Source organism: Bradyrhizobium sp. RDM12 (assembly GCF_051917485.1).
In the GTDB taxonomy this organism is placed as follows: Bacteria; Pseudomonadota; Alphaproteobacteria; order Rhizobiales; family Xanthobacteraceae; genus Bradyrhizobium.
Window position 1 is genome coordinate 6243649 of record NZ_CM133064.1, and the last position, 56656, is coordinate 6300304.

Annotated in this window: 44 protein-coding genes, 14 pseudogenes and 2 riboswitches (2 of these 60 running past the window's edge); of the genes and pseudogenes, 13 read left to right on the forward strand and 45 right to left on the reverse strand. The window is 65.0% G+C overall.

The features are described 5' to 3' along the window. Window positions 1–549 carry the end of an isochorismatase family protein gene (locus ACTGJ9_RS30645; protein WP_456674095.1) on the forward strand. The gene continues 1029 nt to the left of window position 1, outside the view, so the window shows 549 of its 1578 coding nt (coding positions 1030–1578); its start codon lies off the left edge, out of view; its stop codon occupies window positions 547–549. Window positions 550–552: 3 nt separating this feature from the next. Further along, window positions 553–1179: an FMN-dependent NADH-azoreductase gene (locus ACTGJ9_RS30650; RefSeq protein WP_456674096.1), complete on the forward strand. Its 627-nt coding sequence runs from the start codon at window positions 553–555 to the stop codon at window positions 1177–1179. Between the two features lie 101 nt (window positions 1180–1280). Here ACTGJ9_RS30650 and msrA read toward each other — a convergent pair whose 3' ends face one another. The 3 genes and pseudogenes from msrA to ACTGJ9_RS30665 all read right to left on the reverse strand — a co-directional run. Beyond that, the gene (gene msrA / locus ACTGJ9_RS30655) at window positions 1281–1796 is read right to left on the reverse strand and encodes a peptide-methionine (S)-S-oxide reductase MsrA (protein WP_456674097.1); all 516 of its coding nucleotides are present in this window, start codon (window positions 1794–1796) and stop codon (window positions 1281–1283) included. 21 nt (window positions 1797–1817) lie between these two features. Then, a complete protein-coding gene (locus ACTGJ9_RS30660; protein ID WP_456674098.1) occupies window positions 1818–2240 on the reverse strand; it encodes an OsmC family protein in 423 nt (140 codons plus the stop codon). 192 nt (window positions 2241–2432) lie between these two features. Continuing rightward, window positions 2433–2576 (reverse strand): annotated as a pseudogene (locus tag ACTGJ9_RS30665) (epoxide hydrolase); the annotation flags it as partial. A gap of 210 nt (window positions 2577–2786) precedes the next feature. On the opposite strand from ACTGJ9_RS30665, the gene ACTGJ9_RS30670 reads away from it, so the two are divergent. After that, on the forward strand, window positions 2787–3920 hold the full coding sequence (locus ACTGJ9_RS30670) for an MFS transporter (protein ID WP_456674099.1): 1134 nt from the start codon (window positions 2787–2789) through the stop codon (window positions 3918–3920). 28 nt (window positions 3921–3948) lie between these two features. Here ACTGJ9_RS30670 and hydA read toward each other — a convergent pair whose 3' ends face one another. The 4 genes and pseudogenes from hydA to ACTGJ9_RS30690 form a co-directional block, all read right to left on the reverse strand. Then, window positions 3949–5358 carry a dihydropyrimidinase gene (gene hydA / locus ACTGJ9_RS30675; RefSeq protein WP_456674100.1) on the reverse strand — a complete coding sequence of 470 codons (1410 nt, stop codon included), beginning with the start codon at window positions 5356–5358 and terminating at the stop codon, window positions 3949–3951. Window positions 5359–5369: 11 nt separating this feature from the next. Beyond that, window positions 5370–6109, reverse strand: a pseudogene (locus ACTGJ9_RS30680) (maleate cis-trans isomerase family protein). A gap of 111 nt (window positions 6110–6220) precedes the next feature. Then, window positions 6221–7657: a PepSY domain-containing protein gene (locus ACTGJ9_RS30685; protein ID WP_456674101.1), complete on the reverse strand. Its 1437-nt coding sequence runs from the start codon at window positions 7655–7657 to the stop codon at window positions 6221–6223. Window positions 7658–7669: 12 nt separating this feature from the next. Continuing rightward, complete coding sequence (locus tag ACTGJ9_RS30690) at window positions 7670–10024, reverse strand: TonB-dependent receptor (RefSeq protein ID WP_456674102.1); 2355 nt, start codon at window positions 10022–10024, stop codon at window positions 7670–7672. A gap of 117 nt (window positions 10025–10141) precedes the next feature. After that, window positions 10142–10344, reverse strand: a riboswitch (cobalamin riboswitch). Window positions 10345–10417: 73 nt separating this feature from the next. Between ACTGJ9_RS30690 and ACTGJ9_RS30695 the strand changes: the two genes are divergently transcribed. Beyond that, window positions 10418–10990: a histidine phosphatase family protein gene (locus ACTGJ9_RS30695; protein ID WP_456674103.1), complete on the forward strand. Its 573-nt coding sequence runs from the start codon at window positions 10418–10420 to the stop codon at window positions 10988–10990. On the opposite strand, the gene cobT is transcribed toward ACTGJ9_RS30695, so the two are convergent. From cobT to cbiE, 7 genes and pseudogenes are all read right to left on the reverse strand, one after another. Then, window positions 10991–12043 (reverse strand): nicotinate-nucleotide--dimethylbenzimidazole phosphoribosyltransferase, encoded by a 1053-nt coding sequence (gene cobT / locus ACTGJ9_RS30700; RefSeq protein WP_456674104.1) that lies wholly within the window; start codon window positions 12041–12043, stop codon window positions 10991–10993. A 10-nt stretch (window positions 12044–12053) separates the two neighbouring features. Further along, window positions 12054–12802, reverse strand: a pseudogene (gene cobF, locus ACTGJ9_RS30705) (precorrin-6A synthase (deacetylating)). Further along, window positions 12799–13530: a uroporphyrinogen-III C-methyltransferase gene (gene cobA, locus ACTGJ9_RS30710; protein ID WP_456674105.1), complete on the reverse strand. Its 732-nt coding sequence runs from the start codon at window positions 13528–13530 to the stop codon at window positions 12799–12801. Before cobA ends, cobF begins: the two are co-directional and overlap by 4 nt. Beyond that, the gene (locus ACTGJ9_RS30715; protein ID WP_456674106.1) at window positions 13527–14837 is read right to left on the reverse strand and encodes a cobyrinate a,c-diamide synthase; all 1311 of its coding nucleotides are present in this window, start codon (window positions 14835–14837) and stop codon (window positions 13527–13529) included. The genes cobA and ACTGJ9_RS30715 overlap by 4 nt, the downstream gene beginning before the upstream one ends. Then, window positions 14837–15619, reverse strand: a complete 783-nt coding sequence (gene cobM, locus ACTGJ9_RS30720; protein ID WP_456674107.1) for a precorrin-4 C(11)-methyltransferase — start codon at window positions 15617–15619, stop codon at window positions 14837–14839. The genes ACTGJ9_RS30715 and cobM overlap by 1 nt, the downstream gene beginning before the upstream one ends. Window positions 15620–15629: 10 nt before the next feature. After that, a pseudogene (locus ACTGJ9_RS30725) lies at window positions 15630–15983 on the reverse strand (cobalamin biosynthesis protein); the annotation flags it as partial. Further along, window positions 15980–17159 (reverse strand): annotated as a pseudogene (gene cbiE / locus ACTGJ9_RS30730) (precorrin-6y C5,15-methyltransferase (decarboxylating) subunit CbiE). The pseudogenes ACTGJ9_RS30725 and cbiE, both read right to left, overlap by 4 nt. Between cbiE and ACTGJ9_RS30735 the strand changes: the two are divergent. Beyond that, on the forward strand, window positions 17158–17904 hold the full coding sequence (locus ACTGJ9_RS30735; protein ID WP_456674108.1) for a cobalt-precorrin-6A reductase: 747 nt from the start codon (window positions 17158–17160) through the stop codon (window positions 17902–17904). The pseudogene cbiE and the gene ACTGJ9_RS30735 sit on opposite strands and share 2 nt — an antisense overlap. On the opposite strand, the gene cobJ is transcribed toward ACTGJ9_RS30735, so the two are convergent. From cobJ to ACTGJ9_RS30765, 6 genes are all read right to left on the reverse strand, one after another. Beyond that, window positions 17880–18614 (reverse strand): precorrin-3B C(17)-methyltransferase, encoded by a 735-nt coding sequence (cobJ, locus tag ACTGJ9_RS30740; protein WP_456674109.1) that lies wholly within the window; start codon window positions 18612–18614, stop codon window positions 17880–17882. The two genes, ACTGJ9_RS30735 and cobJ, sit on opposite strands and share 25 nt — an antisense overlap. Then, window positions 18611–19342, reverse strand: coding sequence for a precorrin-2 C(20)-methyltransferase (locus ACTGJ9_RS30745; RefSeq protein ID WP_456674110.1), 732 nt, complete (start codon window positions 19340–19342; stop codon window positions 18611–18613). The genes cobJ and ACTGJ9_RS30745 overlap by 4 nt, the downstream gene beginning before the upstream one ends. A 2-nt stretch (window positions 19343–19344) precedes the next feature. Next, window positions 19345–19974 carry a precorrin-8X methylmutase gene (locus ACTGJ9_RS30750; protein ID WP_456674111.1) on the reverse strand — a complete coding sequence of 210 codons (630 nt, stop codon included), beginning with the start codon at window positions 19972–19974 and terminating at the stop codon, window positions 19345–19347. Beyond that, window positions 19974–24293: a cobaltochelatase subunit CobN gene (gene cobN / locus ACTGJ9_RS30755; RefSeq protein ID WP_456674112.1), complete on the reverse strand. Its 4320-nt coding sequence runs from the start codon at window positions 24291–24293 to the stop codon at window positions 19974–19976. Before cobN ends, ACTGJ9_RS30750 begins: the two co-directional genes overlap by 1 nt. A 79-nt stretch (window positions 24294–24372) precedes the next feature. After that, window positions 24373–25407, reverse strand: a complete 1035-nt coding sequence (cobW, locus tag ACTGJ9_RS30760) for a cobalamin biosynthesis protein CobW (RefSeq protein WP_456674113.1) — start codon at window positions 25405–25407, stop codon at window positions 24373–24375. After that, on the reverse strand, window positions 25404–25778 hold the full coding sequence (locus ACTGJ9_RS30765) for a DUF1636 family protein (RefSeq protein WP_456674114.1): 375 nt from the start codon (window positions 25776–25778) through the stop codon (window positions 25404–25406). The genes cobW and ACTGJ9_RS30765 overlap by 4 nt, the downstream gene beginning before the upstream one ends. Before the next feature lie 96 nt (window positions 25779–25874). Beyond that, window positions 25875–26093: riboswitch (cobalamin riboswitch) on the reverse strand. A gap of 40 nt (window positions 26094–26133) precedes the next feature. Here ACTGJ9_RS30765 and cobO point away from each other — a divergent pair. Continuing rightward, window positions 26134–26769 carry a cob(I)yrinic acid a,c-diamide adenosyltransferase gene (gene cobO / locus ACTGJ9_RS30770; RefSeq protein WP_456674115.1) on the forward strand — a complete coding sequence of 212 codons (636 nt, stop codon included), beginning with the start codon at window positions 26134–26136 and terminating at the stop codon, window positions 26767–26769. Window positions 26770–26792: 23 nt separating this feature from the next. Beyond that, a pseudogene (locus ACTGJ9_RS30775) lies at window positions 26793–28237 on the forward strand (cobyric acid synthase); the annotation flags it as partial. On the opposite strand, the pseudogene ACTGJ9_RS30780 reads toward ACTGJ9_RS30775, so the two are convergent. Beyond that, window positions 28189–29086 (reverse strand): annotated as a pseudogene (locus tag ACTGJ9_RS30780) (threonine-phosphate decarboxylase). The pseudogenes ACTGJ9_RS30775 and ACTGJ9_RS30780 overlap by 49 nt on opposite strands. A 116-nt stretch (window positions 29087–29202) precedes the next feature. Further along, window positions 29203–30144 carry an adenosylcobinamide-phosphate synthase CbiB gene (cbiB, locus tag ACTGJ9_RS30785; protein ID WP_456674116.1) on the reverse strand — a complete coding sequence of 314 codons (942 nt, stop codon included), beginning with the start codon at window positions 30142–30144 and terminating at the stop codon, window positions 29203–29205. A 120-nt stretch (window positions 30145–30264) separates the two neighbouring features. Here cbiB and cobU point away from each other — a divergent pair. From cobU to bluB, 3 genes and pseudogenes are all read left to right on the forward strand, one after another. Further along, window positions 30265–30769: pseudogene (gene cobU / locus ACTGJ9_RS30790) on the forward strand (bifunctional adenosylcobinamide kinase/adenosylcobinamide-phosphate guanylyltransferase). Then, window positions 30766–31553, forward strand: a pseudogene (gene cobS, locus ACTGJ9_RS30795) (adenosylcobinamide-GDP ribazoletransferase). The pseudogenes cobU and cobS overlap by 4 nt, the downstream one beginning before the upstream one ends. Beyond that, entirely contained in the window at window positions 31553–32185 is a 633-nt protein-coding gene (gene bluB, locus ACTGJ9_RS30800; RefSeq protein WP_456674117.1) for a 5,6-dimethylbenzimidazole synthase, read from the forward strand. The pseudogene cobS and the gene bluB overlap by 1 nt, the downstream one beginning before the upstream one ends. Window positions 32186–32203: 18 nt before the next feature. On the opposite strand, the gene ACTGJ9_RS30805 is transcribed toward bluB, so the two are convergent. The 6 genes and pseudogenes from ACTGJ9_RS30805 to ACTGJ9_RS30830 form a co-directional block, all read right to left on the reverse strand. Beyond that, window positions 32204–32461 carry a DapH/DapD/GlmU-related protein gene (locus ACTGJ9_RS30805; protein ID WP_456678685.1) on the reverse strand — a complete coding sequence of 86 codons (258 nt, stop codon included), beginning with the start codon at window positions 32459–32461 and terminating at the stop codon, window positions 32204–32206. Next, window positions 32437–32721: a hypothetical protein gene (locus ACTGJ9_RS30810; protein WP_456678780.1), complete on the reverse strand. Its 285-nt coding sequence runs from the start codon at window positions 32719–32721 to the stop codon at window positions 32437–32439. Before ACTGJ9_RS30810 ends, ACTGJ9_RS30805 begins: the two co-directional genes overlap by 25 nt. Window positions 32722–32760: 39 nt before the next feature. Continuing rightward, window positions 32761–32913, reverse strand: a pseudogene (locus ACTGJ9_RS30815) (2,3,4,5-tetrahydropyridine-2,6-dicarboxylate N-succinyltransferase); the annotation flags it as partial. Further along, a complete protein-coding gene (locus tag ACTGJ9_RS30820) occupies window positions 32880–33128 on the reverse strand; it encodes a hypothetical protein (RefSeq protein WP_456674118.1) in 249 nt (82 codons plus the stop codon). The pseudogene ACTGJ9_RS30815 and the gene ACTGJ9_RS30820, both read right to left, overlap by 34 nt. Before the next feature lie 531 nt (window positions 33129–33659). Continuing rightward, the gene (locus ACTGJ9_RS30825) at window positions 33660–35099 is read right to left on the reverse strand and encodes a DUF1254 domain-containing protein (RefSeq protein ID WP_456674119.1); all 1440 of its coding nucleotides are present in this window, start codon (window positions 35097–35099) and stop codon (window positions 33660–33662) included. Between the two features lie 243 nt (window positions 35100–35342). Next, window positions 35343–35696, reverse strand: a pseudogene (locus ACTGJ9_RS30830) (LysR substrate-binding domain-containing protein); the annotation flags it as partial. A 281-nt stretch (window positions 35697–35977) separates the two neighbouring features. Between ACTGJ9_RS30830 and ACTGJ9_RS30835 the strand changes: the two are divergent. Further along, window positions 35978–36187, forward strand: coding sequence for a hypothetical protein (locus ACTGJ9_RS30835; RefSeq protein ID WP_456674120.1), 210 nt, complete (start codon window positions 35978–35980; stop codon window positions 36185–36187). Window positions 36188–36456: 269 nt separating this feature from the next. On the opposite strand, the gene ACTGJ9_RS30840 is transcribed toward ACTGJ9_RS30835, so the two are convergent. The 3 genes from ACTGJ9_RS30840 to ACTGJ9_RS30850 form a co-directional block, all read right to left on the reverse strand. Continuing rightward, window positions 36457–37659 (reverse strand): M14 family metallopeptidase, encoded by a 1203-nt coding sequence (locus tag ACTGJ9_RS30840; RefSeq protein ID WP_456678686.1) that lies wholly within the window; start codon window positions 37657–37659, stop codon window positions 36457–36459. A gap of 188 nt (window positions 37660–37847) precedes the next feature. Further along, entirely contained in the window at window positions 37848–38126 is a 279-nt protein-coding gene (locus ACTGJ9_RS30845) for a YMGG-like glycine zipper-containing protein (protein ID WP_456674121.1), read from the reverse strand. A 272-nt stretch (window positions 38127–38398) separates the two neighbouring features. Continuing rightward, the gene (locus tag ACTGJ9_RS30850; protein ID WP_456674122.1) at window positions 38399–39328 is read right to left on the reverse strand and encodes a LysR substrate-binding domain-containing protein; all 930 of its coding nucleotides are present in this window, start codon (window positions 39326–39328) and stop codon (window positions 38399–38401) included. 129 nt (window positions 39329–39457) lie between these two features. Between ACTGJ9_RS30850 and ACTGJ9_RS30855 the strand changes: the two genes are divergently transcribed. Next, window positions 39458–40396 carry a ring-cleaving dioxygenase gene (locus tag ACTGJ9_RS30855; RefSeq protein ID WP_456674123.1) on the forward strand — a complete coding sequence of 313 codons (939 nt, stop codon included), beginning with the start codon at window positions 39458–39460 and terminating at the stop codon, window positions 40394–40396. Continuing rightward, window positions 40393–41011, forward strand: a pseudogene (locus ACTGJ9_RS30860) (alpha/beta hydrolase). Before ACTGJ9_RS30855 ends, ACTGJ9_RS30860 begins: the two are co-directional and overlap by 4 nt. A gap of 42 nt (window positions 41012–41053) precedes the next feature. Here ACTGJ9_RS30860 and ACTGJ9_RS30865 read toward each other — a convergent pair. From ACTGJ9_RS30865 to ACTGJ9_RS30930, 14 genes and pseudogenes are all read right to left on the reverse strand, one after another. Next, entirely contained in the window at window positions 41054–42028 is a 975-nt protein-coding gene (locus tag ACTGJ9_RS30865) for a magnesium transporter CorA family protein (RefSeq protein ID WP_456674124.1), read from the reverse strand. Between the two features lie 358 nt (window positions 42029–42386). Continuing rightward, window positions 42387–43880, reverse strand: coding sequence for an ABC transporter substrate-binding protein (locus tag ACTGJ9_RS30870; protein ID WP_456674125.1), 1494 nt, complete (start codon window positions 43878–43880; stop codon window positions 42387–42389). Between the two features lie 58 nt (window positions 43881–43938). After that, on the reverse strand, window positions 43939–44943 hold the full coding sequence (locus tag ACTGJ9_RS30875) for an ABC transporter ATP-binding protein (protein ID WP_456674126.1): 1005 nt from the start codon (window positions 44941–44943) through the stop codon (window positions 43939–43941). Beyond that, entirely contained in the window at window positions 44940–45953 is a 1014-nt protein-coding gene (locus ACTGJ9_RS30880; protein WP_456674127.1) for an ABC transporter ATP-binding protein, read from the reverse strand. The genes ACTGJ9_RS30875 and ACTGJ9_RS30880 overlap by 4 nt, the downstream gene beginning before the upstream one ends. Window positions 45954–45955: 2 nt before the next feature. Next, the gene (locus ACTGJ9_RS30885) at window positions 45956–46849 is read right to left on the reverse strand and encodes an ABC transporter permease (RefSeq protein ID WP_456674128.1); all 894 of its coding nucleotides are present in this window, start codon (window positions 46847–46849) and stop codon (window positions 45956–45958) included. Further along, entirely contained in the window at window positions 46846–47796 is a 951-nt protein-coding gene (locus ACTGJ9_RS30890) for an ABC transporter permease (protein ID WP_456674129.1), read from the reverse strand. The genes ACTGJ9_RS30885 and ACTGJ9_RS30890 overlap by 4 nt, the downstream gene beginning before the upstream one ends. Before the next feature lie 86 nt (window positions 47797–47882). After that, window positions 47883–49305: pseudogene (locus ACTGJ9_RS30895) on the reverse strand (amidase). A 109-nt stretch (window positions 49306–49414) separates the two neighbouring features. Continuing rightward, window positions 49415–50350, reverse strand: a complete 936-nt coding sequence (locus tag ACTGJ9_RS30900) for a carbohydrate kinase family protein (protein ID WP_456674130.1) — start codon at window positions 50348–50350, stop codon at window positions 49415–49417. Window positions 50351–50367: 17 nt separating this feature from the next. Continuing rightward, entirely contained in the window at window positions 50368–52014 is a 1647-nt protein-coding gene (locus tag ACTGJ9_RS30905; protein ID WP_456674131.1) for an FGGY-family carbohydrate kinase, read from the reverse strand. 38 nt (window positions 52015–52052) lie between these two features. Next, window positions 52053–52826, reverse strand: a complete 774-nt coding sequence (locus tag ACTGJ9_RS30910) for an SDR family NAD(P)-dependent oxidoreductase (RefSeq protein ID WP_456674132.1) — start codon at window positions 52824–52826, stop codon at window positions 52053–52055. A 20-nt stretch (window positions 52827–52846) separates the two neighbouring features. Continuing rightward, window positions 52847–53854 carry an ABC transporter ATP-binding protein gene (locus ACTGJ9_RS30915; RefSeq protein WP_456674133.1) on the reverse strand — a complete coding sequence of 336 codons (1008 nt, stop codon included), beginning with the start codon at window positions 53852–53854 and terminating at the stop codon, window positions 52847–52849. A 15-nt stretch (window positions 53855–53869) separates the two neighbouring features. Continuing rightward, the gene (locus ACTGJ9_RS30920) at window positions 53870–54700 is read right to left on the reverse strand and encodes a carbohydrate ABC transporter permease (protein WP_456674134.1); all 831 of its coding nucleotides are present in this window, start codon (window positions 54698–54700) and stop codon (window positions 53870–53872) included. Window positions 54701–54704: 4 nt separating this feature from the next. Further along, window positions 54705–55577, reverse strand: coding sequence for a carbohydrate ABC transporter permease (locus ACTGJ9_RS30925; protein WP_456674135.1), 873 nt, complete (start codon window positions 55575–55577; stop codon window positions 54705–54707). Between the two features lie 88 nt (window positions 55578–55665). Then, window positions 55666–56656 (reverse strand): annotated as a pseudogene (locus ACTGJ9_RS30930) (ABC transporter substrate-binding protein) (it continues 319 nt past the right edge of the window).

Sequence of the window (56656 nt, forward strand, 5' to 3'; positions counted from 1 at the left end):
GTGGTGATGGACGGCGGCGCGTTCGCCGAGTCCGGCGCGCCGGGACACGCGAAGCAGCAGCACGTCGTCGAGAACGTCCGCCGCCTCGCGGAGGCCGCGCGTGCACGTGGCGTTGTCATCATCCACGTCTGGTTTGTAGTCGAGCCCGGCGCACCCGGCGTAACGCTGAACGCGCCGCTGTTCGAGGGCCTCGTCGACAGCAAGGCGATGGTGCGCGGCAGCTGGGGCGCGGCGCCGGTCTCTGGCCTCGAGCCGCGGCCCGGCGACTTCGTCGTCGAAAAGATGCGGATGAGCGCCTGGGAGGGCACGCGGCTCGAGACGATCCTCAAAGCCACCGGCCGCGACATGATCATCAACACCGGCGCCTGGACCAATATGTCGGTCGAGCACACCGCGCGCACCGGCGCCGACAAGGGCTACTTCATGATCGTGCCGGAGGACTGCTGCTCGACCATGAATGCCGACTGGCACTCGGCCTCAATCAACTTTGCCATGCAGAACGTCGCCGTCGTCACCCGCGCGGACGCCGTCATCAGGGCGCTGGAATGAGCAGTGGCAAAGCTTCTGCACCTCTCCTGCTCCCCGCGAGCCGACTCCGAATCGAGCGCCGGTGCAAGGCTCTTCCTTGACGGCTTTCGTCTGGCCCGCCCCGATTGGGACGTCGACGTCGTCGATCTCTGGCGCGAGCGCATGCCGGAATTTGCAGGTCCGATCGTCGAGGCCAAATATGCGCGGATGAACGCGCTGGCCTTCAACGATGCGCAGCGCGACTGCTTTGCGGAGGCCGAGCGGATGGCGCTGAGGTTTTCGCTGGCCGACCGCGTGCTGATCTCGACGCCGATGTGGAATTTCGGCATTCCCTACAAGCTGAAGCAGTGGTTCGACATCATCATCCAGCCCGGCCTGACGTTCCGCTTCGATCCGGCGCAGGGCTATCTTCCTTTGCTGAAGGATCGGCCGACCATCGTCATCCTCGCCTCCGGCAGCGACTTTGCCACCGGCATGAATCGTGGCCGCATCGACATGGCGACGCCCTACCTGCGCGAGGCGCTTCGTTTCATCGGCATCAGCGACGTGCGCTTCGTGCCGATCGGCCCAACTGTGGGCCCAACCGAGCCGATCCGTGCGGCCCGCGACACCGCCCACCGTTGCCTCGCCGAGATGGCGAAGCGGTTTTGAGCTTACAACGTCCAATCGATACGTATCCGCCATGGGGACGGCAACACAGCAAGGAAGCCCGCGCAGCCTGATCGCGCAACTGCGGGCGCCCTTGGGACCCCCTAGCCTCCCGCGACAGTCGCACGTCGCGGCAACTTCCAGTCCGGCCGGATAAAATGACAGGTGTAGCCGTCAGGATAGCGTTCGAGATAGTCCTGATGCTCGGGCTCGGCCTCCCAGAATTCGCCGACTGGAGCGAGCTCGGTCACGACCTTGCCGGGCCACAGACCCGATGCCTCGACATCGGCAATGGTGTCTTCGGCGACGTGTTTCTGCTCGTCTGACGTGTAGAAAATCGCCGAGCGATAGCTCGTGCCCAGATCGTTCCCTTGGCGATTGAGCGTGGTGGGATCGTGGATCTGGAAGAAGAACTCCAGCATGGTCCGGAAGCTGGTCTTCGCGGGATCGAACATGATCTCGATCGCTTCAGCGTGGCCTTCGTGATTGCGATAGGTGGCGTTCTTGACCCGGCCGCCGGTGTAGCCGACCCGCGTCGAGATCACGCCAGGCTGCTTGCGGATGAGATCCTGCATGCCCCAGAAACATCCTCCAGCCAAAACTGCGCGCTCTGTCGTCATTTTGATGCTCCCAACATTCGGCTAGATCAATTTGGCGTCGAGCGTGATTGTCGCGTTCAATACTTTCGACACCGGACAGTCCTTCTCCGCCTCGCCGGCGATACGGGCAAAGCCGGCGTCGTCGAGGTTGGGCACCTTGGCGCGCAAGGTCAGCGCCGACTTGCTGATCTTGAATCCCTTTCCTTCGGGATCGAGGGTAACCGCGGCCTCGGTGGAGAGCTCAGTCGGCGTGAAGCCAGCGAGTTGAAGACCGAAGGCCAGCGCCATCGTGAAGCAGCCGGCGTGGGCAGCCGCGATCAATTCCTCGGGATTGGTGCCCTTCTCGTTCTCGAACCGCGTCTTGAACGAATAGGGCGTCTCGGCGAGCACGCCGGATTCGCTCGAAAGATGGCCGGTACCATCGCGGCCGGTGCCCTGCCATACTGCTTTTGCCTTGCGGATCATCTGTTCTCTCCTGGTTCTGTTTGCCAGCTTGCGGATCGGTTGGCGGCGCTCCGCACCAAAGGAACACTATCCCGGCGTCAGCGCCGTGTCGCCTTCCAACCGCTCGAGCGCCGCAGCGGTTCCGTCAGATACCGATCTGTCCGATGTGGAAGCCCTGCCGGTTTTCCATGTCGCCCGCGCGTCCTGCCCGGCTCAGATGGAGTGACGCAGTGGGCGGAACGCGGTACGCATTTCGGCGCAGAATAGCGCAGGCCGTTCCCATGCTGCGAGGTGGCCGCCTTTGTCGAGCCGGTCGTAGTGGATCAGATTTGGATAGGCCTTCTCGGTCCAATTCTTGAGGCTGGTGGATCGCAGCTTCAGGGGCGTCGGCACGCCAGCATAACGCAGCCTCGCGCCGGTTTTCCATACAAGCAGCTTTCATGCCGCGCGCCTCGCTCGGCGGACAAGTCGCTCCATCCGAGTTACAAGCATGCGGAACCTTCCTTCCTCGTTCTGGTTTATAACCCCGCCCCTCTCCTCTGCCCAATCCCCTCCGGAGCCTTGCGAATGACATCAGCCGACCGGCCGGCGACGCGGCTCGCCACGCGCCTCTCGTTCCTGGTCGCCGGCTTCGGCATCGCGTGCTGGGCGCCGCTGGTGCCGTTCGCGAAGCAACGGCTCGCGGTCGATGACGCGGTCCTTGGCTTGCTGCTGCTCAGCCTCGGTGTCGGCTCGGTCATCGCGATGCTCGCAACCGGCATCTTGAGCGCACGCCACGGCACCAAGCCGATCATTATCGCGGGCGGAATCGCCCTCGCCCTGATCTTGCCGCTGCTGGTCATCGCCGGCACGCCCATGACATTGGCGATTGCCTTGCTCGCATTCGGGGCTGCGCTCGGCTCCATCGATGTCGCCATGAACATCCATGCCGTCGAGGTCGAACGCGCGGCGGGAAAACCGCTGATGTCGGGCTTTCATGCGCTCTTCAGCATTGGCGGTTTCGCCGGGTCTGCGGTGATGACGGCACTGTTGTCGTTTCATCTTGGACCGCTCGCGAGCGCATTGATCTGCTCCGTGCTGATGCTGATCGCGATGGCGCTCGCCTGGCCACGCCTGCTGCGCTCGGCGCGAGCGCACGAGGGACCGCTATTCGTGCTGCCCCATGGCATCGTACTGCTGCTGGCGCTGCTGGCGGCCATCACGTTCCTGATCGAGGGCGCGATGCTCGACTGGGGCGCACTGCTCGTCATCGGCAGCGGCCTCGTCAGCGAGGCCCAGGGCGGGATCGGTTACATCGTGTTCTCGATCGCGATGACCGTCGGCCGGCTCGGCGGCGACGTCGTCGTGGCGCGTATCGGCGATCGCTTGACGCTGGTCGGCGGAAGCCTGCTTGCCGTCGCAGGTCTTGCGGTGCTGTTGCTCGCGCCGGGCGCGATCATTGCCGTCGCCGGTTTCCTGCTCATCGGCCTCGGCGCCTCGAACCTCGTGCCGGTGCTGTTTCGTGGCGCAGCCATGCAGACCGTAATGCCCACGGGGCTCGCGGTGGCGTCGATCACCACCGCCGGATATGCCGGCGTTCTGGTTGGCCCCGCCGGCATCGGCTTCATCGCCCACGCCACCGGACTGCCGATGGCATTCTGGATGCTCGCGGCGCTGATGTGCATCGTCACCTTGTCCGCACGCGCCGTGACCACAAAATAACAAAGCGCGCGACGGCATCATCTCCCCGTCACACCAGACTCGACTTGCCGCGGCTCAGCACCTCGCCCGCGCCCTTATCGCCGACGATCCTGCCTTGCTCGTATACGACCCGACCCCGCGCGATGGTGGTGACAGGCCAGCCGGTGACATCAAAGCCTTCCCAGGGCGTGTAGTCGGAGCCATGGTGCAGATCGGCCTGCCGGATCGGCTTCTTGAGCTTCGGGTTCCATAGCACGATATCGGCGTCGAAGCCGATTCCGATCGAGCCCTTGCGCGGATAGAGCCCGTAGATGCGGGCGTGGTTGGTCGCGGTCAGCTCGACAAACTTCTGCAGCGTGATCCTCCCCTTCGAGACGCCCTCGGAGAACAGGATCGGCAGCCGTGTCTCGATGCCGGGGATGCCATTCGGCACCCAGCGGAACGAGGTGCGGGCATTCGGCGTCAGCTTGCCCTTGGGATCGTCGTAACGGAACGGGCAGTGGTCGGACGAGAAGGTCTGAAACACCCCGGTGGTGATGCCTTCCCAGATCGCCTGCTGGCTCTCGGCATCGCGCGGCGGTGGCGAGCAGACATATTTGGCGCCTGAGATGTCCATGTTCAGGCCCTTCATGTCGTCGGCCGTGAGCGTAATGTATTGCGGACAGGTTTCGGCATGCACCGGCAAGCCGCACTGCTGGGCCCATCGTATCTGCTCCATCGCCTCGCGTCCGGAGACGTGGACGATCATGAGGGGGACGCCGATCACCTCGGCATGGCTGATGGCGCGATGCGTCGCCTCGCGTTCGACGGCCTGAGGCCGCGAGGTGCCATGATAATAGGGCGCGATGTGGCCCTCGCGTTCGAGCTTCGTGGTGAGGAAGCGGATGGCGTCATAGCCTTCGCAATGGACCATCACCAGCGCCTCCTCGCGGCGTGCGACGTCGAATACCTCGAGCAGCTGCTTGTCGCTGAGCACGAGGTCGTCATAGGTCATGAACACCTTGAACGAGGTATAACCGTCCTTGACCAGCGCCGGCAGTTCCTGGCCGAGCACGACCGCGGTCGGATCGGAGATGATGAGGTGGAACGCCGTGTCGATGTAGCACTCGCCCTCCGCTAGCTTGCGGTAGTTCTCCACGCAGGTCCGCAGCGACGTCCCCTTCTCCTGCAGCGCGAAGGGCAGCACCATGGTGTTGCCGCCGGCGGCCGCCGCGCGCGTCGCCGAAGCGAAATCGTCGGCCATCACGACGTCGGGGCCCGACGGCTGTGAGATATGGACGTGGCTGTCGATCCCGCCAGGCAGCGCCAGCAGCCCCGACGCGTCGATCTCGCGCGCGGCGTCTCCGATGCTGTCGGCGATGGCGACGATCTGGCCGTTGCGGATGCCGATATCGGCGCGAAACTCGTCGCTGGCCGTCACGATGGTGCCGCCGCGAATGGCGAGATCGAACTGCGTCACTGGTGTCTCCGTCACTTCATCATTGCTGATGTCTGGAATATCCGCCCCCACGGCGCAAGGGCCCCGATGTCGCCACCGGCGAGGCTCAGGCTACGCCACAGCGTGACCGCAACGGAATCGAGCACAACGATATCCAGCTCCTGCTCGAGCGAGACGGCAAGTGCGGCACCGTCGAGATTGGTGCAGAGGATGACGACAGTATCAGCACCCTCCGCAGCCACTGCGCGGATCATGTCCGCGATGGCCGACGGTGTGACCTCGCCAAAGGAGAAATTGTCGCGCAGGCCGAGATGTCGCTCGGCGTGCGGCGCGATGCCCTCCTCGGCCCAGACATCGGCGATGCGCCGCTGCACGTCATCGGTATAGGGCGAGACAAGGCCGACCCTTTGGCGCCAAGCGCGCGAGCGGCGTCGATGCAGGCGAGCGTCGATGTCGTCGCCGGCACGTTTGTGCGCATCGTGATCGCCTCGCAAAGGCTCCTGTCGCGACCGATGCCGAGCCAGCTCGCCGACGTGCCGTTCCAGGCGATGGCGTCGACCTTGGCATCGGCCAGCAGCTCAGCGGCCGGCAGCATCACCGAGGCATCGAACTGGCTTAGTGCCGCGGCATCGAGCGCGATCTCCGTGACGCGGAAACGAGAGAAATGTGCGGTAACGCCGTCGACGTCGTGCAGCATGGCGCTGGTCACGGGCTCCAGCACCGAATTGGACGACGGCGTGATCATGCCGAGACGCTTGCGCAAAACTGACATCGATCACGGACGCTCCATTGCGAGGGCGCAATTGCGCCCCTCGAACGATCATCCTCGCCCTCCGCCATTGATGCAACCCGCAAATTTGCTGGCTGCAGGTTAATGGGCGTTTCAGGCTGCGAAGGTCGCCCGCAAACGCCGCCAGCCGATCACGATGCCGGTGACGGAAAAGACCAGGCCGAGTACGCAAAGTCCCACGATCAGGACGTCGCGCAAACGCGGATGCGCCATCAAGACGGGGAAATCGAGCGTGTGCAGCGCGCTGTAGAACCAGCGATAGGCCCGCCGCGAGGCATCGAGCCGTTGCAACACGCTGCCGTCGGCGCCGTCGATGTCGAACCAGAGATCGCCGCAGCGGGAGCGGTAGACAGGCGCACCGGGAACCACGGACTGCGCGGGATAGTCATCCTTATCGGCGACAACGGACGGCATGCCGCAGCCGGTCGCCAGGCGCGTCGTCAGACCAAGGACGTCCTGCTGATCCAGAAACGCCATCTCCTGATTGCGGGCCGGCTCGCCCGCCTTGGTCAAGGTCTGGCTGTCAAGGCCGGTGCGATCGCGCCGAAAGACACTCCCATTGAAAGCAAACCATTCGATTTCAAGGACCGAGGAGGAAATGGGCTGCTGCTGATCGAGCGACGGAACTGCGTGCCAGGCCGGCACAGCGTTCGTCACGCCAGACTCCGTCGACGTCAATTGCCCACGCGAGAACAGCCGGCCGTGGTCCATCGAGAGCCAGCCGCTGAAAATCCAGGTCAGCACGAAAGCGGTCGAAACGAGCCCGATAATGTGATGCAGGGCGTGCCAGCCGCGATAGGGCGACGCGATCCGGCGCCCTCCGATCCTGATCCTGACGAAACCGAGCACCGCGCCCAGCACCGCCGCGATCAAGGCCACCAGCGACACCATCGAGACCACCCGGTCCCACAGCGACCAATTGCTCCTGAGAACCGTCGGATAGATCCAGTGCAGGACGCTGCCGACCCAATTCCAGCCACGCTCGCTGCGGATCGTATCCAGGACGACCTCGCCGGTACGCGACGAGACATAGATTTCCGTTCCCGCCGCATCGCCGAGCGCGATGCGGAACAGTGGCCGGTGGCGATCAAAACCGTTCGGGACGCTCCATTGATCGTAGTCCGCGCGTGCGGCGATCATCGCGTCCGCGGCATATAGCCCTCGCCTGCCGGCGTAATCGCGGGCAATGGCGAGCGCGACATCGGGAAACTCCACCGATGCGTCCGCCCCATCCGGCGCATGGACCGCCCGCACGCGCGACGGTCCCGACACCACATAGACCGGCCCGTCACTGCGCTGGATCAGGCGCACACGCGTGCCGTCCGTGACGCGGCTGGCGGTAACCGCGTCGGCAACCGGAATGATCGGCTGCGTGCGCTCAATCGGCGCGAGTCCGGCAAGGCGTTCCGCTTCCGTCAGCGACGGAAACGGAACGAAGTGCATCACGATCCCGCTCGCGAACCACATCGCAAACAGGAGGCAGAACGCGATCCCGAGCCAGCGGTGCGAAAGGACGATCGCGCCCATCATGCGGTCAGCGCCCTACCATTTGAACGCCGCGGAGATTTCATAGGTCCGCGGTGCGCCCAACAGGATCTGGTCGGGATAGAATGGATCGCCCCAGATCGCGTAGCGCTTGTCGGTGAAGTTGCGCACCCGGAAAGTCAGGCGAGCCTGGTCGACCGCATTGAAGACCGTCTTGGGGATGTCGACGAATGCGTAGACATCGCCGACGGTGTAGGCATTCATTGTCACGGTGTTGGCGTCGCTGTTGTAGCGGTCGCCGACATGGCGGCCGGTGATGCCGACCTCCACCGGCCAGGGTGTGAAGAAGCGCCAGGACGCGCCGGCGTTAGCGACGATGCGCGGCACGTTCGGCGGCGTATTGCCCGAGAACGAGCCGCCGGCGAAATCATAGTCTGCGTAGCGCGCATCGACATAGGCGATGTTGCCCCAGAGACGCAAAGGCTCGATCGGGCGGATCGATCCCGCGAGCTCGACGCCCTTCGACTCCTGCCGTCCTGCAATGTTGAGCTGCATGCCGCCCGCAGCGGCATAGACGTTCTTGCGCACGATATCGTAGGCGGAGAATGACCACTCCGCCCTGTTGTCCCAAAGCACGTGCTTGATGCCTGTCTCATAGGTGCGCGCGGTGGTCAGGTCGAGCGGCTGGGTGGGGCCGAGCAGGAAGATGTTATTGGCGGAGATGTCGGCGCCGGTGGCGTACTGGCTGAAGAAGGTCAGGCCCGGAACCGCTTCCCAGGTGTAGCCAATGCGGCCGGTGACAGACGCCCAGGATTTCGAGAACGGAAAGCCCGCGTTCTCCAGGCCGAACTGATCGGTCGAGTTGCGGTCGAGCCCGATATGCTCGACCCGCAAGCCGCCGATCAGCGAGAAGGTCCGCGTCAACTTCAGCCGGTCCTCGAACGACAGAGCCTCGTTGTCGATACGCGCGGTCTGCTGCTTGGTCGTCAGCAGGCCGTAGAAGCCACGGTTGGGATCAACGAGATCAACGGAGTCGCCTGGGAAGTTGGCGGCACCCGGCCTGATGAAGTCGAGATAGCTCGACGACAGCGTCGCGACGAGACGATTGTCGAAGCCCGCGATATTCGCATCCCAGCTCAGGTCGGTGATGTTGCCGACCAGCCGTTGGCTGTGCGCCACATAGAAGCGGCTGCGATCGACCATGTTCGTCTCGGTGTTGAACGCCTCGACCTCGTTATTGAACCAGGATCGCTCTGCGCCATAAGCGTAGGCCTGGCTCTTCAACGTCAGGTCGGGGGCAAGCTTCACCTCGAAGCCGCCGCGCAGCCAGACCTCCTGCGCCACGTTGCGATTGTCGAGGACGTTGTAGTTGGTGTTGAAGGTGCGGTCGGCGATCGTGATCGGCCCGAGATTCGAACCGTTGGAGGCAACATATGTGCCCGAGACGATGCCAGCCGTCGCATGCGAGCCGCTGAAGGCCACCGGCACCAATGGCGCGCCCCAATAAGCCCTGGAGCGGTCCTCGCGATACTCGATCGCGCCCCAGACCTTGAGGCTGTCGGAGATGCGGTAGTTGAGTTGGCCGGAGACGTCGAGCGTCTTGGTGTTGGTGTCGTCGGCAAAGCCGTTGAGCGTGGAGCGGCTGACGTCGAAGCGGTAGTCGAGGCCCTCGACGTTGGTGCTGCCACCCGAGCCGTAATGCGCGCCGAAGGAATTCAGGGAGTCGTACGAGAAGTCAGCCTCGTTCCGGATCGCTCCCGTGTGGGGCTGCTTGGTGACGACACTGATCGAGCCGCCGGCGGCGCCCTCGCCGGAGATCAGCGAGGCCGGGCCTTTCAGGATTTCCACGGCTTCGAGATTGGCCGTGTCCATGATCCGCGAGGTCATGTTCTGCGGGCCGATCTTGATGCCGTTGTAAAGCGTGTTGATCTGGCTGTTGGTGAAGCCGCGCATCGAGAAGGCTGACGGCTCGGCCGGATTGTCGCCGGCGGTGACGCCAACCGCGCCCTGGGAAACCTCGGAGACGGTACGGTAGCCCTGCTTGCGCATGGTCTCGGCGGAGATCACCTCGACGGTCGCGGGCGTCTCACGCACGGTCAAGCCGAGGCGCGAGGCGCTTTCGGCAACCGCATTGCTGTTGAGCGGCGTCGGCGCCGCAGCGTTCGGCACGACTGGCCTGGATGCGGCCGCTGCCGCGGCAGGCCTGCGCGAAGCCGTGCGGCGTGCGCTTGCCGCGTCCCGCCCGGTCGGCTTGGCCTGCCTGCGGGATTGCGGTGGCGAGACCTCCACGGGCGGCAGGAGTTCGCGGGCCTGCTGCGCCAAGGCAGCTGGCATGTCGATGGCGACAAAAGATGTGAGAGCGGCGCACGCCAGCAGGAAACGGCGTGGTCGTACAATACGGATGGAAGACACGGTCCTGGACCTCGGTGTGACGTCAGTGGCACGTCACCGCGAACCAAGGTCCCATCTTCCGGCTTACAAGCCTTCCGATGAAGCCGAATGTCTGTACTCCCCGACCGACATCTTCGCGTGTGACCACGGCTGACGGCAGGTCTCCTGGCTCGCGGGTCGTGACCGCTTCGTCGCCTTCCCGGGACCGAGGACCCAGTGGCTTCTGACGAAGGATTCACCGCTTACAGTTGCGGGGGCAGCTACGGCATTGGAGACAATGTCCCCGCACCGCATTCCCTTTTTCATCCCCTCTCGGGGAAACCGTCAAAAGTCATCTAGGGTTACGATCAACACGGAGTCAATGTACAAGCTGCGTCGTTATTGCCGCAGCGACCAACTTCTTTGGAGATGAGCATGGAAGGCGAGACCCTCCTCTGGCTGATACGGCATGCCCGCGTCGACGGCATAGCAGGGACGATCCACGCCGCCGACGCGCCGGCCGATCTCGACGATGGCGTGCACCTGGAGGCCTTGCGCCGGTTGCTGCCGCGGGATGCGGCGAGCTATGCCAGCCCGGCGCGACGCACGGTCGAGACGGCGCGCGCGCTGGGGCTCGAGCCCGAGTGGCTGACCGAATTCGGCGAGCAGGATTTTGGCGATTGGACCGGCCGCCGGCATGACGATCTCGCAATTCACGGAGGCGAGGCCTATGCGCGATTCTGGAGCGATCCGGCGCGCGGACGGCCGCCAGGCGGCGAGAGCTTTGAGGATCAGGTCGCGCGGGTCCGGCTGGGGCTCGCGCGGATCGGCACAGGTCACGCGGCGCTCGTCGTGCATTCCGGCACCATCCGTGCCGCGCTCTGCATCGCACTGGAACTGACGCCGCAGGCGGCCTTGCGCTTTGTGATCGATCCGATGTCGCTGACCCGGATCGATCGGCTCGCGACCGGCTGGCGCGTCGTCTCGGTCAATCAGCGCGTGGCCTGATCAAGCAGGCCGGTCCGGCACATTGGCCTGCGCGAACGTCGCCATCTCGTTGTGAAGCGCGCAGGCCGATCGCACCAGCGGCAGCGCGATCGCGGCGCCCGATCCCTCACCAAGCCTGAGGTCGAGGCTGATCAGCGGCTGCACGTTCAGCGCGCGTAGCACCAGCCGATGCCCCTGCTCCGCCGATTGATGCGATGCCAACAGGAACGGCTGGCACGACGGGTTCAGCCGCACGGCCGCAAGCGCGGCAACCGAAACGATGAAACCGTCGATCAGCACGGGAATGCGCGCCTGCGCGGCCGCAATGATCGCGCCGGAGATCGCCGCGATCTCGAGGCCGCCCACGGCGCACAGGATCTTTTCGGGCGAACCACCCGCAACGCCATGACGCGCGATCGCCGCATCGATCACGCGCGCCTTGTGCTCACGGCCCGCTGCATCGACGCCGGTGCCCGTGCCTGCGATTTCTTCGGCGCTGATGCCGAGCAGGCTAGAGGCGATCGCCGCCGAGCTCGTGGTGTTGCCGATGCCCATCTCGCCGAAGATCAGGAGATCTGGCTTATCGGCCCGCGCCCGCGCCACTGCGCGTTGGCCGGCCTCGAAGGCGAATGCCAGCTCGGGGGGCGTGAGCGCAGCGTCGACGCTGAAATCGCGGGTGCCGTGACGCGGCTTGTCCGTGAAGATACCAGGCATCGCCGCCTCCGCCAGCGTTCCGGCATCGACCACCTCCAGGTTCGAGCCGAGCTCGCGCGCCAGCACCGAGATCGCGGCACCGCCGGAGGCAAAGTTCGCCATCATGGCAATGGTCACGGCCTGCGGATAGGCCGACACGCCCTGCGCGACGATGCCGTGATCGCCGGCGAAGATGACGATCGGCGCACGTGCGGCCCGGGGACGTTCAGTCGCCTGCAGGCCGGCAAGCTCGATCGCGAGCTGCTCCAGCCGCCCCAGCGCGCCGGTCGGCTTTGTCAGTTCCGCCTGCCGTGCGATCGCGGCCTCGCGATGAGGGGCGGAGATCTCGGGACATTTCCGGGTGACCCATTCAGGGAGCATGCTGCCTCGCTTACGGCCTGCGCTTGAGAATGTAACTGTCCATGATCCAGCCGTGCCGCTCGCGCGCCTTGTTCGGGCAGCGACGATGTGCGCCCCGACCTCGGCCAGCGCGCCGGACATGATGATTTGATCGGCCATGCCGAGATAGGCGCCCCACCAGATGTGAAGCCCTTCGGGATCGAGCGACTGGAACGCTGTGCCGCCGTCGAGCATCACGACGACCGTATCGACGCCTGCCGGCCAGCCGCCTTCGCGCAGGCGGCGTCCCGTCGTCACCAGAAACGGCTCGCCGATGTCATTGAGCGGCAGCGCATGCGCCGCGCACAGCGCCTGGATCGAGGTGATGCCGGGCACGACCTCGATATCAGGCAATGGATCGAGCCGCCGCGCGATGCGCAGCGAGGAATCGTATAGCGAGGATCGCCCCAGATCAGCAGCGCGACCTTGCCGTTACCGCCGGGATGATCCGCGATCGCCTGCGACCAGGCCGCGGCAACCGCGTCGTGCCAATCGTCCACGCCCTTGTGGTAATCGGCCTCACCCGCGTCGCGCATGGGCAGATCGAACTCGGCAATGCGCGTGGTGTCGTTGGTGAGCACATCGGCGCAAATCGTCCGCCTGAGATCGGCAAGGTCGGATTTCGCCGCCCCCCTTGCGTGGGATCAAAACGAGATCGGCGGCATTTATCGCGTCGATCGCAGCGCGCGTGAGCTGCCCGGGATCGCCGCAACCGATGCCGATCAGGGAGAGCGTCATCATGACGATCCGCCCTCCGCCAGCGCGCCGAACACGATCACGGCCGCGGTGGAAGCCGCACCGCCGCGCGCGAGTTGCTCGGCAAGCTCGGCAATGGTGGTGCGCATCAGCCGCTCGTCGGCACGGCCGAGGGACTCGGCGAACAGCGCCGGCGTATTCGGCGAGAGCCCGTGCTCGATCAATTTCGCGACCAACGCCGGAAAGGTGCGCCGGCCCATATAGACGACGGTCGTCGCGTCAGGATCGGCCAGCGCCGCCCAGTTCAAATTCTGCGGCAGCCCGCCGGTGACATCGGCGCCCGTCACAAACTGCACCCGGCGCGAGGTGTGGCGGCGGGTCAGGGGAATGCCGGCCTGCGCGGCGGCAACGCAAGCCGAAGTGACGCCGGGAACGATCTCGTAGCGGATGCCGGCCTCACGCAGCGTCTCCAGCTCCTCCTCGAGCCGGCCGAAAATGCCGGCGTCGCCCGACTTGAGCCGAACCACGCGCACGCCCGTGGCAGCGTAGTCGACCAGCAAACGGTTGACGTGGTGTTGCTTGGTTGAGGGCCGCCCGGCCCGCTTCCCCACCGCGACGAGATTGGCGCCTGGGCGCGCCAGATCGAGGATCGCGCCCGAGGCGAGATCGTCATAGAGCACGACGTCTGCCCCGCGCAGCCGCGCGGCGCCCCTAAGGGTGAGCAATTCAGGGTCGCCGGGCCCGGCGGAAATGAAGGAGACAAAGCCGCTCACCGGTCCTCCGCGATCAGATGGAAGAACGTGCCAGTCGCATTGCCGCGCCGCGAGCCGGTTTCGGCGATGACGGAGCCTGTTGCGTCGTGCACGACCGCCAGCGGCGTATCGGGCTGGGCGACGATCGTCGAATAGTGGAATTCATGACCGCGCAGGCGCGCACCAACCTGATGGCCCGGCATCGGCGCAGCGAGCGCGGCGAGACGATAACCCAGATGCATCCGGCGCTTGGCAAAGCTCGTCTCCAGTCCGAGCACGCCCGTCATCTCGTGACTGATAGCGTCGGCATCGATCAAAGCGGTTCCCAGCACCATGTAGCCCCCACATTCGCCATGCACGGGTCCCGTCTCGGCGAAGGCGCGTAGGCCGTTGCGGAAGCGCGCATTGGCGGCGATCTTGCCGGCATGAAGTTCGGGGTAGCCGCCGGGCAGCCAGCATACGTCGGCGCTCGCGTCGGGCGCTTCATCCGCCAGCGGCGAGAACGTCGTGATCTCCGCACCGGCCGCCCGCCAGGCTTCCAGCATATGCGGATAGACGAAGGAGAAGGCGGCATCGCGGGCGAGCGCAATACGTTGGCCCGGGGGCGTCACGTTCAGGCCGTTCGCCGATGGTTGCACAGACCACCCGGCCGCGGATCGCAGCACCGCATCGAGATCGACATGCTCCGAGACAAAGCGCGCGGCCTCGTCGATCAGCTTTCCGATCTCGGCCTGCTCCTCGGCCTGCACCAGGCCGAGATGCCGCTTCGGCAGGCTGATCTCGGCATGGCGCGGCAGCGCGCCGAACACGGCGATCCCGGCGTCATTGAGCGCGCGACGCACGAGGTTCTCGTGACGGGCGCTCGCGACGCGGTTGAGCACCACGCCGGCAAGGCGCACGCCGGGGCGATAGTCGCGCATGCCAGCGGCAATCGCCGCCGCCGTTTGCGCTTGTCCTGAGGGATCGATCACCAGCACCACCGGCCAGCCCAGCATCTCCGCGATGTCGGCGGTGGCGCCGGTGCCGGAGACGCCGCGCGCGGCGACGCCGTCGAACAGGCCCATCGAACCCTCGGCCAGCACGATATCGGCATCAGTGCTCCGGCCGACGAGATGCGCGATCGTGGCGCGGTCCATCGCCCAGCTGTCGACGTTGACGGAGGCGCGGCCCGTGGCGGCGGCATGGAAGGCCGGATCGATATAGTCGGGACCGCTCTTGAAGCACTGCACGCGCAATCCGCGATTGCGCCAGGCACGCGCAAGCGCGAGCGTCAGCGTGGTCTTGCCGACGCCGGAGGCGGGCGCGGAGATGACGAGGCCCGCCGGCATCACGACGCCTCCGGAAAACGCGGTTCGGCGCCGACAGGCCGGTAGCGGCGGTCATAGTCGGCCGCGTAGAGGCGGCTCTCGTCGAAATCCGCAGCGCCGATGGTCTTGCCGACCAGGATCAGCGCGGTGCGCTCCATCTCGGCAGCTACCGCTGCATCGAGCGTTGCGAGCGTGGCACGGACGATGCGCTGGTCGGGCCAGCTCGCGCGCCAGACGATGGCGACCGGGCAATCCGGGCCGTAATGCGGCGTCAACTCGGCAATGACCTTGTCGAGCAGATGGATCGAGAGGTGGATGGCGAGCACCGCGCCGGTCGCGGCGAATGCCGCGAGCTTCTCGCCCTCGGGCATCGCGCTGGCGCGGCCCGGCGTGCGAGTCAGCACCACCGTCTGGGCAAGGCCGGGCAATGTCAGCTCGGCTTCGAGTGCCGCCGCAGCAGCGGAGAATGAGGGCACGCCGGGCGTGACGGTGAAGGGAATGCCGAGCGCGCGGAGACGGCGAAGTTGCTCGCCCATCGCCGACCAGATCGAGAGGTCACCGGAATGCAGCCGCGCGATGTCCTTGCCATCCGCATGCGCGAACGAGATCTCCGCGATGATCTCGTCGAGCGACAGCGGCGCAGTGTTGACGATGCGTGCGCCGGGCGGGCAATGCGCCAGCACACCTTCGGGCACCAGCGAGCCCGCATAGAGGCAGACCGGACAGGCCGCGATCAAATCGCGCCCGCGCAGGGTGAGAAGATCGGCGGCGCCCGGCCCGGCGCCGATGAAATGCACGGTCATGGGCCGTCTCCTCCGCGATCGCTGCAGTCGCGGTGCCATCCTGCGAGACCGCGCGCGTTGCGATGAGCCGCGCGCGAGGACCGGCGGCGGCCAGCGCTGCCGCTTCGGCGAGCGATCCCGTACCGAATTTTTCCGTGATGAGTTTTGACTGTGTCGGCGTCGCGATGCCGGCCAACACTTCGGCCGGGACTGCCTTGATCGGCACGCCGCACTCGCGCGCGAGCAGTTTCAACGCCTCTGCGTCAGCCTTGTCGCTGACGGTTGCCACGGCCGCGAGACCATCGGGACCGCCAGCCGCCACAAGCGCTTCGCGCAACGAGTCCAGCGTGACATCCTTTTTGAATCCGAGCCCGGCGACCTTCATCGGACCGCACTCCACTGCACCACCGGTCGCGCCGCCTCCCAGGAACGGTAGCGGCCGAGCGGAGCGGCATGCGCAATCTCGACCCGCATCAGCTCGCCGCCATGCTGCCGGTGCAATTCGCCGAGCAGCGCTTCAGTCTCCAGCGTGACGGCATGCGCGACGAGCCGCGTGTTTGGCCCGATGCGCGACCAAATGGCGTCAAACATGGCGATGTCGAGACCGCCGCCGACGAAGACGGCATCCGGTGGGTCCAGCGCGGCGAGAGCCTCGGGCGCCATTCCCGTGACGACGGTGATCCGATGCGCCAGCCCGAAGGCCGCCGCATTGCTGCGGATATTCACAGCGCGATTCTCGCGCGTTTCGACGGCGATCGCCGTCCCGCCGCCCAATGCCCATTCTACCGAGATCGAGCCTGAGCCGGCGCCGATGTCCCACAGAAGCTCGCCGGGACGCGGGGCCAGCGCCGAGCGCGAGCGCGCGCACCGGACGTTTGGTGATCTGGCCGTCGTGAGCGAAGCGAATGTCCGGCAGGCCCGAACTGCGCGGCAGACCATCCGCGCCTCTCGCCTCCAGCGCCACCGCAACCAGGTTTCCCGTGGAAGCGAGTGTATAGCTCTCAGCGCGATGCTCACCGACGCTTTCATGCGGTCCGCCGAGCGCGGCGAGAGTCCAGAATGCCGACGCGCCCCATCCGCGCTCGCTAAGCCACTTTGCAAGATCGGCGGCGGCCTTGCCATCACGCACGAGACAAATGATCCGCGCGCGCGGCGCCAGATGCGGCACGAGACGCTCAAATGGCGCAGCATGAAGCCCGAGACAGGCAACCGATTCGAGCCGCCAGCCCAGCCGCGCGGCGGCGAGCGAGAAAGTCGATGGCGCGGAGTACGCGATCCACTCACCAACCGCCAACTTCTCGGCAAGGCCCGCACCGGCGCCATGCCAGAACGGATCGCCGGAGGCCAGCACCGCCGTCGGCCGGCCGCGGCAGCTCAGCACGATGTCAGCGTCGAACGGCACCGGCCACGCGCGGCCGCGGCTTCCCACGTCTGCAATCGCGAGATGGCGCTCACCGCCGAACACGGTTTCCGCGCTGGCTAGCGCCTTTCGGCTTGCGTCGGACAGCCCGGCAAGGCCATCTTCGCCGATACCGATGATGGTCAGCCAGGGATCAGCCATGATGCGCGCCCTTATATTGGGCGGAATTGCCGATGCGAGCCTGCTCGCTGCGGAGATCGCACGCGCGGGGATCGACGCCGTGTATTCCTATGGCGGCCGCACCCGCGCGCCTGCCGATCAGCCGCTGCCGACCCGCATCGGCGGCTTCGGCGGCGCGGGCGGGCTTGCCGACTACATCAGGCGCAAAGGCATCACGCATGTGATCGACGCCACGCATCCCTTCGCGGCCGAGATGAGCCGCAATGCCGTTGCAGCGTGCGCAGAAACCGGTACGCCGTTGATTGCGCTCGAACGCGTGCCCTGGGTCAAAGCGCCCGGCGACAAGTGGATTGAGGTCGGTGACGTCGCCACCGCCGTCGGCGCGCTGCCGGAAGCGCCCGCGCAAATATTCCTTGCCATCGGCCGCCAGCATATCGCGCCGTTCGCGGCGCGGCCGCAGCACGCCTACACGCTGCGCTTCGTCGATCCGCCCGAAGCGCCCCTGCCCTTCGCTGCCGATGTGATCGTATCGCGCGGGCCGTTCACGCTTGATGGCGAATTGGAGATGATGCGCACGCAGGCCATCGCATGGATTGTGGCACGCAATTCCGGCGGCGATGGCGCGCGCGCCAAGATCGATGCGGCCCGCACGCTCGGCCTGCCCGTAATCATGATCTCGCGACCGCAATTGCCCGAGCGGCTGCGGGTGGAAACCGTCGCAGAGGTGATGCAGTGGCTCGGTCATCGCACGCCCCTCGGCGCATAGACCCAACGGCCGACACGGCGCGTCTGCGAATTGCCGACGATGACGAGCGTGCGCATGTCGGCCATCTCTGGCGTGGCGTCGTTCAGCGTCACGGTCACGATCTTCTCGCCAGGCGCGCTGATCGCGCGCGCGAAGATCACGAGGCGCTCGCCGCAGCCAGCCAATTTCAACACCGCGAGCGCGCGGCCAAACCCTTCCGGCCGGCTCGCCGAGCGCGGATTGTACAATGCAATCGAAAAATCCGCTTCCGCGGCAAGCCTCAGCCGCTTCTCGATGAGCGCCCAGGGCTTGAGATTGTCGGAGAGATTGATCGCGCAAAAATCGTGGCCGAGCGGCGCACCCGCGCGCGCGGCGGCCGCCAGCATCGCGGTGATGCCCGGCAGCACCCGGATCGTAAGCTCCTGATATTGCGGCGCCTGCTCGAGCGCCTCGAATACGGCCGAGGCCATCGCGAACACGCCGGGGTCGCCGGAGGAGACGATGACGACCTGGCCGCCTTCGGCAGCCAGACGCAACGCTTCGCCCGCGCGCTGCAGCTCTTCGCGGTTGTCGGAGGGATGCAGGGTGAGACCGGACCGCGGCAGGACACGCGCGACATAGGGCGCATAGCCCAGAATATCGGTGGCGGCGGCGAGCGCCGCGGAAACCTCCGGCGTCACCAGCGCATCATGGCCCGGGCCGAGGCCCGCGATGGTCAGCGTGCCCGTCATTCGGCGGCGTCCGGATGCCGGCCCTTGCCGTGCACGAGCACGATCGCAAAGTAAGGACAGTCGGCGGCGTCGATCTCGGCCAGCCGCGCAACGCGCTCGCCCGGCATGGTGCCGCGCTCGACCAGCCAGGCGTCATCCAGCCGGCCGGCGGACGCAAGCGCACGGCGCACCTTTGCGAGATTGCGGCCGGTCTTCATGACGACGAGCGCATCGGAATCGCGCATGCGGCGTTCGAGCTCGGCCTCGGCCAGCGTACCCATCAGCACCGTCGTCACGTCGTCGCCGAGCGCGATCGGCTGACCGACGCCGTTCCAGCAGCCGACCATGCCGGGAATGCCGGCGATCACCTCGATCTCGACGCGGCCTTGCAGGCGCGCGTGCAGATGCATGAAGGAGCCATAGAAATATGGATCGCCCTCGCATAGCACGACGACATCGACGGCGCGCGCCAGTCGCGCCAGGCGCTCGGCCCATTCGTCGTGGAAGCCGGCCAGCAGCCGGACATAGTCCGGGCTGTCGAAAGCGATCTCGGTCGTAACCGGATACTCCATGGGATATTCGGTGACATCGGCGGCCAGCATGCCCTCGACGATGCGCCGCGCCTGGCCGGGCCGGCCCTTCTTGCGGAAATAGGCGACGTGCTTCGCGCCGCGCACGGTCCGATCGGCGCGCACGCTCATCATGTCAGGGGCGCCGGGGCCAAGACCGCAGCAGATGATGCGTCCCATCGCTATTCGCTCCGGCTTGCGAGCGCGTTGACGGCGGCGACCGTAATCGCCGAGCCGCCGAGCCGGCCATCGACCGTCAGCGCCGGCGTAGGCGGATTCGCCATCAGCGCGGCCTTGGATTCGGCGGCACCGACGAATCCGACGGGGCAGCCGATGATCGCCGCAGGGCGCGGGCAGTCGCGGTCCTCCAGCATGTTGAGCAGATGAAACAGCGCCGTCGGCGCATTGCCGATCGCGACGATTGCCCCGTCGAGATGCGGGCGCCACAGCTCCAGCGCCGCGGCCGAACGCGTGTTGCGCATGGATTGGGCCAGCGCGGGAACGGTTTCGTCGCCGAGCGTGCAGATCACGGCATTGGCCGCAGGCAATCGCGCGCGCGTAATTCCCTCCGAGACCATACGCGCATCGCACAGGATCGGCGCGCCCTTCTGCAGCGCCGCGCGCGCGGCGGTCGCCATATCAGGCGTGAAACGGACAAGCGCCTCGAGGCCGACCATGCCGGCGGCATGGATCATCCGCACCACGACCTGCTCCTCATCAGGCGTGAAGCGCGCCAGATCGGCCTCGGCCCTGATCGTCGCGAAGGACTGCCGGTAGATCGCGGCACCATCGGTCTCGTAAGTATGCGGCATCAGTGCCCTCCCATCAGGATGGAGGGGTCGCGTAGGATGTCGTCGCGGTCGAGCCCGCGCAGGATCGGCTCGTCACGGGTCGACCCGCCGCGTACGAGATCGAATCCCGCTCCCGTCGCAACCAGCGTGATCGCGGCCGCGCCGGAATGGGCGCAGCCCTTGGCGCAGCCCGAGACGTGAAGCCGCGCGGCCGCGCCGATGTTCGGTGCCAGCGCCGCGGCAAGGGCGCGGGTGTCGGCATGGGCCTCGCGGCAGCGCGGCGCCCCGCTGCAGGCGATGACGCGCAGCGCCGGGTCGTAGGCCTCGGTGATCAGGCCGGAAGCGGTCGGCATCGTCCGCTTGCCCTCGCTCAGGAGCATGCGCCATGGCGTCATACGCAGCGCATGCCCGCAACCGGAGAACTGATTGAGCGTCGCGTGCGGCATCTGCCCGAAGGCGACGCCAACCATGGCACCCTGCGGATAAAGGCCGGGACGCACTGCTGCCATGATAGGCGCCGGCTCGGCCTCGCCGCGCAGCGGCTCAGGTAGTTCCGCGCCCGCCGCAAGATGCGCTGCCATGCGCCTGCGCCCACCGCTGGCGCCACCGGAAGCGATGAACCAGCTTGCGAAAGCAAGTGCGGTCGCCACGGCATCGCCGCGCGCGACGGCGCGACCGAGCCTGGCACCGTCTGCGCGCACGATGAGACCACCTGCAGCGTCACGCTCGATCCGCACGTCGGCGGAATTGCCGGCGAGCACGCGTGACTTGCCGTCATCGATGGCGAAGCCGAATTTCGTCGGAAGCGCGAGCATCGAGTCCGCCAGAACCTCTTCAAGCTCGGCCGCGAGCGCCTGGGTGTCGTCGCCGTCGCGCCAGAACGGCGTGACCAGAATGTTGCGCCGGGATTCGGTATCGGCGTCGGGGTCGAGCAGCGTCAGTTGGGCAAGACCGTCAAGCAGCAACCGGTGGCTGCTCTCGCTGACGCCCCTGATCTGGAGATTGGCGCGGCTGGTCACGTCGATCAGACCATTGCCGTGGCGCTCGGCGAGATGCGCAAGCCCGGAGGTCTGTACCGCATCGAGCCGGCCGCCGAAGGGGCGCACGCGGATCACGAGCCCGTCGCCCGATTGCATCGGCCGCAGCGCGCCGGGACACCAGCCCTTTACCGAAGCCGCGCTCATGACGCCTCCTTCAGCGCAGCCGCGATCGAATTGCGGCGTGTCCGCCAGAGCGAGGCCTCGTGCAGGCGCGTGAAGCAAACTTCCATCGCAGCAAGCGCCGCCGGATTTTCGCGCGCCATGAAGGCACGTACGTCGGCGTCGCCGAGCGTCGCATCGTAGTAGAGATCGAACAGATGCGGCGGCACGGCACCGGCCAGATGCGCGAAGGCGGCCATATGCTCCAGCGTCGCGGTGATCTCGGCGGCACCGCGAAAACCGTGACGCATCATGCCGGTGATCCAGGCCGGATTGGCGGCGCGCGCGGACGACGCGCGAAATCTCTTCGGTCAGCGTGCGCGCATGCGGCTCGTCGGGGCGGGTCGTGTCGAGATGATAGAGCGATGGCCGCGCCGCACCGAGATGCGCGGCGGCTGCGGCGACGCCGGCTTCATGCGCGGCATAATCGGCGGCAAGCAGCAGATCGGTTTCCGGCAGATCCTGGAGGTGGACGAAAGCATCGGCAGACGCGAGCCGTTGTTCGATGCCGGTGCGATCGGGCTTGATCTCGCCATCGGCGGAGAACGCCCAGGAGGATGCCGACAGCCAGGCTTCTCCCGCGGCGTCGCGCGTCTCGGGCGTGAACGCATCGGGGATTGCCGAGAGGCCGACGCCGTATTGTCCGGGACGCGGCGCGAACACGCGCGAGACGCGGTGGCGATACGGATTCTGCTCGCCCTCGTCCTCGCGCGATGACAGCGCCTCGCTGGCGGCTTCGAACAATTGCGCAAGGCCTGCGAAGACATCGCGAAACAGGCCGGATACGCGCAGGGTGACATCGATACGGGGACGGCCGAGCTCGGCCGGCGCAACGATATCGTAACCGGTGACGCGGCCGGAGGCGTGATCCCAGCGCGGTGCGAGACCGGCCAGATGAAGCGCCATCGCGAACTCCTCGCCCGCGGTGCGCATCGTCGCCGAGCCCCAGAGATCGACCACGAAGCCTTTCGGCCAGTCGCCGTGGTCCTGAAGATGACGACGCAGCAGCTCTTCGGCGAGTTTTATCCCCTGCGCATGCGCTGAGGGCGTCGGCACCGCACGCGGATCGACGGCAAAGAGATTGCGTCCGGTCGGCAGCACGTCCTGGCGTCCGCGATAGGGCGAGCCAGATGGGCCCGGCGCCACGCGCTGGCCTGCAAGCGCGGCACGCAATGCGTCCCGTTCCGCCTCGCCACAGGCGCCGCGCCCGAACACGTGCAGGCCATCACCGAACTGGCTTTCCTTGAGATCGCAGACGAAGCGGTCGATCCGCGGGATCGCTTCGGCCGGAGCGGCCGAGGCGTCGAGGCCGAGATCGTCTTCCAGACCTGCCGCGCGCGCCTCGTCGCGGATCGCGGCGATCAGGCGCTGGCGGCGGGCGGGATCGAGACCATCAGCGGTCGAATATTCGTCGAGCAGGTGTTCGAGGCGGCGCAGGCCTTCCGGCACCGCGGATTGCTCGAGCGGCGGCGGCAGATGGCCGATGGTCACGGCACCGACGCGGCGCTTGGCCTGCGCGGCCTCACCGGGATCGTTGACGATGAAGGGATAGATCAGGGGCAGATCCCCGATCAGCGCTTCCGGCCAGCAGTGCGGCGACAGCGCCACCGATTTTCCGGGCAGCCATTCCAGCGTGCCATGCGCGCCCATATGCACGACGGCATCAATCCCCTGCTCCCGGAGCCAGAGATAGAAAGCGACATAGACGTGGCGCGGCGTACGGGCGAGATCGTGATAGTCGGAATCGCGCGTGGTGGCATCGCCGCGGTCCGGCTGGACTGCGATGATCGAGTGACCGCACCGGATCGCAGCGAAGTGGAACGCGCCGTCGCGGCAGCTCGGATCGGTCTCCGGCGTACCCCAGGCTTGCGCGAGATCGTCCTGCAACAATTGCGGAAGGCGCGAGAGCGCCGCACGATAATCGGCGACGCTCCAGGTCGATTGCTGCTTGAGCAGTGTCGCGCCAAGCGCTTCAACCGGCGCAACATCGAAGCCCACTTCAGTGAGATCGGACACCAGCGCTTCGACCGAGGCGAGCGCGTCGAGGCCGACCGCATGCGCGATCTGGTGCGGACGGCCGGGATAGTTCGAGAGCACGATGGCCAACCGCTTCTCGGCGGCCGGTGTCTCCGCAAGCCGCCGCCAGGCCGCCGCGCGCGCGGCGACAGCCTTGACGCGCTCTTCATCCGGCTGATGGGCCAGATGCGAAAATTGCAGATCGGGATCCCGCATCGCAGCCGACTTGAAACTTACCACACCCGCGAACAGGCGGCCGTCAACCTCGGGCAGAACCACGTGCATGGCGAGGTCGCCCGGCGACAGGCCGCGCAGCGACTCGGCCCAATCCTCACGGCGCGCCGATGAGCGCGACCTGGAACACCGGACATGACGCCGCATCGAACGGCGTCGTGCCGTCGTCGCCCATTGCCGAGAACGCCGTCGCATTGACGATCCCGCCGGAGGATTGTTCGCGAAGTACGTCCTCAGCCAATCCGCAACGCCTGCAGCCTTCAACGACGTGACGAACACACCCTGAGCGTCAAACCCCTGCGCGCGCAGCGCCGCGATCAGCGCATCGACCGGCCCCGTGTCGGCAGCAGTGAGATAGGAGCGATAGAACGCGACCAGCGCGCGCGGCTTCCCGCTCAGAACCGGCACTGCGATCACGCCGCGTGCAGGATCGTAAAAGCCCATCTCGGGAACGCTCATCTCGCCGACGATCGGCCCGGCGTAAAGGCCCGATGCCAGCGCGAGTTGCGCGATCGCGGCTTGCGCCGCGACGGGACCACCGGTGTCGCACAGCACTTTCAGCCGGCGCAGCGTCGAAACGGGCAAGGTGGAGTACGCGTCGAGCCGCGTGTCGTCACGGCCATCGGCCGGCAGCACCGCGAGCACGATGTGGCGATCCTTCGCCAGTTGCTGCAGCGCCGCCAGCCCGTACGGCCAATAGGACTCGCCGCCGATCAGGCGCACCAGAATGCCGCGCGCCTGCGACAGCGTGCGTTCGATATAGGTATCGACCGAGAGCGGATGACGGAGCTCCGCGAGGTTCGCCAGCCGCAGTGACGGCAAGCTGGTGCGGCCGCGGCGCCAGCCGGCCGCGAACGCCGCGAGATCGGAGTCCGAGAACGAGAGCACCACGAGATCGGCCGGATCCTGGCCGATGTCCTTGGCGTCGCGGTCTCCTCGAGACCGCGGCTCTCGCGGAAGACGACGTGCATCAGACTCCCAATCCCGCCTTGATCGCGGCCGCGTCGATATCGCCGTGCTCGCCGATCACGACGAGCTTCGACTGACGGTGACCCGCACCCCACGGCTTGTCGAACTGGTGGCGCACGCGCTCGCCGACCGCTTGCAGCAACAGGCGCATCGGCTTGCCAGCGACCGCGATGTAGCCCTTGACGCGCAGCACGTTCTGCTCGCGCGCCAGCTTCTGGACGGATGTGACCAGCGCATCGATGTCAGTGATCTCCGGAAGGTCGATCACGACAGAGGCAAAATCGTCGTGCTCGTGGTCCTCCTCGCCATCATGATGCGAGGGGCGCGCGGCGAGATCATTTTCGGCGGCAGCGCCGAGGCCGAGGATGACGCGTGCATCGATGGCCCCGTCGGTGATCGGCAGCATCGGGACGCGGCGCGGCATCTCGGCGATGATTGCGGCCCTGGCGGCCTCGATGCCGGCTGCGCCCGCAAGATCCGCCTTGGTCAGCAACACGATGTCGGCGCAGGCGATCTGGTCCTCGAACACTTCCGACAGCGGCGTTTCATGATCGAGATTTTCGTCCGCCGCGCGCTGCGCTTCGACCGCATCCGGGTCCGGCGCAAAGCGGCCGGCGGCGACAGCCTCCGCATCGGCGAGCGCAATTACGCCGTCGACCGTGATCCGCGAGCGGATCTCCGGCCAATCGAACGCCTTCAGCAGCGGCTTTGGCAGCGCCAGACCCGAGGTCTCGATCAGGATGTGATCGGGCCGCACGGGCCGCGACAGCAACTTCTCCATGGTCGGAATGAAATCATCAGCGACGGTGCAGCAGATGCAGCCATTGGCGAGCTCGACGATATTCTCTTCCGGGCAGTTCGCATCGGCGCAGGACTTCAAGATCTCGCCGTCGACGCCTTCGCTGCCGAACTCGTTGACGAGCACGGCGAGCTTCTTGCCGTTGGGATTGGCGAGCAGATGCTGGATCAGCGTCGTCTTGCCGGAGCCGAGAAAGCCGGTGACCACCGTCACAGGGACTTTTGCGAGCGAGTTCATTCGGCGGCCTCCGGCAACACGGCAATGGGGGGAATGCGGGCAAGCGACTGCTTGCGGAAGATCTCAGGCCTGCTGCGCCACGGCACGAGGCCGTCAGGCGCGGCGGCATAGGCGGCAGCGCCCGCGACCACGTCTTGCGCGTTGGCGTCCGACAGCCGGCCATAGACATAGCACCAGCGGCCATGCGCGCTGAGCGCGACCGAGCAGCCTTGGCTGCATGCAGACAGGCATTCGACGGGAACCACATTGACCCCGTCGGGCACGCCGGCTTCGAGGATCGCGCCGTGCAGGCGTTTGCCGGGCGTGACCTCACCCTCGCCGAGCGTTTGGCCGGCGCGGCAGGTGATGCAGACGTGCAATGTGACGGTCATCGCCTCTTCCAGAAGTATCAGCGGGAGGCGAAGAGGCGCACGAACCGTTCTTGCGAAAGCCCGTTTCCCCGTCGCGGAACACCCCGTCCGCCGGTTCAAAAATCGTCCGCGCTGGCAGGTCTCCCGGCTTGCGGAGCAGGGTTTCCCCTTCGATCCCCGCCTTCCCGATCCCCAGGGGGATCAGTGGCTTTGGGCATCTCTCCGGTCACGGTCGCGGGGGCGGCTGCAGTTTGGACCCAAATCTTGCCGATTCGGACCCTATCGCATTCCCTCTTCGCCTGTCATAGGACAGGAACCAACGCCGGGTCACCATTTGCCCCCGGCCGCCTCTTGTCAAGCCGAAGGACCGGGTACGATGACGCCTGAACCGGATACAAAAACGGCCGAGGAAACCGACGCCCGGCACGCCGCGAAAATGGCGAAAATCAAGGTCGCCCGCGACAAGATCATGGCGACCAAGAGCGGCGAAAAGGGCCTCGTCATCGTCCACACCGGCGCGGGCAAGGGCAAGTCCTCCTCCGCCTTCGGGATGATCGTGCGCTGCGTCGCCCATGGCTTTCCCTGCGCGGTCGTGCAGTTCATCAAGGGCGCCTGGGATACCGGCGAGCGACGCCTGCTCACCAGCCATTTCGGTGAGCTCTGCCAGTTCCATGCGATGGGCGAAGGCTTTACCTGGGAAACGCAGGACCGCGCCCGCGACATCGCGGCCGCGCGCGCCGGTTGGGCCAAGGCGAAGGAGCTGATTCTCGATTCCAATCTGCGCATGGTCGTGCTCGACGAGATCAACATCGCGCTGCGCTACGACTATTTGGACATCGCCGAGGTCGTCGATTTCCTGAAGACCTCGAAGCCGCCGATGACGCATGTCGTGCTGACCGGGCGCAACGCCAAGGACGAGCTGATCGAGATCGCCGACCTCGTCACCGAGATGACGCTGGTGAAGCATCCGTTCCGCTCCGGCATCAAGGCGCAGGCCGGCGTCGAGTTCTGAAGACACCAAGCTCTGAAAAAAGCATGGCGCGCGCATTGATGATCCAGGGAGCCGGCTCGGATGTGGGCAAATCGCTCATCGTCGCCGGGCTCGCGCGCGCCTTCACGCGGCGCGGTTTGCGCGTGCTCCCCTTCAAGCCGCAGAACATGTCGAACAATGCCGCCGTCACGATCGATGGCGGCGAGATCGGCCGCGCCCAGGCGCTGCAGGCCCTCGCCGCCGGTGTCGAGCCGCACACCGACATGAACCCGGTGCTGCTGAAACCCGAGACCGATGTCGGCGCGCAGGTCATCGTGCAGGGCAAGCGCATCGCCACCGCACGCGCACGCGACTATGCGGCCATGAAGCCTTCCCTGATGGGCGCGGTGCTGGAGAGCTTTGAGCGGCTGAAGGCGCGCGCCGATCTCGTGCTGGTCGAAGGCGCCGGCAGCCCGGCGGAGGTGAACCTGCGCAAGGCCGACATCGCCAATATGGGCTTTGCGCGCAAGGCCGATGTTCCCGTGGTGTTGGTCGGCGACATCGATCGCGGCGGCGTCATCGCGCAACTCGTCGGCATCAAGACCGTAATCGATCCCGACGATGCCGCGATGATCCAGGGTTTTGTCATCAACAAGTTCCGCGGCGATCCCACACTGTTCGATGACGGCTACAGGCTGATCGCGGCGAAGACCGCATGGCGCGGCTTTGGCGTGCTGCCCTGGTTCGCGCGCGCCGGCGAGCTGCCGGCCGAGGATGCGCTGGGCCTGAGTGACGCGCGCAAGCCGGGCCAATGCAAGATCGCCTGCCTCGCGCTGTCGCGGATCGCCAATTTCGACGACCTCGATCCGCTGAAGCTCGAGCCGGGTGTCGATCTCGTGATGGTGCGTCCCGGCGAAGCGATTCCCGGCGATGTCAGGCTCGTCATCATTCCCGGCTCAAAATCCACCCGCGGCGACCTGGGATTCCTGCGCGCCCAGGGCTGGGACATCGATCTGCTCGCGCATCACCGCCGGGGTGGCCATGTGCTCGGCCTCTGCGGCGGCTACCAGATGCTCGGGCGCAGCGTCGCCGACCCCGATGGCATTGAGGGACCCGCGGGCGACACGCCGGGCCTTGGCCTGCTGGATGTCCAGACGGTGATGAGCCCGCAGAAGACGCTGACGCGTGTGACGGCCGTGCATGCGGCGACGAATCAGCCGATCCAGGCCTACGAAATCCATATCGGCCGCACCGACGGAGCCGATCGCGCGCGGCCATTCGCGAAACTGAACGGCGAGCCGGAAGGCGCGATCTCGCGCGATGGACGCGTGCAAGGCAGCTATCTGCACGGTCTCTTTACGTCGGACGCGTTTCGCAAGGCGTTCCTTGCAAAGCTCGACATTCAAGCGGGCGACGAGCCCTATCACGCCAGAGTCAGAGCGCGCTCGATGCGCTGGCCGATCACATCGAACAACATCTCGACGTCAAAGGATTGCTCGCGCTAGCGCGCTGGACCTCGGCGAGGCGCGACCATTCGGCCTCAGCCCCCGGAAGCCCAAGGCGCAGCCATGTCGGGTTTTGCGCGAAGACGCGGGACCAGATCTGGCGGTGCGCGAGCTTTTCCTGCGCGGCACGCGCATCCGGCGTCTGGTAGAGGCGAAACAACGGAGTACCGCCGACCAGCCGCCAGCCTTGCGACTGCGCGATATCGTCGAGGCGAAGGCAGTCCCGCGCAAGCCGAGCTGACGTCGCCTTGGTCCAGACGTCATCACGCAAGGCGCGACAGCCAATCGCGATCGCAGCGCCCGACACCGGCCATGGACCTGACGCCGCCGCGAGCTTGCCGATGTCATCTGCATGGCCGATCGCGAAGCCGAGCCGGAGCCCGGCAAGACCATAAAACTTGCCGAAGGATCGCAGGATCAGCAGACCCGGCCGCCCTGCTTCCGAAGCCAGCGAGTTCGGGAACGGCATCCGCAAAACTCTCGTCGATAACGAGATGACCGACGCGCGGCAGCAGCGCGAGCAGATCCTTCGGCGCGTGACGGCGGCCGTCGGGATTGTTGGGATTGACGACGATGGCGAGGTTCGCCCCCGCCAGCGCATCGAGCGCGCTCACCTCCTCGACCTCCCATCCCGCAGCCGACAGGACAGGAGCATATTCGTTGTAGGTCGGGGCGAGGATAGGCGCCCGGCCGCGCGGCGCGAGTTGCGGCAGCAATTGAATGGCGGCTTGTGCGCCGCCGATCGCGACGATCGGCGCGCCTGTGCGATAGGCGTGCCGGGCCGCCTGATGCAGGGCGTCGATCTGAAATCGCGACGGCAACGCCTGCCAATGATGCGCGTCAATCTCGCCCACCGGATAAGCCAGCCGGTTGATCCCGGTCGACAGGTCGATCCAGTCCTCCGCGCGTCCGCCAAAATGCTGCCGGGCCAGATCAAGATTTCCACCGTGCTCACGCATGCCCCGTTCTTTCACGCGAAGGCCAGGATCGCAAGCACGCCTGCGAGCAGCAGCATGGCGCGACGGTAGACGGTCAATCCCTCGACGATGTCGGCCGCAAGCGGATCGCGCGCGCCCTGATTGAGCCAGGGCTCATCGGTCGGGCTGCCGTGATGAACTCGGGGGCCGCTGAGCCGCACGCCGAGCGCGCCGGCCATCGCTGCCTCGGGCCAGCCGGCATTGGGCGAGCGATGGCGGCGCGCATCGCGCGTCATGCACGACAGCGCCTCGGATCGCCGCGGCCCGAGCAGCACGAACAGAAAGCCGGTCAGACGGGCCGGGATGAAATTCGCGAGATCGTCGATGCGCGCCGCGGCCCAGCCGAAGGCTTCGTGGCGCTCGCTGCGGTGGCCGATCATGGAGTCCAGCGTGTTGATCGCCTTATAGCCCAAAATACCGGGCAGGCCGAACAGCGCACCCCAGAACACCGGCGCGACGATGCCGTCGGAGGCGTTCTCCGCGAGGCTCTCGATCGCCGCGCGCGCGATCCCGGCCTCATCGAGCGCGGCGGGATCGCGGCCGACGATGCGCGCGACCGCGTCGCGCGCGGTGGCGATGTCGCCGCCCAGCAGAGGATTCGCGACAGCCGCGACATGATCATGCAGCGAGCGCAAGGCGACCAGCGGCCAGGCCAGGATGCCGGCCAGCACGATTCCGATCCAGCCTGAGGGAAGCAAGGATTGGAGCAGCCAACCGAGCGCAATCGCGAGCGCAGTCACCAGAAGCGCGCCGGCGACGCCGGCAACGCGGCGAAACCACAGCGGATCAGATTCACGATTCCAGCCGGTATCGATGGCGGCGATCAGCCCGCCCAGCCAGGTCACGGGGTGGCCGATCCGCGCAAACAATCTTGACGGCCAGCCCAGCAGGGCATCCACCGCCATCGCCACCACCATAGCGCCCGCAAAACCCACACCAGCCTCCTGTCCTGCCCCTGTTGCGCAAAGCGAAGAGCGAGCGCAAGCCCCGGGGGCCTGATTTCGGCTTTGTCTTTGGCTACGATTGGTGATTAGTCAGGCCCACAGGAGACCTTCATGGCCGTCATCTTGATCACGGGCGGAGCGCGATCGGGCAAGAGCGCCCATGCGGAAGAGCGCGCGCAGCTTTCCGGGGAGGCCCGTCTATATTGCGACGGCCGAGGCGCTTGATGCCGAAATGGAGGCGCGCATCGCGAAGCATCGCAACAAGCGCCAGGCGGTCGACTGGATCGAACGGGAAGTGCCACTCGATCTTCTGCAGGCTCTGATCGACACCGATGGCGGCGGCCCAAGGCTGGTGGACTGCCTGACCTTGTGGCTCTCCAACATGATGCATGCGGGGCGTGACTGGGAGCACGAGGTCATGAAACTCGCCGTGTTCCTAGGCGGCTTCAAAAGCCCGGTCGTCTTCGTCACCAATGAGGTCGGTCTCGGCATCGTGCCCGACAACGCGCTCGCGCGTGCCTTTCGCGACGCCGCCGGGATCATGAACCAGACCATTGCGGCTGTTGCTGACGAAGTCGAGTTCGTCATCGCCGGCCTGCCGATGAAACTGAAATGACGCCGCGCGCCGCCGTCCTGAAAGACGTGATCGCCGATCTCAGGATCGCGGCGTCCTTCGTCACGATTTTGCCGGTGGCATCGTCGAAGCCGGCCGGCGACGGCGACATCGCGCGCGCGGTCTGGGCGCTGCCGGTCGCGGGATTGCTGGTGGGCCTTGCAGGCGCAGCATCCTATGCGCTCGCGAGCAGACTGGGACTGGCAGCAGGCACCGCCGCGCTGCTCGCGCTCACCGCAACGACCCTCGTCACCGGCGCGCTACACGAAGACGGACTTGCCGACACCGCCGACGGCCTCGGCGGCGGACGGACGCGCGAGCGCAAGCTCGAGATCATGCGCGACAGCCGGATCGGCAGCTATGGCGTCTGCGCGCTGATCCTGTCGTTCGGCCTGCGCTGGAGTGCGCTCGCCGCAATCGCAAATCCGTGGGCCGTGATGCTGGGTTTGTGCTCAGCCCACGCCGCGGCCCGCGCGGGCGTGCCGGCCTTGATGTTTTTGGTCCCCCGGCGCGTCCCGACGGGCTCTCCGCGCGCGCCGGATCGCCGCCGGGCCGCAGCGTCGCCATCGCCTTCGCTGTTGGAACGCTCACCCTCGCCCTCGCGCTCGGGCCAGCCAAGGCGCTGGCCGGCGTGGTCCTGCTCTCGCTCGCCGGGCTGATCCTGGCGCAGCTTGCCATCCGTCAGATCGGCGGGCAGACCGGCGACGTCCTCGGCGCCTTCGAGCAGATCGGCGAAATCCTGAGCCTGCTCGTGGCCGCAGCCTTCCTTCACGCGGGGGATGATTGATGGTCGAGTTCGACGGCGCCTTCCGCAGGCAATTGCGCGAGCTGTTCGTGTGGCGCCGCGACGTGCGCCGCTTTCGCACCGATGCGCTGCCCGACGGCACCGTGGAGCGACTGATCGAGACGGCCTGTCTGTCGCCATCGGTCGGCCTGAGCCAGCCGTGGCGCTTCGTCACCGTCGATGATGCGGCACGGCGCCGCGCCGTGATCGACGATTTCAAAGCGTGCAACGCCGACGCCCTGAACTGCTACTCCGGCGAGCGCGCCGGCCGCTATGCCGCGCTCAAGCTCTCGGGCCTCGAACAGGCACCTCGCCATCTCGCAATATTCGCGGACAAGGCCAGCGACATCGGCCACGGCCTCGGCCGCGCGACCATGCCGGAGACAACGGAATATTCCGTCGTCGCGGCAATCACTGCGATGTGGCTCGCCGCACGCGCGGAAGGCATCGGGCTCGGCTGGGTCTCGATCCTCAATCCGGAGCGCATCCGCGGCGTGCTCGACGTGCCCGGCTCCTGGAAATTCATCGCCTATCTCTGCATCGGCTATCCCGAGGCGGAGTGCGATCAGCCCGAGCTCGAGCGTGCGAAATGGGAGCACCGGCGAGGTGCGGACGAATTCACGCTGCGGCGCTAAGCGAATTGCGTCTCAGACCTAGCCGTGAAGCTGCGAGTTGAGGCCGTCCCAATTTGGCGTGCGTCTGGTTGCCTCGAAAGCGCCGCTCTGGGAATTCCGACGAAAGAGAAGGCCCCTCTCACCTGAGAGCTCCTTGGCTTTCAGGACCCGGCCATCTTCCAAAAGGATGCGCGCGCCTGCCGTGACATAGCAGCCCGCCTCGACGATGCAATCATCACCCAATGAAATGCCGATACCGGCGTTGGCTCCGATCAGGCAGCGCTCACCAACCGTAATCCTCTCCTTCCCTCCTCCGGAAGAGTCCCCATGATCGACGCTCCGCCACCAACGTCGCTGCCACGTCCCACGACCACACCGGCGCTTATCCGGCCTTCGACCATGCAGGGACCGAGCGTACCTGCGTTAAAATTGCAAAAGCCTTCATGCATGACGGTCGTGCCCGGAGCCAGGTAGGCTCCAAGCCTGACGCGATCCGCATCTGCAATTCTCACGTCCGCCGGCGTCACATAGTCGGTCATGCGCGGAAACTTGTCCACGCCTGTCACCTCGAACGCAAGGGCACGCTTTCGTGCCAGGATACGCGCTTCCGGTACACGCGGGCATTCACAGGGCCCGAGAGTCGTCCAGGCAACGTTAGGCAGCAGACCGAAAATTCCCTCGAGGTTCAGGCAATTCGGCTGGACGAGCCGGTGGCTCAGGAGATGGAGGCGAAGATATGCGTCGTGCACATCAGTCGGCGCAGATGCAAGGAGTCAATTTCCGTACGGATTGGAACGATATCGACATTGCGGATGTCGTCGTGTCGCGCATATCCATCTGCCGACTCACCCAACGAGCTGTTGATCTCGTCCTTCGTCAGCGGCACCGTTGTCGCCTTGCCGGCCTCCACGACCAGGCGCAGCTCAAGGAACCAGGAATCCAGCACGCGACCGTCAGCGGTCATCGTCGCAAATCCCTCGCCTCTCGCGCCCCTCAGCTCCATCGTCATTTGAATTGCTCACCTAGACCCTACACAGAGTGCATACGCGAGTTCTCCCGGAATTGGCAACTCCAGCATTGCCAAACACGTCCGCCTTGGGTTCATTTTCGACGGATTCGGCCGGGGGACTCCGTTGCGATGCCAGAGGGCCTTACAAAGCACCACGGAGCCGAGATCAACCGAAACGGCGATTCACTCAGCAATTCGGTATCGGGCTGTACGCGACTGCGAATGGACATTCATAGGGGCATTTTCTCATCAATTGTCCCCGTCAGGCTTTCGCGTTATGCACATGCTCAGGGACAATCTTGCGAAACAAAACATGACCGAGCGGCCCGCTCCTGCCCGCGTTGTGCCGGCGGTCGCCCGCCGCGGCTTCATTCGCCTTGCGGGCGCAACAGCCGCGGGATTGTTTGCCCTTGGCGCAGCATCGGATTATGCGCATCGGGAGCGCTTCCGGTGTGACCCGAAGCGGAAGTCGCCTCGATATAGCTGCTATTTCGCTGCTGCTATGGCGGGCGGCTGCCAAGTCCCTCCGCCAGCTGGCAAGACAGACGGTGGTTCGGTCTTCGGCCAATAGAGCCGCAAGACCATATAAATTGGTCCATCGGGAGCAGGCAGCCAGTTGGCCTCCTTATCAGCGCCCGGCGATTTATTCTGGATGTAGAGCGTCAAGGAGCCGTCGGGATTTTTCTTCATGCTCGGCAGCATTGGCGAATTGATCAAATACCGATTGATCGAGTTTTCGATCAGCAATTGCGACTTGCCGTCATACATTGTCACCGACCAAAAGCCGTTTACCGGCGGGAGCTGTTCCGCCGGAAAGGTGATCGAGTAGTTTGACTTGGACCCGTCAAGGGTCTCGCCGTTGGCGAGCGCCTTAGTCATAGGGTAGACGGCCTCTTCAGCATCGTTACCATAGATACCGCCCTTGGCGGCAGCAGCCCGCTTCAACCAGTCGCCGCTATAGAATTCCCGGTTTCCAAACCATGAGCCGATTTGCCAGCCATTTACTTCGTTCTGTCCGCTCGTAAGGTACTTCTCAACCTTCGCTTCGCCGTCCTTCATGCCCAGGCCAACTTCGAGCCGGTGCTCCAATGGCAGATCCTTGAAGCTGAAGGTTTTGCCGGAGCCGATCCCAATGCGAGCGAGCTTCGCTCTGATCTGACGTTCTTCCGGACCCGCTGGGGCAAACTGCAGGGCGAAGTCGAGGTATTCGAAGAAATTCTTCTTGACCAACTCGCTATTGGCTTTTGGGAAATCGATTGCGGGTGCGGCGGGTGGCGCGGGCTGTTTGAGGTACGTCGACAGAGGCTGCACTCCATAGCCCGCCTGCACCTTCTCGACATTCGGCATGTCTTCCGGATTAAAGAGTTGCGTGCGGTAGGCCGCGACGGAAAATTGAGTCGTTGACTGAAACACCTTTTTGATACCGGGCGGCGTCGACCCGTTCCAATTGGGGCCGACTACCAGGTAGTCACCGGGTTCGTTGCCGGTTGCACGGCTGCCGATATAGCCGTAGTTGAATGTGTTTCCGTCGCACAGCATTACCGAATAATAGCGGCCTTTTTCGACGGCAGGTACGGACAGCACAATTGGCTCTGCACGCAAATCGAGCCATAACAGCGAATAGGGAGTATCACTGTTGGGGGTGATGACGGCCGTATCCTTGTAGGTGAAGACTCGCGGTTCATTTTTGATCTGATTGAATGGCGCCTTGTACTGCCCTGAGTCCTTGTCGACGGAATACTCGTACATAACCGCATAGTTCATCACGATGGGCAGGCCGTAGATGAATGCCTCCTCGGCGATCGCCTTGGCTTCGAACAGATTGGGCCACGACGGGTTTGTCTGCGCGGCCAATGGATCGCAGGTTGATGCGATCATGATTGTTGCTGTCGCGGCGGAACAAAGAAAATCGCGTTTCGTCAACATGAGGGCATCCCCTTCGTCGAAAATGCGGAGCCGCTATCATCTCAAAACTCCGACTGCAAACTACACGTTAGTTGTATGGGAAATATGCACAATCGGCAGTTTTAGAGCGGCGTTTGGTCGCTCCAGAGAAGATGAACCAAAAGCCTCTCGCGTCGACTAAAGCATTCGACGCGAGCGCTTGATTCATGTCTCGGCTTTGGCGCCTTCTCGGACCTCATGGGAGACAAGCGGACATCGCGGATCTCATGAGCGCGCGCCCGCATCTTCCTCGCGCCCAAAACGCTCAACCAGGAAATCGATAAACAGCCGCACCTTCACCGACAGGTGCCGCGTCGGCGGATAGACCGCGTAGAGCGCAAGCGGCGGCGCAGAGTAGTCGTCCAGCACCGTCCGCAGTTGACCTTTCTTCAGGGCATCGGCGGCAATGAACTCCGGCAGCAGCGAGAGCCCCCTGCCCTTGATCGCCGCATCGCGCAGCACTTCGGCGTTGTTGACGCAGAGCGGCCAGGCCGGCTGGATCCAGTGATCGCCGTCGCGGCCGGTGAGCTTCCACTGATTGCCGGTGAGCAGGAAGCCGTAGGTGAGCGAGGCGTGCTCGCTCTTTGGTGCGTTGCAAAAACGATATACCTTGAGATGTACAGATCTTTCTAGCTTAATTTCCCGTCTGCCCGTTTGCAGATTTCGTTCAAGTGGGAGAATACGAATGAGGTTCTTACTCGGAATTCTATTTGCGTCACTTTTCACATTCGCAGCAAACGCCCAAGACTCGCCGTATCGGAAAGAATTAAAGCGCGCAGATTTAACCGGCACAAACATGGAGGTCATCACCAGCATCTCCGAGATCAAGCCTGGCGAGACCTCGACGCTCCATATCCACCATGGAAGAGTCGTTTTACGTTCTGGAAGGCGGCACCATTGAACTGCCAGACGGCAAGCAAGTACCCTTCCCGACCGGCATCGCTGCTGTGAATGTCCGGGATGTTCCCCACGGCGCCTTCAAGGTCGTCGGCGATAAAGCAGTGAAACTGCTAACAGTGCACATCGTCGACAAGGGCAAACCGCTCTACGACAAGCCGCCGCCCAAGTAGGAGATTGGCACGGGACGCTCATCATTCTTTGATGGGATGGGCGCCCCGGGATTACGGTGCCTCGGGTTTATTTTCGACGGATTCATAAGCGCGAGGCAGGAGTTCGTCAGTAAGCCGATTGTCGTGCATTTCGATCACGATCTGGGCAAAAAAACGGACTCGTTGTGCTCATCGGGAGTGCTTCCGGTTTTGGCCCCGAGCAGACGTCTTGCAAGTTTTGGTCCTGAAAACCAGGAGGAGCGTTCCTCCAAAACCGCGCGTACGAGTGACTACTCCGGATAAGACTCCTCACCCGGCGGCGTCTTATTGAAAAGGATAAATGCCAGGGGATTCCCAGGCTCGGACATTGCTTCGCTGCGCTGACCCGTCACTTCTCCAGCCACACTGCTGGTGTATTCCGCAACTACTTCGCCGAAGCTGTTGCGCTGGATGGCCACCTTCTGCCCGGCCTCGACTTTGTCGTTGAGCTTGACCAGATGCTCGACGAGTCCGCCTTGGACGGCCATGATCGGGAACGCACTGTCACCGACAAAAACAGGTACGTCACTGCCTATGCGGCCCATCGGACCGGCAACGATGCCGTGATGCTTGAGGACATTCATCGTGCCTTCCACGAACAGTGGGATCATCTCGAGGTTCAGGACGCGAGCAGCGCCAATCTCGGGCGTAAAGGCCGGGATGCCAACGTCGAGAAACGCATTGTGCAGAACACCGGGATATACATGATTGTTGAAGATCTGGCCTACCGGGTACAGATCCAGCATCGCCTTGATCTCAGGCACATCCATGCTGCCAAGATTGAATGCGGTGACATCGAATCCAGTTGTCCCAGTATGGAAGTCGATTGCGAAGTCGGCGTTCGGCCGAAAGAGCCGGTTGAACAGGAGCCAGGCGTGTCGGCTGGCCGCGGTCCCACCGTTCTCATTGCCGGGCCATTCCCGATTCATGTCGACCAAATCGATGCCCCTCCCCGAGTTGGGCCATCTGCGCTGCATGCCTTCCATGGCAGGGCGGGACACGTCCGTCACAGCCGTCACAGAGCCCGACATCTCGGCCGGATTGAGTTGGTTCATTATAGTGTGAACCGTATGCACAGAACTCATCTCGTCGCCATGCACCCCACTGACGAGGACACCGCGCTTGCCGGGCTTTGCTCCCTTGGCGACCGTCACAGACACGTACCAGTGTTGTCCAGTGGGCATCTGAACGCCCTCAAAGTAGAGCAGATGCTTCCGCCCGGGCTCAAGGTCGTTCACGTCAAGGGCGCGGATGACCTTCTTCCCCTCGATCACATCGCCAGCATAGATCGTTCCCTCCCGCGCAGCTGGCGCCGCGCCGGCCGAAGATGCCGACGTGCCTTGTGCGCTGGCAGCGTCAATGTTGATGGCGAGGCCGGCCGACGCGCCCGCAGTGGCGATTGATGCAATCAAGAAGTCGCGGCGATCGAGGTCTTCTTTAGAATTGTCCGACATGATGAATGTGCTCTCTTTCGCCAGACGCTCGATAATGGCTGGCACGTGACTCGATAGGGGCGACCGGTGTAGCTGCCGTTGCCTCATGAGGATGGCCCAATTCAGCGCAGGGGCCGGCCAGCGTGAACCGGCCGGCCGAGCTATTCTCGCGCCGACGCCGCTGCGAATTAGAAGCATCTGAGTGTTGGTCACCTGCAGTAGCGAGACGCTACCGGATGCGATCTACCGCCGGTGCGCACCCAACAACGACTATGACGCCAGTAATAATGGCCACGCCTGGCGCGATGGGCACCCACAACAGCTCCCGTGGCCGCCCCTATTGCCGCGCCCCGTCGGCCTCCGACTGCACCGCCAACGATAGCGCCACCCACGGCGCCGCGCCCTGCTGAACTTTGTGCCATAGCGTCCGTGCCGGACATCGCGAGCCCGAGGATGAGCAGGACGGAAAAACCAAAAGCGCGAAGCATGCGAGAGCTCCCTTCGGGTCACGCAACGAAATTACGAGTGAATTGAGACAAAAGAATGAGCCGACCGAGCCATGATTCCCGGCGTGTCTCGCTCCAACACCCGGAGCGCTTCCGCAGCGATGTCGTTGGGAGTTAACGCGCCAATTCTTGAGGGGCCGCCCGGACGCGGCCAGCGGACAGTCCAGACGTTCGTTAGCAACACACAAGAAACATCAACGATGTTGTCGCCCGCTCCTCCACCGCTGCCAGGCGACCGGCCGACATCGCAGATTTCACGAGCGCACGCGCCCCCAGTTTCGGCGCGCGCCCGCATCTTGCTCGCGCCCAAAAAGCTCAACCAGAAAATCGATAAACAGCCGCACCTTCACCGACAGGTGCCGCGTCGGCGGATAGACCGCGTAGAGCGCAAGCGGCGGCGCAGAGTAGTCGTTCAGCACCGTCCGAAGTTCGCCCTTCTGCAAGGCATCGGCGGCAATGAACTCCGGCAGCAGCGCGAGCCCCCTGCCCTTGATCGCCGCATCCCGCAGCACCTCCGCGTTGTTGACGCAGAGCGACCAGGCCGGCTGGATCCAGTGGTCGCCGTCGCGGCCGGTGAGCTTCCACTGGTTGCCGGTGAGCAGGAAGCCGTAGGTGAGCGAGGCGTGCTCGCGCAGATCCTGCGGATGCTTTGGCGTGCCGTGACGCGCAAGGTAGTCCGGCGATGCGCAGATCATGCGCGCCACCGGCATGATTTTTCGCGCGATCAAACTCGAAGATTCCAATTCCGCGATGCGCAGCGTCACGTCAAAACCGTCCTGAACGGGATCGAGCAGATCGTCGCTGAGCACGACCTGGAGCTGAAGCTCCGGATAGCGCGCCATGAAATCCGCCAGCACGGGACCTAATCGCATGGTGCCGAACGACATCGGCGCGTTGAGGCGCAACAGGCCGCGCGGCGCCGACTGGGCCTGCGCCACCGCCTGGTCGGCAGCCTCGATCTCCGAGAGGATGACGACGGCGCGTTCGAAATAGCGCTGGCCGTTCTCGGTCGGGCTGGCGTGGCGGGTGGTCCTGTTCAAAAGCTGGACGCCGAGGCTCTCCTCGAGGTCGGCGATGTATTTGCTGATCGCCGAGCGCGACAGCCGCAATTGCCGGCCCGCCTCGGCAAAGCTGCCGCTTTCGACCACTTTGACGAAGGCCCGCAGGCTGGCGACCTTATCCAAGGGCCGGCCCCGGCAATTGTTTCCAAATCGTAGACATAGACGTCATATTTGCATGGATTGTCTCCAATCCAAAGCGCAACGATATTCCGCTCCAGAGCAAGACCACTCCCCGAATACTGGAGGACGACAATGTCTGGACTGCACCATGTCACCGCGATTGCCGGCGACCCCATTCGCAATTTCGGCTTCTACACGAGGAATCTCGGCCTGCGCTTCGTCAAGAAGACGGTCAATTTCGACGATCCCGGCACCTATCATTTCTATTATGGCGACGAGACCGGCCGTCCCGGCACCATCCTGACCTTCTTCCCGTGGGCCGGCGTGTCGGCTGGGCGTCGCGGCGTCGGCGAGACCCATCAGACCGCCTTCCGCGTGCCGCAGCACTCGCTCGGCTACTGGACGCAGCGCTTCATCGAGAAGGGCATCGCCTATGAGGCGCTGGAGAAGCGCTTCGGCGAATCCGTGCTGCCGTTCACCGATCCCGACGGCATGGCGCTCGCGCTGGTCGGCATTCCCGGGGCCGAGAACAGATCGGGCTGGAGCAATGGCGACGTGCCGGCGGAGCACGCGATCCGCGGCTTCCACGGCGTGACGCTGCTGCTCGACAGCGCGGCGAAGACGGCCGCCGTCCTCACCGACGTGTTCGGCTTCAAGGAGACGGAGCGCGAAGGATCGGTGATCCGCTTCAAGGCGCCGGGCGATGCTGAAGGCAGCATGGTCGACATCTACGAAGCCGAGGGCTTTCTGCGGGGACATCAGGGCGGCGGCTCGGTGCACCACATTGCGTTCCGCGCGGCTGACGATGCCGAGCAGGGCAAGATGGCGCAAAAGCTCGTCAGCCATCACGGCCTGCATCCGACCGAGCAGAAAGACCGCAACTACTTCCGCTCGATCTACTTCCGCGAGCCCGGCGGCGTGCTGTTCGAGATCGCGACCGATATCCCCGGCTTCGCCGTCGACGAACCCGTCGCGACGCTCGGACGCGATCTGAAGCTGCCGGGCTTCCTCGAGGCGCAGCGCAAGCAGATCGAGGGTGTGCTGCCGAATCTGGACGAGACCGCGTCATGACCGACTTCATCCATCGCTACGAGCCCGCGCGCGACGCGGGCTCTCCTCCGCTGCTGCTGCTGCACGGCACCGGCGGCGACGAGAACGATCTGCTCGGGCTCGGCAAGATGATCTCGCCCGCCTCCACCCTGCTCACCGCGCGGCCGCGTGCTCGAGCAGGGCATGCCGCGCTTCTTCCGCCGCCTTGCCGAAGGCGTGTTCGACGAGGACGATGTGCGCCGCCGCGCGCTCGAGCTCGGCGCGTTCGTCGTCGAAGCGCGGAAGCAATACGGCCTCGCCGCACCGGTTGCGGTCGGCTTCTCCAACGGCGCCAATATCGCAGCCGCCCTGTTGCTGCTGCAGCCGGACGTGCTGGCAGGCGCGATCCTGCTGCGCGCCATGGTGCCGCTGTCGGATCCGCCCAAGGCCAATCTTGCAGGCAAACCCGTTCTGCTGTTGTCCGGGCAGGCTGACCCGATCGTGCCGGCGAACAATTGGGCAAAGCTTGCGGCGCTGTTGTCGGAAGCAGGCGCGCGTGTCGACCACAAGGTCTTGCCGGCCGGCCATCAATTGTCGCAAGCCGACGTCACGCTCGCCCGCAACTGGATCGGCAGCGTCGACGCGAAGGCGGCATGAACCGACCAGCGGCGCACGGTTTTCAGACGGCGCGCCGCTGTCTCACTCGAACCAGCCGCGTCGCTTGAACCAGATCAACGGCAACACCCCGCTGGCGATGATCGCGAGCAGCGACAGCGGATAGCCGAACGTCCAGCTCAGCTCCGGCATGTTCTTGAAATTCATTCCCCAGACACCGACCAGGATCGTGGGCGGCACGCCGACCACGGAGACGATCGTCAGGACCTTGAAGATCTCGTTCTGCTGGATGTTGATGAAGCCGAGCACCGCATCGAGCAGAAGCTGGATCTTGTCGGACAGTCGCGTCTCGTAGTCGCTGAGCGAAGCGACATCCTTCGAGACCGCCTCGAGGCGCTTCTTCGACGCCGACGTGATCCACTCGCTGCCGACATTGTCGGCATAGGACGCGATACGCCCGACGCCGAGCAGGACATCGCGCGACTTGGCGAGACGATCGGCGAGCTCGCCGACGTTCTCCAGCGCCTCGCGCATCCTGCGGCTGGAGCGAACCGGCCGTCTGGTGCGAACGAGGCCGCCCTTGAAGACGCCGCGCGAGAGCTGGTCGAGCTTCGCGCCAAGGTGCTCCAGAGCATCGGCGCCGCGGTCGATCATGGCCTCGAGCAGGCTGGTGAACACGCACATGCCGTTCTCGAGGCTGTCGTCGGAGCCGACGCGCTTGCTGATCTGATCGAAGATCGGCAGCTCCGCAAAGCGCACCGTCACCAGCACATGCGGGCCGATCACGAATCCCACCGGCGTGATCTCTGCCTCGCCGTCCTCGTTGACCCGGACCGCCGGCGAGCTGAGATAGAGCGTGCCGTGCTCGAGGATCAGCCGGCTGGACGCCTCGATCTCGCTGAGCGATTCCTCGGACGGAATCCGTATCTTGAGCATTCGCTCGACGAATTGCTTTTCGTCTGCGGTCGCGTTCAGGAGATCGGCCCGGATGATCTCCGAGGGCATTTCCGTGCCGATATCGTGCCAATCGTCGGACGGCCATCTGTGCAGTTTCAGCAATGACCGAACTCCGTTTGCCCTCGCGCCGGCTCGCACGGCATGCGGCCATCCTGCGCCGGATTAACGCATGAGGGTTCCAATCGTTCAACGTCGGGGATCAAGAGAAGCGGCGCGGCCAAATCAACGCGAGCGACCGCCTTCTCCGAGGATGCCATCATGCCAGTGTTTTGCCCGACGGGTCAAATGGCATCGCGGATTCGGGGCAAGTCAGCGAGCGGGCCGCGCAAGCCATTAAATCACAAACCCTGGCTACTGTGCATGGGGTTGTTTTGCGGGTTTCGCTTGAGCAGTTAAAAAAATGACCCCTCCCCGAGGGGAGAGGTCGAAATCGCGATGTCTGATTTGGCTTGGACCGGGTCTACTCCCAGGACCAGGCCGAGAAATCGTTCTCGAACTGCGGGACTTCCTTCCAGACGCCCTTCAGCTTCTTGTTGATGACCGTGGGCCATTGCGGCTGGAACAGGAATCCGGCCACCGCGTCGGTCGCCAGCATGCGCTGGGCATCGCCGAGCAGTTTGGCGCGGCTGGCCTCGTCAGGCGTCGAGACGATCTGCTTGTAGAGCGCGTTGAAAGCCTCGCTGTTGTAGCCGAGGTAGAAGTCGGGCTCGGTCAGCTTGACGAGATCGAACGGCTCGACATGGGAGACGATGGTGAGGTCGTAATTGTGCGGCCCGTTGGGGGCGAAGGCCTGCGACAGCCACTGCGCCCATTCGACGTTCTCGATCTTGGCGCTGATGCCGACCTTGGCGAGCTGGGCTGCGAGGATCTCGCCGCCCTGCCGCGCGTAAGCCGGCGGCGGCAGCTTCAGGCTGAGCTCGAGCGGCGTGGTGACGCCGGCCTCGGCCAGCAGCTTCTTCGCCTTCTCGGGGTCGTAGGGATTGATGCCGGTGGTATCGACATAGCCGAGCGAACCCGGCGTGTAGAAGCTGCCGATCGGCGTGCCGAAACCTTCGACCGCGCCGTCGATCATCGACTTGCGGTCGATTGCGGCGAGGATCGCGCGGCGCACCCGCACGTCGTCGAGCGGCTTCTTCTTCTCGTTGATGGCGACGATGGTCTTGGCCTTGGAGCCGCCGACCAGCACGGTGAAGCGCGGATCGCTCTTGAACTGCGTGACGCCGCGGGTGGTGACGCGCGGGAACGCGTCGACGTCACCGGACAGCAGGGCCGCAATCTGCGCGGCGGGATCGCCGATGAAGCGGATCGTCACCTTGGACAGCTTGATCGCGGAGGCGTTGCGATAGTCGGCCCATTTGTTGAGCGTGAGCGAGGAGCCCTTGACCCAGGCGCCGAGCTGGTAGGGCCCGGTGCCGACCGGCTGCGTCACGTTGGTCGCGGCACTCTTCGGCTCGACGATCGAGCCGCTCGCCTGCCCGAGCAGGAACGGCAGGTTCGGCTCGGGATATTTCAGCGTGAGCACGATCGTGTCGGCGTCCGGCGCGTCGACTTTCTCGAAGGCCTGGAACAGGCTCTTGTCCTTGTTGGTGCTGTTCGCGGCCGCGTTGCGCTCGAACGAGAATTTCACGGCGGCGGAATCGAAGGCCTCGCCGTTCTGGAATTTGACGCCCTTGCGCAGCTTGAACGTATAGGTCTTCAGATCGGGCGACGCGGTCCAGCTTTCGGCGAGCAGCGGCGAGACCGAGCCGTCCTCGTTGATCTTGGTCAGGGTCTCGTAGATGTTATAGAGCGTGACCTCGGCGATCGCAGCCGCAGCGGCGTTGGTGGGATCGAGCCCCGGCGGCTCCAGCGTCATGCCCATGACGACGCTGTCCTTCTTGCCCTGCGCCAGCACCGGCAGCGGCGCCGCGGCCAATGCTGCGGCAAAAGCAACGATCGATAGCTTCTTCAACATGCCCAACTCCCCGGCCTTCTTCTGTCGTTTTGAGGCTACGCCAATCCCGTAGCCGACATTAACCTTCCGTGGCCACCTGCGGCAATGCCATCACGGCCTCCGCCTTGTGGCAGGCGGCGAGATGTCCCTCGCCCACCCTGCGTAGCAAGGGCGGAACCTCGCGGCAATGCTGGTCGGCGAGCGGACAGCGCGCCACGTAGGGACATCCGGCAGCGGCCGCCGATTGCGAGGCGATCGCCTGGGCCCCGCGCCGGCGCCGGCCGCCGCCGGGGCGTGCGCGCGGTACCGCGTCCAGCAGCGCCCGCGTATAAGGATGGCCGCAACGCTCGAACAGATCCTCTGGCCGCCCCTGCTCGACGACCCGGCCGAGATAGATCACCGCCACCTCGTCGCAGAGATAATCGACCACCGCGAGGTCGTGGCTGATCAGGATATAGCTGAGGCCGAACTGCTCCTGGAGGTCCTGCATCAGGTTCAGCACCTGCGCCTGCACCGAGACATCGAGCGCCGAGACGGGCTCGTCCGCGACGATGAGCTTCGGTTGGGTGATCAGCGCGCGCGCGATCGCGATGCGCTGGCGCTGGCCGCCGGAGAACTCGTGCGGATATTTGTCCATGTCCGCCTCGCGCAAGCCGACCTGCTTCAGCACCGCGGCGACGCGGGCGCGGAACGTCGTGCGATCGGCGTCATCAAGCACGGTGAGCGGCTCGGCGACGATGCGCGCAATGGTCTGGCGCGGATCGAGCGAACCATAGGGATCCTGGAACACCATCTGGAAATCGCGCCGCGCGCGGCGCAATTCATCCGGGGAGATGCGGTTGAGATCGCGTCCGAGCAGCGTGACCTGCCCCGCACTCGGCCGCTCCAGCGCCATCACCACCCGCGCAAAGGTCGACTTGCCCGAGCCGGACTCGCCGACGATGCCGAGGCTCTTGCCGGCCTGGACCTGCACGCTGACGCCGTTGAGCGCGCGCACCTCTCCGGGTGCACGGAACAAGCTTTCGCGCGGCAGTGTGTAGCGCCGCTCGAGATCTTTGACGTCGAGAAGCGGTGCTGCGGTCATGCGGACAGCGCCCCGACCTTCGCGGCCATCGAAATGTCGGTGCGCACGCAGCGCACGACGTGACCGGGACCGACCTCCACCATCGGCGGCAGCGCCGCGCGGCATTTGTCCTGGAGCAGCGCACAGCGCTCGGCGAAGGCGCAGCCGACCGGCAGATCGGCCAGCTCCGGCACCGTGCCCGAGATCGTCGTCAGCCGCGTCCCCTTGCGCGCGCCGAGCTTCGGGCGTGCTCGGAACAGGCCCTGCGTGTAGGGATGGCCCATGCGGCGGAACACCTCGTCGGTGGGCCCGCTCTCGACGACGGTGCCGCCATACATCACCATCATGCGCTGCACGTTCTCGGCGATCACGCCGAGATCGTGCGAGATCAGGATCATCGACATGCCGCGCTCCTCGACGAGGTCGGCGAGGAGATCGAGGATCTGGCCCTGGATGGTGACGTCGAGCGCGGTGGTGGGCTCGTCCGCAATCAAGAGAGCCGGCTCGCAGGCAAGCGCCATCGCTATCGTGACGCGCTGACGCTGCCCGCCGGAGAACTGGTGCGGATAGGCGTCGATCCGCTTGGCCGGATCGGGCAGCCCGACCCGGTCGAGCAAGGCGATCGCCTCTCGCCGCGCCTGCGCCGCCGAATATTTCCTGTGACGCCGCAACGGTTCGGCGACCTGATGGCCGATCGTGTGCATCGGGTTGAGTGCCGTCATCGGCTCCTGGAAGATCATGCTGATGCGGTTGCCGCGCAAGCCGCAGTAATCCGCATCCGGGAGCCCCGCGAGCTCGCGTCCATCCAGCTTGATACTGCCGGTGATGAGTGCGCTGTCCGGCAGCAATCCGATCAGCGCCAGCGCCGTGACCGACTTGCCGCAGCCGGATTCGCCGACGAGCCCGAGCGTCTCGCCACGCTTCAGCGCAAAGCTGACGCCGCGCACGGCCTGCGCCGGGCCGCGGCTGGTATTGAGGCGAACGCCGAGATTGTCGACGGCGATCAGCGGCGTGGTTGCGGGATCAGCCATCGTCACCGCTCCCGCGCCAGTCTGGGATCGAACAGATCGCGCAAGCCGTCGCCGAGCAGGTTGAGGCCAAGCACCGCAATCGCGATCGCCGCGCCGGGATAAACCGCGAGCATCGGCGACTGAAACAGCATGGTCTGCGCATCGTTCAGCATGCGGCCCCAGGACGGCTGCGGCGGCTGCGTGCCGAGGCCGAGATAGGACAGCGCGGCTTCGGCGAGAATGGCCAGCGCAAACTGAATGGTGGCCTGCACGATCAGGATCGACAGGATGTTCGGCAGCACATGCTCGATGGTGATGCGGAAGGCGCCCTTCCCCGAGGCCCGCGCCGCCAGCACGTATTCGCGCGCCCAGATCGCGTTGGCCGAGCCGCGCGTCAGCCGGATGAGCGTCGGGATCTGGAAGATGCCTATCGCGATGATCGAGGTCAGCATGCCAGGCCCCGCGACCGCCGCGAGCATGATCGCGGAGAGCACCGCCGGAAAGGCAAAGGTGAAGTCGGAGAAGCGCATGATGATCTCTTCGGTCCAGCCGCGCTTGGCCGACGCAATCAGGCCGAGGCAGACGCCGAAGGTAAGACCGATGGTGACCGCGATGATGCCGACCAGGATGGTCGAACGCGCGCCGGCAAGCAGCAGCGAGACGATGTCGCGACCGAAGGTATCGGTGCCGAGCCAGTGCGCGGCCGAGGGCGGCCGGAGTTTCGAGGCGATATCGATCTCGTACGGCGACCACGGCGTCCACACCAGCGAGAGCGCGGCCGAGACGACTACCAGCAGGCTGAGCACGCCACCCAACACGAAGCTGCGATGCCGCAGCGCCCGGCCCCAGAACGTCTTGGCCGGCAAAGGACGCGGTGCGATCGGCGCGTCAATCAAAGTTGTCAGGGGCGCACTCACAAATCGTGAACCTTGATGCGGGGATCGATGAAGGCATAGAGCACGTCGACCACGAAATTGACGATGACGACCATGGCCGCGAGCAGCATCACGCAATTGCGCACCACGATCAGGTCGCGGTTGGCGATCGACTGGAAGATGAGACGGCCGAGGCCCGGCAGATAGAATACGTTCTCGATGACGATGGTGCCGGCCAAGAGATTGGCGAATTGCAGCCCCATCACCGTCATCACGGGGATCATGGCGTTGCGCAGCACATGGCTCCACAGCACCTCGCGCTTGCCGAGCCCCTTTGCCCGCGCGGTGCGGACGAAATCTTCGCGCAGCACTTCGAGGACAGCCGAGCGGGTGACGCGGGCGAGGATCGCGGCCTGCACCACCGCAAGCGAGATCGACGGCAGCAGCAGCGATTTGATGCCGGGCCAGATGCCGTCCTCCCAGCCGGCAAAGCCGCCTGCCGAGAGCCATTGCAGCCGCACGGCGAACAGCAGGACGAGCAGGATCGCGAACCAGAAGTTCGGCAGCGCGATGCCGATCTGGGTCAGCGACATCACGCCGACATCGCCGAGCTTGTTGTGGTTGGCGGCGGTGTAAATGCCGGCCGAAAGCGCCAGCACCACCGTGATCAGCATCGACATGATTGCGAGCGGAACAGTCAGCACCAGCCGCTCAGCGATCAGGCTGGCGACCGGCGTGCCGTAGACGTAGGAATTGCCGAGATCGCCGACGAGGAGCCCCTTGATCCATTGCAGGTAGCGGACCGCGAGCGGCTGATCGAGCCCCAGTTTGACGGTGAGCGCGCGGACCGCGTCGGCCGATGCATCCGCGCCCATCAGCATTTGCGCGGCATTGCCCGGCAGCGCGTCCAGCACCAGAAAAATGATCACGGATGCGCCGACCAGCGTCGCCAGCAATGTCAGGACACGTCGGAGGACAAATACGCTCATGCGCGGTCAGGTTCAGGGTTCATTCGCGGCACGATCAACATGTCCGGACGACGGAAGCAAGCCTTTTGCAGCCCATCGTCAACCTCTCAAGCCGGCCGGCGGGCGAGGAGGTCGTGCGAAGCCTCGAACAGCGCGCTGACGCGCAACAATTCCGCATCAGCCCGGAAGCGGCCGACGAGCTGGAGCCCGATCGGCAGGCCGTCGCGACCGAAGCCGCAGGGCAGACTAATCGCGGGGTGTCCGGTCATGTTGAACGGCATGGTCCAGGGGAACCAGTGCGGCCGGACGCTGTCAAAATGCGCCCCGTCGATCTCGATGGTACCGAACAAATCCTGGTCGATCGGCAGCGCAGTGCGGGTGATGGTGGGCATCGCCAGAAGCTGTCCGCGCGCAAGCAGGGATTGCACGCGACGGAACAACGCCGTGCGCACGAACATAGCTTCTTGATAGTCGACGCCGCTGACATTCGTCGCCAGCGCAATCTGCCTGACGAAGGTCTCGCTGAGGACGTCGCCATGCTCCGCCACCAGCTTCGAGAAGCGCGAGCGCCAGACGGTGTGATTGATGGCACGCCAGATCGGTTCGACGTCATATCCCTCGCCGGAGAACTCCTCGAACTCGGCGCCAAGGCTCGCGAGCCGATCGAGGCTCGCCTTGAACGCTATGGCCACGTCTGCCGACACCGGACGGCCGGGCGGCGAGACGCAGAACAGGATTTTCTGGCCGCGCAGATCGCCACGCGGGACGGCGGTACCGATGAAATCAGGCACGGGCACACCGATCGACCAGGGATCGCAAACATCCTCGCCGGCCATCGCTTGCATCATCAATGCGGTGTCGGCGACAGTGCGCGTGGTCGGCGTGACATAGGTCTGGTTGCCGAACGCGTCGAGCGCCTGGCTGTGCGCGATCACACCGCTGCTTTGCTTCAAGCCAACGACGCCGTTGCAGGCGGCCGGAATCCGCGTCGAGCCGCCGCCATCGGTGGCAATCGCCAGCGGCGCGATGCCGCTCGCCACCGCGACGGCCGCGCCGCCCGCTGGAACCGCCGGACGAACGCTCCGCACTCCACGCATTGCGGGTGCGGCCAAACAGCGGTGAATCGGTCAGGCACTTGCTGCCAAACTCGGGCGTCGCGGTCTTGCCGATCAGGATCGCGCCTTCCGCGCGCAGCTTTGCCACCGCGACCGCATCCTCGGCCGGGACGTTGTCCTTGTAGGGAACGGCGCCGAAGGTGGTCTTCACGCCGCGCGTGTTGACGATATCCTTCACGGTGACGGGAAGCCCATGCAGCAGGCCGAGCGGCTCGCGCGCCATCATTTTGCGCTCGGCTTCGCGCGCCGCATCCATCGCCTCGTCGCCGCAGAGCGTGATGAAGCAGTTCAATTCGCCCTGGAGGGACTCGGCGCGCGCTAGCACGGCGCGGGTGATCTCGACCGGGGAGATCTGCTTGCTGATGATGCGTTCGCGCAGTTCGGTGGCAGAGAGGAAACAGAGATCGTCGCTCATCAGGGCAAGCTCGCGTCAGGAGGCTCGGACCTTGCCAGTGCGGACTCGCCCTGTCTATTTCGGCTGGCGCATGGCCGCAGTCCGCCCGGACATCGCGGCCCTCGCCTGCCTACCAGCTCCAGCTGACCTCGTGGCTCCAGGGCGGATCGGCACCCGGACGGGTGCAGGTCAGGCCGGCGCAGTTGGCGGCAAAGGACAGCGCGCGGCGGAGCTCGTTTCCGCCGATGTCCTTCAATTGCGGCCGGGCGAGGCGCCCCTGCTTGTGCAGGGCGAACAACAAAGCGGCCTGAAAGCTATCGCCGGCGCCGATGGTGTCGGCGACCTCGACCTTCGGCGCCTCGACCTCGATCTGCCCTGCCTTCGCATGCCAGCCGATGGCGCCATGATTGCCACGGGTGATGACAACGAGACTTGTGCCCTGCTTCAGCAGCGCACTCGCGCGCTGCTGATAAGGCTCCTCGCCGAAGAGATAGGTGAAGTCGACGTCCGACATCTTAATAAGATCGGCGCTCGCGGCGAACTCAACCATGCGCGCAAGATAGGCCGGCTTGTGGTTGACCAGATTGGGCCTGCAGTTCGGATCGAAGGAGATCGTTGATGCGGCCCGCGCATCTGCGAGCAGGGCCTTGGTCTCGGCAGCGCCCCGGTCGTTGACCAGCGTGGTCGAGCCGACATGGACGGCTTCGACCGCATCGAACGGGATGGCGCCGCGCCGAAACGTCCAGTTCCGCGTCGCGGTGTCGGCGTCGTAGAAAGCGTAGTGCGACTCGCCGGCGACGATGCGGACGAAGGCAAGCGTGGTCTGGTGATCGCTGCGGGTAGTGAGACCAAGCTCGACATTCGAGGCGGCGGCGTGGTCGGCGATCATGCGCCCGAACAGATCGGTCGAGACGCCGCCAACAAAACCGGTCGGTGCGCCGAGCCGCGCGATGCCGATCGCGACGTTGAGACAGGAGCCGCCGACCGCCGGCATCACCGCTTCGCGGCCGTCGGCGTTTTTCGTCGGCACGAAATCGATCAGCGCATCGCCGCAGGAAATCAGCATGTCTCTTAACCTGTCCATCAACCTTTGGCGATGTCGCGCATCGCTGCGCGGCTGCCGCGATCGACCTCGCGCAGCAGCTTGTAAACCTCGCGCTTCCTGGTGTGAAACGCCGCCATGTCGGGCGCGGTCGGCTCGCTCTTGCGTCCGAGCGCCGACATTTTGGCCATGGTCTCGCCGATCGAGGCATAGGCGCCGCCGGCGACCGCACCCAGCATTGCGGCCCCCAGCAGCACCGGCTCGCTGGTTTGCGGCAGCGCGACCGTAAGGCCGGTGGTATCGGCCATGATCTGGCGCACCAGCGGACTGCGGCTGGCGCCGCCGCCCATGATCATGATGCCGGCATGCACGCCATGCGCGGCAAAGGCCTCGATCACTTCGGCGAGCCCGTAGGCCAGCCCGCAGAGACCTGCAATGAACAACCGCTCCATCGAGCTGACGTCGGTGTCGAGATCGAGGCCCGCGATCACCGCGCGCGTATCCGGATCGGCGTAAGGCGAGCGGTTGCCGATGAATTCGGGAAGCACATGAACGTCGCGGGCGAGCCGCGCGGCGCGGCTGGCATCGCCGGCGCGCGCGATGATGCGGCGCTCGAGGAATTCGATGAGGTCGATGCCCTCGCCGCGCGCCGCCGCGCTCGCTTCCGCGTGGCCGGGATGCGATTTGAGGAGATGGTCGATCGCCGCGCCTGCGGCCGACTGGCCGCCTTCATTGAGCCAGAAGTCCGGCACCATGCCGGAATAATAGGGACCCCAGACGCCGGGCACGAAGCACGGCTCCTTCGTCGTCGCCATGATGCAGGCCGACGTACCCATGATGTAGGCCAGGCGATCGCTGACATCCGTCGTTCCGCCCGATCCGTCACGGCCGCCGATCGCGCCGATGCCGCCGGCATGTGCGTCAATCAAAGAGGCGCCGACCGGCGTACCCGCGGACAGGCCGAGATCGGCGGCGGCGGCGCGGGTGAGACCGGCGCCGAGCCTTGTGCCGGGGGCGACGATCTCGGTGCCGATGCGGGCGTATTTTTCGCTGACGAAGTCAGACAGGCCAATGCGCTGAAAGAAGCGCGCGCTCCAGCCGCCGCCATCATGCGCGAGGTAGTTCCATTTGCAGGTGACGGTGCAGGTCGAGCGCTGCAGCGAACCGGTCGCGCGCCACGTCAGATAGTCCGCCAGATCGAAGAAATGCCCGGCGGCGTCAAAACTCGCACGCAGATGCCGCTTCAGCCACAACAGTTTTGGCATCTCCATCTCGGGCGAGATCGAGCCGCCGACATAGCGCAGCACCGCATCCCCGGTCTCGTTGATCAGCCGCGCCTCGGCAATGGCACGGTGATCCATCCAGACGATGACGTTGCGTTGCTTGTCGCCGGACGCGCTCACCGTGACCGGCTCGCCCTGCGGGTCGAGCACCACCAGGGAACAGGTCGCGTCGAAACCGATGCCGCCGACGCTGTCGGGCGCGATCGCCGCTTCCGCCATCGCCGCCCGCACCGATTTGACGCAGGCCTCCCAGATGTCCTGCGACGACTGCTCGACAATGTCGCCGGCCTCGTGCCAGATTCGGATCGGATGCCTGGCGGTCGCCAGCAACGTGCCGGCCTCGTCAAACACCCCCGCCCGCGTGCTCGTGGTCCCCACGTCGACGCCGATATACGCTCGCGGCATAGTCTCTCCTGGAAGCTCTCGTCAGTTTTGACGCAAGCCTACCAGCAAGTGTAGCCGCCATCCACCAGCACGATGCTGCCGGTCATGAGGCTCGCAGCCTCAGATGCCAGGAACAGGACCACGGAGGCGATCTCCTCGACCTGCCCCATACGCCCCATCGGGGTTCCACCGATCCAAGCGTCGTACATTTTGGGGGTACTCTTCACGAAAGCATTGAGCGGCGTGTCGATATAGGTTGGCGCCACGGCATTGACGCGGATGCCGCGCGCGCCCCATTCGGCGGCCAGCGACTTGGTCAGATGGTGCACGCCGGCCTTGGAGGCGTTGTAGAAGCACTGCTCCTGCGGCTTGTTGACGATAAAACCGGACATCGAGCCGACATTGACGATGGCGCCACTCTTGGCCTTGAGCATGTGCTTGCCGAACTCGCGGCAGCACCAGAAGGTGCCGTTGAGATTGACGTCGATGACATTGAGCCAGTGCTCGTCGGTGACGGTCTCGGCCGGCGTTTCGCTGCGCGCAATCCCGGCATTGTTGACGAGGATGTCGACCTTGCCGTGCCGACCGACGAGATCATTGGCGACCTCCGCCACGCGCCTGGTGTCGGTGACGTCCATGATCGCGGTCTCGACGTCAAAACCCTTCGCCTTCAGGCTGGCCTTGGCGTCACCGGCGACCTTGCTGTCGCGGTCGCCGATGATGACCTTGGCGCCCGCCTCGGCCAGCGCCTCCGCGCAGGCGAGCCCAATGCCCTGCCCGCCGCCGGTGATGAACGCGGTCTTGCCGCTCAGCTTGAATTTTTCCAGATACATGGTCGTATTCCCGTTTCTTGTTAGTTCCGAAGCGCGTTGCCGCTTGCGTCGAAGCGGTGAATGCGCGCGGGGTCCGGCACCAGCGACACATGGTCGCCGGCATGCAGGCTCAGTTCGCCGATGTAGCGTGCCGTCAGCATGCCGAGCGGCCCGGCGTCGACATAGAGAAACGTGTCGCTGCCGAGATGTTCGGCGACCGCGATCGTGCCGGGCCAGCCACCGGCACCGTCGCGCTCGATCTTGATGTGCTCCGGCCGGACGCCGATGGTCGCCGCGCCCTTTTGCGCCGCGTCCTCTCCGCTGACGAAGTTCATCTTCGGCGAGCCGATGAAGCCGGCGACGAAGAGATTCGCAGGCCGCTCATAGAGCTCCAGCGGCGAGCCGTATTGCTCGATCTTTCCGCCGTTCAATACGACGATCTTGTCGGCCATGGTCATGGCCTCGACCTGATCATGGGTGACGTAAATCGCGGTGGTGCCGAGCTGCTTCTGCAGCCGCGTCACCTCGATGCGCATCTGCACGCGCAACGCCGCATCGAGGTTCGACAACGGCTCGTCGAACAGGAACGCCTTGGGCTCGCGCACGATAGCGCGGCCGATCGCGACGCGCTGGCGCTGGCCGCCAGAGAGCTCGCGTGGCTTGCGGTCGAGGTAAGGCGTCAGGTTCAGCGTCGCCGCAGCGGCTTCCACCTTGCGGTTGGTTTCGTCTTTGGAGAGGCCCGCCATCTTCAGGCCGAAGCCGATATTGCCGCGCACGCTCATATGCGGATAGAGCGCATACGACTGGAACACCATCGACAGACCGCGCTTGGCGGGCGGCGTGTCGACCACGTTCTTGCCGTCGATCAGGATGCTGCCGCCGGTGACGTCCTCCAGCCCGGCAATCAATCGCAGCAGCGTGGTCTTGCCACAGCCGGAGGGACCAACGAACACCACAAAGGAGCCATCGGCGATCTCGAGGTCGGCGCCCTTGATGATGTGCACGGGGCCGAAGGATTTTTGCACGCCTTGAAGTGTGATCTGACCCATGATCCGGCAGCCCCTTTACTTCACCGCGCCGAAGGTGAGCCCGCGCACGAGCTGCTTCTGGCTGAACCAACCGAGGACGAGAATGGGCGCGATCGCCAGCGTCGAGGCCGCCGACAGTTTTGCCCAGAACAGTCCTTCCGGACTGGAATAGGACGCGATGAACGTGGTGAGCGGCGCGGCGTTCGATGTCGACAAATTGAGCGTCCAGAACGCCTCGTTCCACGCCAAAATCAGATTGAGCAGCATGGTCGAAGCCAGCCCCGGGATCGCCATCGGCGTCAGGACATAGACGAGCTCGCGACCGATGGTGGCACCGTCCATGCGCGCGGCTTCGAGGATGTCGCGCGGAATCTCCTTGAAATAGGTGAAGAGCATCCAGATCACGATCGGCAAATTTCCGAGGCAGAGGATGAAGACAAGACCGATGCGGGAATCGAGCAGACCAAAACTCTTGTAGATCAGGTAGATCGGCACCAGCACGCCGACCGGCGGCATCATCTTGGTCGAGAGCATCCAGAGCAGGATGTCCTTGGTACGCTTGGTCGGCGAGAACGCCATCGACCATGCTGCAGGGATCGCGATCAGCAGCGCAATCAGCGTCGAACCGCCGGCGATGATGATCGAGTTCATGGCATGGAGCAGATAGTCGCTGCGCTCCTGCACGGTCGCATAGTTTTCGGTGGTCCAGTGGAAGAACAGGAAGGACGGCGGAATGGCAAAGGCCTCGAGCTCAGTCTTGAAGCTCGTCAGCACCATCCACAGGATCGGGAAGAAGATAAGGAAGCCGAAGAACCAGGCCCCGATCGTCGAAACCACCACCCTCTGCGTCGTTGACTTGCGCGCCATGATTTCAGGCTTCCAGGTTGCGTCCAACGATGCGGACGAGGAAGAAGGCGACGACATTGGCGATGACGACGGCCACGAGGCCGCCCGCCGAAGCGCTGCCGACGTCGAACTGGATCAGCGCCTGCGAGTAGATCAGGAAGGCGATATTGGTGGTCTGCAGGCCCGGTCCGCCACCGGTAGTGACGAAGATCTCAGCGAACACGGTCAGCAGGAAAATGGTCTCGATCAGGATCACCACCGTGATCGGCCGTGCCAGATGCGGCAGCGTGATGTAGATGAAGGTCGAGACGGCGCTCGCGCCATCCATCTCGGCCGCCTCCTTCTGCTCCTCGTCGAGCGATTGCAGCGCGGTGAGCAGGATCAGCGTCGCGAACGGCAGCCATTGCCAGGCCACGATCAGGATCACGGCAAGCAGCGGCGCGTCGGTGAACCAGTCGATCGGCGTCGCCCCGACCAATCTTGCGAGCCAGGCGAACAGGCCAGATACCGGATGCATCAGCAAGTTTTTCCAGACCAGCGCGCTCACCGTCGGCATCACGAAGAATGGCGCAATCACCATCAGCCGCACGATATTGCGGCCGATCACCGGCTGATCCATCAGCAGGGCCAACGGAATCCCGAGCAGGATCGTCAGCGCCAGCACCGAACCGACCAGCACCAGCGTGTTCTGCAGCGAGGCGAGGAAAGCGGGATCAGTGAGAAAGTAGCGGAAGTTCTCAAGACCAACGAATGATTCCGAACCGGGATCAAGCAGGCTGTAATGCAGCGTCGAGAAATAGAGCGTCAGCGCGAGCGGGACGATCATCCAGATGAACAGGAGCCCGACGGCTGGGGTCAGGAGCGACCGCGCAAGGAGTTGCGTTTGCCGGGTTGCCATCTTTGGCGTCTCCGCTTGGGGAAGAAGGCGGCCATCCGTCAGCGAAAGGAGGGATGGCCGCAAGTGTGAGCTCAGGGAGAGCTCGGGTCTATTTGATATAGCCGGCGCGCTTCATCTCACGCTCGGTGGCGGATTGCGCTGCGGTCAGCGCCGCATCGACCGTCATCGAGCCTGCAAGTGCCGCGGAGAATTGCTGCCCCACCTGCGTGCCGATGCCCTGGAATTCGGGGATCGCGGCATATTGCACGCCGACATAAGGCACGGGCTTCACGGTCGGCTTGTTCGGATCAGCCGCATCGATCGAGGCCAACGTCAGCTTGGCGAACGGCGCGACCTTCAGATACTCTTCGTTCTTGTAGAGCGAGGTGCGCGTGCCGGGCGGCACGTTGGCCCAACCCCTCCTCGAGGCGACCAGCTTGGTGTAATCCTTGCTCGTCGCCCAAGCGATGAACTTCTCGGCCGCTTCCGCCTTCTTCGAGCCGGCGGGGATTGCGAGGCTCCAGGCCCACAGCCAGTTCGCGTTCTTGCCGAGCCCGGTATTGGGCGCGAGAGCAAAGCCGACCTTGTCGGCGACCTTGATTCCTTCGGGTTGGTGACGAACGATGCCGCCACAGTCGCGTCGATCCACATGCCGCACTTGCCGGCATTGAACAGCGCCAGATTCTCGTTGAAGCCGTTCGAGCTCGCACCGGGAGGTCCGGCGTCCTTCATCAGATTGACGTAGGTCGTGAGCGTCGTCTTCCATTCCGGCGTGTTGAATTGCGGCTCCCACTTCTCGTCGAACCAGCGCGCGCCGTAGGAATTGGCCATCGCCGTGAGGAACGCCATGTTCTCGCCCCAGCCGGCCTTGCCGCGCAGGCAGATGCCGTAGACGCCACCATTCTTGTCCGTGAGCTTTTTGGCGGCGTCGACCACGAAATCCCAGGTCGGCTTTTCCGACATCTTCAGGCCGGCTTTGTCGAACAGGTCGGTGCGATACATGATCATCGAGCTCTCGCCGTAGAACGGCGCGGCATAGAGCTTGCCGTCGACGGAGACTGCGTCCTTGATCTTCGGCAGGAGGTCGGCGACGTCGTAAT

What these genes read in the sequence shown, in the direction of transcription:
- msrA (WP_456674097.1), bottom strand. Translation starts at nt 1,796, where the DNA reads ATGACGACAGAGCGCGCAGTTTTGGCTGGAGGATGTTTCTGGGGCATG.
- ACTGJ9_RS30660 (WP_456674098.1), bottom strand. Translation starts at nt 2,240, where the DNA reads ATGATCCGCAAGGCAAAAGCAGTATGGCAGGGCACCGGCCGCGATGGT.
- ACTGJ9_RS30670 (WP_456674099.1), top strand. Translation starts at nt 2,787, where the DNA reads ATGACATCAGCCGACCGGCCGGCGACGCGGCTCGCCACGCGCCTCTCG.
- ACTGJ9_RS30685 (WP_456674101.1), bottom strand. Translation starts at nt 7,657, where the DNA reads ATGATGGGCGCGATCGTCCTTTCGCACCGCTGGCTCGGGATCGCGTTC.
- ACTGJ9_RS30695 (WP_456674103.1), top strand. Translation starts at nt 10,418, where the DNA reads ATGGAAGGCGAGACCCTCCTCTGGCTGATACGGCATGCCCGCGTCGAC.
- cobT (WP_456674104.1), bottom strand. Translation starts at nt 12,043, where the DNA reads ATGCTCCCTGAATGGGTCACCCGGAAATGTCCCGAGATCTCCGCCCCT.
- ACTGJ9_RS30715 (WP_456674106.1), bottom strand. Translation starts at nt 14,837, where the DNA reads ATGCCGGCGGGCCTCGTCATCTCCGCGCCCGCCTCCGGCGTCGGCAAG.
- cobM (WP_456674107.1), bottom strand. Translation starts at nt 15,619, where the DNA reads ATGACCGTGCATTTCATCGGCGCCGGGCCGGGCGCCGCCGATCTTCTC.
- ACTGJ9_RS30735 (WP_456674108.1), top strand. Translation starts at nt 17,158, where the DNA reads ATGATGCGCGCCCTTATATTGGGCGGAATTGCCGATGCGAGCCTGCTC.
- cobJ (WP_456674109.1), bottom strand. Translation starts at nt 18,614, where the DNA reads ATGACGGGCACGCTGACCATCGCGGGCCTCGGCCCGGGCCATGATGCG.
- ACTGJ9_RS30745 (WP_456674110.1), bottom strand. Translation starts at nt 19,342, where the DNA reads ATGGGACGCATCATCTGCTGCGGTCTTGGCCCCGGCGCCCCTGACATG.
- ACTGJ9_RS30750 (WP_456674111.1), bottom strand. Translation starts at nt 19,974, where the DNA reads ATGCCGCATACTTACGAGACCGATGGTGCCGCGATCTACCGGCAGTCC.
- cobW (WP_456674113.1), bottom strand. Translation starts at nt 25,407, where the DNA reads ATGAACTCGCTCGCAAAAGTCCCTGTGACGGTGGTCACCGGCTTTCTC.
- ACTGJ9_RS30765 (WP_456674114.1), bottom strand. Translation starts at nt 25,778, where the DNA reads ATGACCGTCACATTGCACGTCTGCATCACCTGCCGCGCCGGCCAAACG.
- cobO (WP_456674115.1), top strand. Translation starts at nt 26,134, where the DNA reads ATGACGCCTGAACCGGATACAAAAACGGCCGAGGAAACCGACGCCCGG.
- bluB (WP_456674117.1), top strand. Translation starts at nt 31,553, where the DNA reads ATGGTCGAGTTCGACGGCGCCTTCCGCAGGCAATTGCGCGAGCTGTTC.
- ACTGJ9_RS30820 (WP_456674118.1), bottom strand. Translation starts at nt 33,128, where the DNA reads ATGACCGCTGACGGTCGCGTGCTGGATTCCTGGTTCCTTGAGCTGCGC.
- ACTGJ9_RS30825 (WP_456674119.1), bottom strand. Translation starts at nt 35,099, where the DNA reads ATGTTGACGAAACGCGATTTTCTTTGTTCCGCCGCGACAGCAACAATC.
- ACTGJ9_RS30835 (WP_456674120.1), top strand. Translation starts at nt 35,978, where the DNA reads ATGGAAGAGTCGTTTTACGTTCTGGAAGGCGGCACCATTGAACTGCCA.
- ACTGJ9_RS30840 (WP_456678686.1), bottom strand. Translation starts at nt 37,659, where the DNA reads ATGTCGGACAATTCTAAAGAAGACCTCGATCGCCGCGACTTCTTGATT.
- ACTGJ9_RS30845 (WP_456674121.1), bottom strand. Translation starts at nt 38,126, where the DNA reads ATGCTTCGCGCTTTTGGTTTTTCCGTCCTGCTCATCCTCGGGCTCGCG.
- ACTGJ9_RS30855 (WP_456674123.1), top strand. Translation starts at nt 39,458, where the DNA reads ATGTCTGGACTGCACCATGTCACCGCGATTGCCGGCGACCCCATTCGC.
- ACTGJ9_RS30870 (WP_456674125.1), bottom strand. Translation starts at nt 43,880, where the DNA reads ATGTTGAAGAAGCTATCGATCGTTGCTTTTGCCGCAGCATTGGCCGCG.
- ACTGJ9_RS30875 (WP_456674126.1), bottom strand. Translation starts at nt 44,943, where the DNA reads ATGACCGCAGCACCGCTTCTCGACGTCAAAGATCTCGAGCGGCGCTAC.
- ACTGJ9_RS30880 (WP_456674127.1), bottom strand. Translation starts at nt 45,953, where the DNA reads ATGGCTGATCCCGCAACCACGCCGCTGATCGCCGTCGACAATCTCGGC.
- ACTGJ9_RS30890 (WP_456674129.1), bottom strand. Translation starts at nt 47,796, where the DNA reads ATGAGCGTATTTGTCCTCCGACGTGTCCTGACATTGCTGGCGACGCTG.
- ACTGJ9_RS30900 (WP_456674130.1), bottom strand. Translation starts at nt 50,350, where the DNA reads ATGCTGATTTCCTGCGGCGATGCGCTGATCGATTTCGTGCCGACGAAA.
- ACTGJ9_RS30905 (WP_456674131.1), bottom strand. Translation starts at nt 52,014, where the DNA reads ATGCCGCGAGCGTATATCGGCGTCGACGTGGGGACCACGAGCACGCGG.
- ACTGJ9_RS30910 (WP_456674132.1), bottom strand. Translation starts at nt 52,826, where the DNA reads ATGTATCTGGAAAAATTCAAGCTGAGCGGCAAGACCGCGTTCATCACC.
- ACTGJ9_RS30915 (WP_456674133.1), bottom strand. Translation starts at nt 53,854, where the DNA reads ATGGGTCAGATCACACTTCAAGGCGTGCAAAAATCCTTCGGCCCCGTG.
- ACTGJ9_RS30920 (WP_456674134.1), bottom strand. Translation starts at nt 54,700, where the DNA reads ATGGCGCGCAAGTCAACGACGCAGAGGGTGGTGGTTTCGACGATCGGG.
- ACTGJ9_RS30925 (WP_456674135.1), bottom strand. Translation starts at nt 55,577, where the DNA reads ATGGCAACCCGGCAAACGCAACTCCTTGCGCGGTCGCTCCTGACCCCA.